The organism is Streptomyces sp. NPDC055103 (assembly GCF_053607625.1).
On record NZ_JBSGTX010000048.1, the window covers coordinates 1 to 55,437 of the forward strand.

Consider the following 55,437-nt stretch of genomic DNA (forward strand, 5'->3'; position numbering starts at 1 on the left):
GATGCGGCGGCCGGTGACTGGGTCGACGTGCTCGGGCATGTCCGTATCCTGGCACTTTAGAAGCGCACATGGCGGGTGTTTGCCAGATCGAAGCCGCTGCCGCTCTTGGGGACGGAGGCGGGGCTGAGTCCGACGGTGAGTTTCTTCTGGGGCCACTCGGCGCCGGAGTTGACGACGGCGGCGCGGACACGGTCGCGGCTCTCGCTGAGGCTCTTGTCGGGGAGGCCGACGAGGGTGAAGGCGGCTACGCCCGGTTCGAGGTCGGCCTGGACTTCGACGACGACGCCTTCGACGCCGACGAGGGCGACGGAGCAGGTGCGGGCGAATCCCATCAGGCCACCCCCTGGGCGTGGGTGAGGACGGGGGCGCCCTTGCGGGGCAGGACGATGCCGACGAGGTCGATACGGACGCCGCCCGCGGGGGCGGGGGTGCCGTTGCGGTCGAGCCAGCAGGCGGCGAGGCGGCGGAGCCGCTCGGCCTTGGTCGGGGTGACGGCGGCCATGGGGTGTTCGTAGGCGCCGTGGCGTCGGGTCTTGACCTCGCAGATGACGAGGGTGTCGCCGTCACGGGCGACGATGTCGATCTCTCCGGCGCGGCCGCAGCGCCAGTTGCGGGCGAGGATGCGCATGCCGGTCGCGGTGAGCCGACGGGTCGCCAGCTCTTCCCCGTACCGTCCGAGGGCTTGGGTCCTGTTCATGGGGTACCACCTCCGTCACCGACTGTGACGGAGCGGACCGGGCCGCGTGCGGCGCTGTGGAGGGACGGCGCCCTGTGGAGAACTCACTCACCCCTGGGAGTGAGTTCAGCGGGGTGCGTCAGCTGCCGGGGAGTTCGAGGTCGCTCTTGTTGAGCTCCTCGATGTTTACGTCCTTGAACGTGAGGACGCGGACCTGCTTGACGAACCTGGCGGGCCTGTACATGTCCCAGACCCAGGCATCAGCCATGCTGACCTCGAAGAAGACCTCACCCTGCACCGAGTGCACCTGCATCTCGTAGTCGTTGGTGAGGTAGAAACGTCGCTCGGTCTCGATCACGTATTTGAACAGCCCGACGACGTCGCGGTACTCCCGGTAGAGCTTCAGCTCCATCTCGGTCTCGTACTTCTCGAGGTCCTCGGCGCTCATGGCATGTTCCCCTTCAGCCGTGCGTCCACCCATTGTGCGCCAGTGTCCGCACCCCTAAACGATTTCCGGGGCGAGAACCACCGGTGCACTCGGAGGTCCCTCGTCGAGCAGCGTGCGCAGCAGCTCGGCGAGTCTGGTCGGGTACACCGTCTCACGGGCCGCCGACAGTTCGGCGGAGGTCCACCATCTGAGGCCCGCGAGGCTGCGGGTCTCCAGCTCCGTGAGGGCCTGGGGACGGGGCTCGGTGCCGGTCCGGCGGACGCGGGCCAGGTAGTACCACTCGTCCTGGTCCCAGCGCCGGCCGTCGAAGGGGAACGAGCAGTACCGCTGCCACAGGACCGGTCCGAGTTCGGCGTCGGTGATGCCGGTCTCCTCGGCGAGTTCGCGCAGCGCGGCCTCCGCCCGGGTCTCGTCGCCCTCGACGCCTCCGCCGGGGGTGAACCACCAGGTGTCGGCGGGGTCGTCGGGTTCGTACCCGTGCAGGAGCAGGATGCGGTCGTCCGGGTCGAGGAGGACGACCCTCGCCACCTGCCGCGCGACGGGTTTCTGCGCCTCGGCGGAAGCGGGATCCGTCATGTCGTCACCTTCGCCCTCGTCCCCGGGCCCTTCACTCCAGGACGCCGTGTCAGAAAGCGTGCCACCGGCCCGTACGCGGCTCCCGCCACGATCAGTACGCAGCCTGCCACGATCGCCGCGAGGAGGGCCGTGAAGGGGCCCGGCTCGGAGATCCCGCCCGGTAGGGCGGCGAAGCCCTTCGCGGGCTCCAGGAGGCCCTCGGCGGGCCAGACGACGGCGTCGACCCTGCCGATGACCGCGGAGCGGGCCACGGTCCCCTGCCCGGCCTCCTCCAGGTGCGAGCGGGAGTCGAGCGAGGTGTAGCGGTCGTCGCCGAGGAGGAAGAGCTTCCCCTCGGGGACGGTCACGGAGAACTCCCGGTCGGAGGCGACGATCCTGCCGTCCGGCCCGGGGCTCAGGTAGGGCTCGTCGACGGCCTTGCCGTTGACGGTGAGCCGGCCGTCCCGGTCGCAGCAGGCGACGGTGTCGCCGCCGACCGCGACGACCCGCTTGATCATCGGCGAGGAGCCCCATACGGCGTCGGTGAAGACGACGGCGTCACCGCGCCGCACCTCGTCACCGTCGACGCGCTCGGCGAGCACCCGGGAGTTCACGGCGATGGTGGGGGTCATGGAGTCGCTGGGGACGGTGAACGGCTGGTAGACCAGCGCCCCCCAGACGAAGCCTCCGAGGAAGAGCACACAGCCGACGGCCACGGCCAGCCCCGACAGCACGCTGCCGAGGCGGCCGTGGCCGCCCTCTGCCTTTTTGTTCCCGCTCATGCGCACCCCAGAGGTCTGTCGACGGTCCGGGACGGCAATCTACCCGCGGGTCACTACTCGGCGGTATGCCCAGCCGTGTGCTTCTTCCGACGCCACAGCACCAGCGGGAGCGCTCCGGCCAGACCGGCCGCGCCCAGCGGGGCGGCGGCCACGGCCTGGTTCAGGCCGGGCTGGTCGAAGATGTCCGGCACGGGGAGGGTCGCCCAGCGGGTGACGGGCCAGGCGATCACGACGGCGCGGCCCACGACCTGGTCGTTGGCGACGGTGCCGCCGCCGGGGAGCTGCTGGTGGAAGCGGGAGTCCAGCGAGTTCTGCCGGTTGTCGCCCATGACCCAGATGCGGTCCTGGGGGACCTTGATCGGGCCGAAGGAGTCCTGGCACGGCACGGAACCGGGGTAGAGGTACGCGCCCTCGTCCAGGGTCTTGCCGTTGAGGACGACCTTGCCGCCCTCCTTGCAGGAGACCGTGTCGCCGCCGACCGCGATGACCCGCTTGATGAGGTCCTTCTCCTCGGCGGACGGCATGAGGCCGATGAAGCTGAGGAACTTCTGGACGACGTTCGGGTCGGGCGTCTTCTGGCCTTCCAGCCAGCCGCCCGGGTCGTGGAAGACGACGACCTCGCCGCGCTCCGGCTCGGAGCCGAACCACGGGGTGAGCTTGTCGACGAGGACCCGGTCACCGCGCTGGAGCGTGTTCATCATCGATTCCGAGGGAATCGAGAAGGCCTGCACCAGGAAGGTCTTGATCAGGAGCGCGAGCACCAGGGCGATGCCGATGAGGAGGGGCAGTTCCTTCCAGAAGGAACGCGGCTTCTTCGGGCTTCTGCCCGACCTGCCCGCAGCCTCGTCGTCGTCGTGCGCCCGGTCGTCGTGCGCCCGGTCGTCATCCGTCACATCGTCACCCGTCACCTCGTCGCCGATGGCCTCGTCGGCCCTCTTCTCGGGCTCATCGTGTCCGGATCGTGCGCCGACGGCCAAATCCCCCACATCAACTCCTCACTCCGTGCGATCGCCTGCCCCGGAACAGGGACAGGCCCACCACTCCCATAACGAGCAGAAGTTCCGCAGGGGTCGGGAGCCCGGGCAATCCGTTCAGATTGCGCGGGGACACACTATGCGACAGACCGAGCGCGGGCCCGGAACTCGCACGGGCGTCCGGTACGGCGGCGAACGTCTCCCGTTCCTCCAGGCCGCGCCAGTTCCCGACGGGCCAGGCGATCACGACGGCGCGCCCCACGAGCTGCTCCTCGGAGACGGTTCCGTGGTCCTTCTCGTCGAGGTGGAAGCGGGAGTCTGCCGAGTCGGAGCGGTGGTCGCCGAGGACGAAGATCCGGCCCTCGGGGACCTTCACCTCGAAGGGGATCGTGGACGGCTCGTTCCCGGGGTGCAGGTACGGCTCGTTCAGGGGTACGCCGTTGACGGTGAGCCGTCCGCCCTTGTCGCAGCAGCGGACGGTGTCCCCTCCGACGGCGACGACCCGCTTGATGAGGTCGCGGTCGTCGGCCGAGGGCAGCAGTCCGATGAAGGTGAGGGCCTGCTTGACCTGCTTGACGCCGATCGGGTCCTCGGAGGCCGGCGGGGCGTCCTGCGGGAGCCAGTTGCCGGGATCCTTGAAGACGACGACGTCACCGCGCTGCGGCCGGGAGCCGAACCACGGGGTGAGCTTGTCGACGAGGACCCGGTCGTCGATGCGGATCGTCTGCTCCATGGAACCGGAGGGGATGACGAAGGCCTGCACCAGGAAGGTCTTGAGGACGAGCGCGATGAGCACGGCGACGGTGAGGAGGATCGGGATCTCACGGATCGCGGAGCGCCGGCGCCGTCGCTTGACCCTGCGGGCGAGCCGGCGCCGCTCGGCCCGTCCCGGCAGCGGCGCGGCACCGGAGCTCTGGGCGGGCCCGCCCGCCGGCCGGCCGCGGCTACCCATGAGGACTCGTACCGTGCCCGCCGACGGCCGGGGCCGGTACGGCGTCGAAGGCTTCGGTGGCGGGGACGGTGGACCAGCGGTCGAAGGGCCAGGCGATCCAGTCGGCCCGTCCGACGACCTTGTCGACGGGGACCATGCCGCCGCCGGGGCTGCCGAGGTGGTCGCGGGAGTCGCTGGACTGGCTCCGGTGGTCGCCCATCACCCAGAGCCTGCCCGCGGGGACGACGATGTCGAAGGGGACGCCGGACGGCTGGTCGCCGAGCATCACGTACCGCTCCTCGACGGGGACGCCGTTGACGGTGAGCCGCCCGTCCTTGTCGCAGCAGACGATCCGGTCGCCGCCGACGCCGACGACCCGCTTCACGAAGTCGGTCTCGTCAGGCTCGGCGAAGCCGAGGGCGGCCGCGGCGTCGTGCAGGAGCCCGGTGACCGGATTGCCGTCGAGGTCTTCCCGTACGAAGGAGCCGGTGCCGTCGAAGACGATGACGTCGCCCCGGCGCGGCTCATCGCCGAAGCGGTACGCCAGCTTGTTCACGAGGATCCGGTCGCCGACCTGGAGCGTGGGCTCCATGGAGCTGCTGGGGATCAGGAACGGCTGGATCACGAAGTGGCTGAGGAGCAGCAGGAAAACCACGCAGGCGGCGCCGAGGAAGCCCGTACGCCGCCAGGAAACGCGCGCGGAGCGCGACCCGTCCTCCGTGTCGGTGGAGGGGTCGCGCTCCGTGTGCTGTGCTTCGGTGTCCATCGGGGACAGAGCCTATCCGGCCCGTCTGTGCGAGGACCTCAAGCGTCGCGTGAGCGGTGAGCCGGGGCTCAGCGGTCGCGCTTCTCCTTGATCTTGGCAGCCTTGCCGCGCAGCTCACGCAGGTAGTAGAGCTTCGCGCGACGGACGTCACCGCGGGTGACGAGCTCGATCTTCTCGAAGATCGGGCTGTTCACCGGGAAGGTGCGCTCGACGCCGACGGAGAACGAGACCTTGCGGACGGTGAAGGACTCGCTGACGCCCGCGCCCTGGCGGCGGATGACGACGCCCTTGAACTGCTGGATACGGGAGCGGTTGCCTTCGATGACGCGCACGTGGACGTTCACGGTGTCACCGGCGCGGAAGGCGGGGAGGTCGGTGCGGATGGAAGCCGCGTTGACCTGGTCGAGCAGGGAGGCCATGGAGGTCTCTTTCCTCGCTGATGCCACAGGTCATCAGCGGTACGTTCGGATGTCTGGGGTGCCGTTCGTCCCTGGCGGGCGTCGTTCCCCCTGTGGCAGGGGCGCGCGCCGGACGGACGACAGCGGCCTATTGTTCCACGTCGGGGAGCTTGCGCCAAAATCGGCCGCCGGGCTCGGGCGCCCAGCCCATCATGGAGAGGATCTCGCGGTCCTTCTTGTCGAAGGCGGCCGGATCACAGCGCTCGATGAGGTCGGGCCGGTTGGTGACGGTGCGCCGGAAGGCCTCGTCCCGCCGCCAGCGGGCGATCTTCCCGTGGTGCCCGCTGAGCAGGACGTCGGGGATGCCCCGGCCGCGCCACTCGGGGGGCTTCGTGTAGACGGGCCCCTCCAGGAGGTTGGCCATGGCGCCGGGCGCGAAGGAGTCGTCGCGGTGGGACTCGGCGTTGCCGAGGACGCCCGGCAGGAGGCGGGCGACGGCCTCGGTGACGACGAGGACGGCGGCCTCTCCGCCGGCGAGGACGTAGTCGCCGATGGAGACCTCGTAGACGGGCATCCGGGTCGCGTACTCGTCCATGACGCGGCGGTCGATGCCCTCGTAGCGGGCCGGCGTGAAGATCAGCCAGGGCCGTTCGGAGAGTTCGACGGCCAGGTCCTGGGTGAAGGGCCTGCCGCTGGGGGTCGGGACGACGAGGACCGGGCCGTGGGCGCCGGCCTCGTAGCCGTCGGCGAGCGTCTGGTCGAGCGCGTCGCCCCAGGGCTCGGTCTTCATGACCATGCCGGGGCCGCCACCGTACGGGGTGTCGTCGACCGTGTTGTGCCGGTCGTACGTCCAGTCGCGCAGGTGGTGGACGTGGACGTCGAGCTGTCCTCGCGCGCGCGCCTTGCCCACGAGGGAGACGTTCAGCGGTTCGAGGTACTCGGGGAAGATCGTGACGACGTCGAGTCTCATTCCCCTGCCTCCTCGGGCTCCTCGCGGGAGGAGGCGATCACGGCGCGGTCGTCGATCAGGCCGGGCGGCGGGTCGATGACGGCCCGCTGCTCCTCCAGGTCGATCTCGGTGACGATCGACTCGACGAACGGGATCATCAGCTCGGTGCCGTCGGGCCGCTCGACGATGAAGAGGTCCTGGGACGGCAGGTGGGAGATCTCCGTGATCCGGCCGATCTCCGTGCCGTCGGCGAGGACGACGTCGAGGTCCATGAGCTGGTGGTCGTAGTACTCGTCCTCCTCCTCGGGCAGTTCCTCGGGGTCGATCTCGGCGATGAGAAGGGTGTTGCGCAGGGCCTCGGCGGCATTGCGGTCGCGGACGCCCTCGAAGCGCAGCAGCAGCTTGCCGCTGTGCACCTTGCCGGACTCGATGGTCAGCGGCCCGGCGGAGGCCGGGTCGGTGAGCAGGACGGCTCCGGGGCCGAGCCTGAGCTCGGGCTCGTCGGTCCGCACCTCGACGGTGACCTCGCCCTTGATGCCGTGGGCGCGGCCGATCCGCGCGACTACCAGCTGCACTGCTCCACACTCTCCTGTCACGCAGTTCGTACGACGGAAAACGACAACGGGCCGGGGTGGGCGTAAGCCCTCCCCGGCCCGTGCCGGCACATCAATCAACCGATGCGGCCGACTTGTTCAGCGGACCTGGTCCACGTCGACGAGGTCGACCCGGATCCCACGGCCGCCGATGGCGCCCACGACGGTACGCAGCGCACGCGCGGTGCGGCCGTTGCGGCCGATCACCTTGCCGAGGTCTTCGGGGTGTACCCGGACCTCCAGCACGCGGCCACGGCGCAGGTTGCGCGAGGCGACCTGCACATCGTCGGGGTTGTCGACGATGCCCTTCACGAGGTGCTCGAGAGCCTCCTCGAGCATGCTCAGGCCTCGGTCGACTCGGTCGACGCGGCCTCGGCCTCGTCAGCCTTCTTGTCGGCCTTCTTGGCCTTCGGGGTGATGGCCTCACCCTTGTCGTCGCCGGACTCGAGGGTCTTCGCGAACTCGTCGAACGAGGCGCGCTTCGCCTCCTTCGTCGCGGGGACGAGCAGGGCCTTCTCGGGGGCCGGGAGGCCCTTGGCCTTCTGCCAGTCACCCGTGAGCTTCAGGATGGCGAGGACGGGCTCGGTCGGCTGGGCGCCGACGGACAGCCAGTACTGCGCACGCTCGGAGTCGACCTCGATACGCGACGGGTTGTACGTCGGGTGGTAGAGGCCGATCTCCTCGATCGCACGACCATCGCGGCGGGTGCGCGAGTCGGCGACGACGATGCGGTAGTGCGGCTGGCGGATCTTACCGAGGCGCTTGAGCTTGATCTTGACTGCCACTGGAGTGGTGTCTCCTGGTCTTGACGTGGTTGGGCACTTTGAGATGCCACGTGGGGTTGCGGTACTCGGATGCCCGATGGACGCGTCAGCCGGAGGAGAGAGGGGTCCTATGCGACTGTCGAGTACAGCTGTCCATTGTGCCACACGCCGAGGGGCGCCTCGTCGGCGGTCAGCCGACGGCGCCCACCGTCTCGGGGATACGGAAGGGCTTGCCGCAGCCGCCGCAGACGATCGGGGCCTGGGCCAGTACGGACGGCACCACGCGGACGTTCCGCCCGCAGTCGCAGACGGCCTTGACGCGGACGCCGCCGCCCGAGGAGCCGTGCCGGGCGGCCGGACCCCGGAAGGAGCGCTTCGTGTCGGCCGCGGTCGCGACCGTGTGGGCCTTGAGGGCCCGCTGGAGGCGCTCGATGGTCGGGCGGTACCGCCGCCGGGCCTCGGGGTTGAGCGTGACCAGGGAGAAGCCGCTGCTGGCGTGCGGCTCCTCGGGGTGGTCCAGCCCCATCTCCTCGGCGATCGCGAGGAATCTGCGGTTGTGGTAGCGGCCGGCGCGGGAGGTGTCGCGAACCCCCCGGGCGGCGGCGATGCCGTGGACTGCCTCGTGGAGCAGTCGCTCGAAGGAGAGCTCGGCGCCGCAGGCGGACGAGGACTCTCCGATCAGGGACTCGGGCGCGGCAAGATCGGGCAGCTCGGGGTGGTGCCGCTGAATGTCGGCCCACGCCTGTGCCAGCTCTGCGGCGAGAACAGGTGGTGTCGTGCTCACGTCGTGTACAACGAGCCGATGTGCCCCCGGGTTCCATTCCGGGGCATCCCAAATATTTTGCACTTACCCGTCAGTTGCCGTTGATGCGTCCTGACGATAGCCAGTGCGCCGATCTGCGGAGAAGCCGCGCAGGCGGCGTCAAGCCGGTGCGTAGTGGCGCATACGCCCCGGCGCGCAGCCCTGGTGCGCACGCCCCCGCGAGGGGCTCCTGAGGCGTCCCGGGACGAGCGCGGGAAGCGTTGCAGGGACATTACCGGGTCGGCGCGCACGGGCGCGCACCGACCCTCCCCCGGGCGAATCGGTGCGGCGCGAGCACTGGACGCGGCCAGGGTTGCGCAGTTCCCTGGCTACGGGGGCTGTCGTCCAGGCACGGATTGGGGCTCTTTCCATGACACCTACGCTCGTCCCGCACCACCCCGCGCGTGACTGGGCCGAGATCCAGGAGCGCATGCTCGTCCCGCTGTACGAGGCGGTGTACGACCGCGTCGGCGTGGGTGCGCGGTCCCGGCTGCTCGGCCTCGGCTCGGGCACCGGTCTGGCGCTGCTGATGGCGGCGTCGCGGGGCGCGCGGGTGGCCGGCGTGGACCGGGACCACGCGCGCGTGGAGCTCGCCAGGGAGCGCCTTCCGGAGGACGTGGTGGTCGCCGAGGACGTGGAGCGAGTACCGCTGGGCGACGGCCCGTACGACGTGATCACGGCCTTCCACGCGACGGACGGGCTGCTCCCCGAGCTCGCGGCGCTCACCCGCTCGGCCCAGTCGGGTGCGGTGGTCGTCCTGGCGGGGTGGGGGCCGCCGGAGCGGTGTGCCACGGAGCCGGTGCTGCGGGTCGCGGACCGGCTCGCGGACCGGGCGCCGTCGGCGCGGGCGGATCTGGACGGACTGGTGGCCGGGGCGGGGCTCGTGCCGGCCGGTTCGGGGCGGGTCGCGTGTCCCTTCGGGTACGCGACCGGGGTCAGCGCCGTGCGCGGCCTGCTGTCGACGGGCGCGTTCGACGAGGCCGTCCGGGCGACCGACCTTTCGCAGGTGGAGAAGGAAATCGAGGAGGCGCTCGCGCCGTACGTCCGGGCGGACGGGACGGTGTGGATGCCGAACGTCTTCCGTTACGTGCTCGCCCGGGTGCGGTGACGACCCCGCCGGCGGGGTCCCTCGCCGGGGTCAGTCCTCCTTGCCGGTGCGGGTGACGCCCGCCGCGCGGTAGGCCGCGTCCTCCTCCAGGGTCTCGTTGGCGAGGAGGGCGGCGGCCAGGGCGTCCAGTTGGGCCCGGTGGTCGCGGAGCTGACGTACCGCCCTCTCGTAGCACTCGTCGACGATGCGGCGCATCTCGGCGTCGACGGTGTCGAGGGTCGCGGGGGCGGCGGAGAGGCCGTACGCCTGCTGGGCGTCGCTCGGGATGGCGGTGAGACGGCCGACGCGCTCGCTCATGCCCCAGCGGCCGGCCATGCCCCGGGCGATGTTGGTGACCTGTTCCAGGTCGCTCTCGGCGCCGGTCGTGACGACGCCGAAGACGACCTGCTCGGCCGCCATGCCGCCGAGGGCGCCGATGATCCGTCCGCGGAGGTACTCCTCCGTGTAGGCGTACTTGTCGGCGTCGGGCGTCGACAGGGTGACGCCGAGGGCGCGGCCGCGCGGCACGATGGTGATCTTGCGGACCGGGTCGGCGCCGGGCTGGAGCATGCCGAGCAGGGCGTGGCCGCTCTCGTGGTACGCGGTGCGGCGGCGCTCCTCCTCCGGCATCACCAGGGGCCGCTCGGCGCCGAGCTGGACCTTCTCCAGGGCGTCGGAGAGGTCGGACTGCGTGACGGCCTTCTGTTCACGCTTGACCGCGAGGAGGGCGGCCTCGTTGGCGAGGTTGGCGAGTTCGGCACCGGTCATACCGGGGGTCGTCCTGGCCACGTGTTCCAGGTCGACGTCCTTGGAGAGCGGGATCTCCCGGGTGTGGATCCGCAGGATGGCCTCGCGTCCGCCCCGGTCGGGCGGGTTGACGTGGACGATCCGGTCGAAGCGGCCGGGCCGGGTGAGGGCGGGGTCGAGGACGTCGGCGCGGTTGGTGGCGGCGAGGACGATGACGCCCTCGGAGCCGGTGAAGCCGTCCATCTCGGTGAGGATCTGGTTGAGGGTCTGCTCGCGCTCGTCGTGACCGCCCATGCCGGAGCCGCCGCCCCGGGCGCGGCCGATGGTGTCGATCTCGTCGATGAAGATGATCGCCGGGGCGACCTTGCGGGCCTCGGCGAAGAGTTCCCGTACGCGGGAGGCGCCCACGCCGACGATCATCTCGATGAACTCGGAGGCGGAGGCGGAGAAGAAGGGCACTCCGGCCTCGCCGGCGACGGCGCGGGCGAGGAGGGTCTTGCCGGTGCCGGGAGGGCCGGCGAGGAGCACGCCGCGGGGCATCTTGGCGCCCATCTCGCGGTAGGCGTGCGGGTTCTTGAGGAAGTCGACGACGTCGTTGAGCTCCCCCTCGACCTCGTCGATGCCGGCGACGTCGGCGAAGGTGGTGCGCTTGGCGCCCTCCAGCTCGACGGGCTTGGGCGGGGTCTTGCGACCGAGCATGCCACCGCCGGCGCCGCCCATACCCGAGCTCATACGACGCGCGATGAACACCCACAGGACGACGAGCAGCAGCATCGGGGCGAGCGAGATGAGGAGGTTGGCGAGGAAGCTGCGTTCCTGGACGACCGGCTCGGCGGTGACGGTGACGTTCTGCTTGGTCAGCTGCGCCCACAGGTCGTCGTCGGCGAAGGCGGGGCGCTGGGTGGTGAACTTGGTGTAGTCGCCCTTGCCGTCGGGGGCGGGCTGCTTGTCCTTCAGCTGCCCCTGGATCGCGTCGCCCTTGGAGTAGATCTTGGTGACGTTCCCGGCGGCGACCTGCTTGTCGAACTCGGTGTACGAGATCGTCGGCCCGTCGCCCTCGTTGAAGAACGACAGGACGATGTTGGCGAGCAGGTACACGACGAGTGCGGTGAGGATGAGCCCGCCCCAGCCGCCCGGCATCTTCTTCTTCTGCGGAGCGGGCGGCGGGGCCCCTTCCGAGCGCCAGGGCTGATCGGTCCGGTCGCGCGGGGGTACGGGGTCGGCCACGTGACTCTCCTCGGGGCGGCAGTGGCCCCAGTATCGGAGAGCGGGACGAACCCGGCATCGCGGGCGGGACGAAGGGGTGAAACGGGGAGTGAAAAGGGGCCCGGAGCGGTTTCACACCGCTCCGGACCCCTCCTACCACCGTGCTCAGCCCATGAACTTCTTGAACTCGTCCGGGAGCTCGAAGTCCTTCGGGCTCTGGGCCGCCGCCGGGAGGCCGAAGGCGCCGCCCTGCTGCGCCTGCTCGCGGCGTTCGGCCTCGGCCTGCTCCTCGGCCTTCCGCTTCATCGGGTTGCCGCTCTTGCGCTTGCCCTTGGCCTGCTTGACCTGCTTCTTCTGCCGGCCGGGGCCGCCACCCATGCCGGGCATGCCGGGCATCCCCGGCATGCCGCCGCCCTGGGCCATGCGGGACATCATCTTGCGGGCCTCGAAGAACCGCTCGACCAGGCCCTTCACGGCGCTGACCTCGACGCCCGAGCCCTTGGCGATACGGGCGCGGCGGGAGCCGTTGATGATGGTCGGGTCGTGGCGCTCGCCCGGGGTCATCGACTTGATGATGGCGGCCGTGCGGTCGACGTCCCGCTCGTCGATGTTGGCGATCTGCTCCTTCATCTGGCCCATGCCGGGCAGCATGCCGAGCAGCTTGGAGATGGAGCCCATCTTGCGGACCTGCTCCATCTGCGCCAGGAAGTCGTCGAGCGTGAAGTCCTGGCCCTTCTTCGACGCGAGCTTCGAGGCCATCTTGGCGGCCTCGTCCTCGTCGAAGGTCTGCTGGGCCTTCTCGATGAGGGAGAGCATGTCGCCCATGCCGAGGATGCGCGACGCCATGCGGTCCGGGTGGAACGCGTCGAAGTCGTCGAGCTTCTCGCCGTTGGAGGCGAACATGATCTGCTTGCCGGTGACGTGCGCGATGGAGAGCGCGGCACCACCGCGGGCGTCGCCGTCGAGCTTGGAGAGCACGACGCCGTCGAAGCCGACGCCGTCGCGGAAGGCCTCGGCGGTGTTGACCGCGTCCTGACCGATCATGGCGTCGACGACGAAGAGGACCTCGTCGGGCGAGACCGCGTCGCGGATGTCCGCGGCCTGCTGCATCAGCTCCTGGTCGATGCCGAGGCGGCCGGCGGTGTCGACGACGACGACGTCGTACATCTTGGTCCGCGCGTACTCGATCGAGTCCTTCGCGACCTGGACCGGGTCGCCGACGCCGTTGCCCGGCTGCGGGCCGTAGAAGGCCACGCCCGCGCGGTCGGCGACGACGGAGAGCTGGGTGACGGCGTTGGGGCGCTGAAGGTCGCAGGCGACGAGCAGCGGGGAGTGGCCCTGGCTCTTGAGCCAGACGCCGAGCTTTCCGGCGAGGGTGGTCTTACCGGCACCCTGGAGACCGGCGAGCATGATCACGGTCGGCGCGGTCTTCGCGAACCGCAGGCGCCGGGTCTCGCCACCGAGGATGGCGATGAGCTCCTCGTTGACGATCTTGATGACCTGCTGGGCCGGGTTCAGGGCCTGCGAGACCTCGAGCCCGAGGGCGCGCTCCTTGACCTGCTTGATGAAGGACCGGACGACCGGCAGGGCGACGTCCGCTTCGAGCAGCGCGATACGGATCTCGCGGGCGGTGGCGTCGATGTCCGCCTCGGACAGACGGCCCTTGCCGCGGAGGTTCTTGAAGGTCGCTGCAAGGCGGTCGGAGAGGGTATCGAACACGGCGGTCGCGGATCCTCAGGTGTCGGGGGCGGTCGGATTGCCCTCCAGGGTATCGGGCCGCTCGGAGGATGTGCCCCCGCCCACCGGATCCGGTGGGCGGGGACGGGTCGGTTCGCGGGGTCAGCGCAGCGCCGACTCCAGTGCGCGGGCCAGGTCCACGGCCTCCTCGTCGGGGAGGAGGGAGCCGTCGGGGCGGGTCACGTACAAGGTGTCGACGGCGTTCGCGCCCAGGGTGGAGACGTGGGCGCTGCGGACGCGGACCTCGGCGCCCTCCAGGGCGCGGCCGACGCGGTGGAGGAGGCCGGGGGCGTCCTGTGCGCGGACCTCGATGACGGTGGCGAGGCGGGAATGGGCGGCGGCGACGGTGACGCGGGGCGGTGGGGCGGTGAGGCCGCGGCGGCGCGGGTAGGCGGCCTCGCGTTCGGCGAGGCGGGCGGGGATGTCGAGGGAGCCGTCGAGGGCGCGGACGAGGTCGGCGCGGAGACGGGCGGCCTCGGGCAGCGAGCCGTACTCGGCGGCGACTCGCCAGTCGAGTACGAGAACGGCGCCGGCGCCTTCGCCGGAGCCGGTGCCGGTGCCGGTGCCGGTGCCGGTGCCGGTGCCGAGACCGGTGGGGAGGTCGACGGCGCGGAGGTCGGCGGCGCGGACGGTGAGCCGGTGGAGGGCGAGGACGCCGGCGACGGCAGGCAGGACGCCGGGCTGGTCGGGCAGGGCGATGAGGAGTTCGACGCCGACGGGTTCGGGGGTGTCGGCGCCGGAGGCGTCGTGGGCGGCGGGGTCGACCGGCTGCTCGGTCCGGGTGTGGAGGGTGAGGACGGGTTCGCCGGTGCGCAGGGCCTCGATCGCGAGGCGTTCCTGTTCGGCGCTGGGGGCGGCGGCCTCGGGGTCGGGGAGGGGTTCGCCCGCGAGGACGCCGGCGACCCGCTTGACCAGGTCGGCGACGAGTGAGGCCCGCCAGGAGGACCAGGCGGCGGGGCCGGTGGCGAGGGCGTCGGCCTCGGTGAGGGCGTGCAGCAGTTCCAGGGTGCCGAGGGTGCCGACGGCGTCGGCGACGGACTGGACGGTGGCGGGGTCGTCGAGGTCGCGCCGGGTGGCGGTCTCGACGAGGAGCAGGTGGTGGCGGACGGCGGTGGCGATGATGCCGGTGTCGGTGCGGTCGAAGCCGATGCGGGTGGCGAGGTCGCGGGCGATGGTCTCGCCGGCGACGGAGTGGTCGCCGGGCCAGCCCTTGCCGATGTCGTGGAGGAGGGCGGCGACGAGGAGGAGATCGGGGCGGCCGACGCGGCGGGTGAGGGAGGCGGCGCGTACGGCGGTCTCGACGAGGTGGCGGTCGACGGTCCAGGTGTGGACGGGGTTGCGCTGGGGGCGGCACCGTACGCGCTCCCAGTCGGGGAGCAGCCGGGTGACGAGCCCTTCGGCCTCCAGGGCCTCCCAGACGGGCACGGTCGCCGCCCCCGCGCCGAGGAGGGTGACGAGTTCCTCGCGGGCCTCGGCGGGCCAGGGCACGGGCAGGGGTTTGGCGGCGGCCGCGAGGCGGCGTACGGCGTGCAGGGAGATCGGCAGGCCGGACTGGGCGGCGGCCGCGGCGGCCCGCAGGGGCAGGACGGGGTCGCGTTCCGGTTTGGCGCTGAGGGCGAGGACGACCTCGCCGTCCATCTCGACGACGCCTTCGGCGAGGGGGGTGCGCTCGACGGGCGGCTTCGCGCCGCCCACCCGTGCGCCGCCCACCCGTGCGCCGCCCACCCGCGCGCCACCGGCCTTGCCCCCGCCGCGCCCGCCGAGGAGGGAGCGCAGCCGGGGCCGTGCCGAGCGGGCCTTGAGGACGCGGTTGACCTCGCGCCAGGTGACGTCGGTGGCGTACGAGATGACGCGGGCGGCCTCGTACACCTCGCGGAGCAGGGTGTCGGCGTCGAGGAGGCCGAGCTCGGCGGCGACCGCGTCCTGCTCCTGGAGGGCGAGCCGGTCGGTGGCGCGGCCGGTCGTGAGGTGCAGGGCGTCGCGGGCGTCGAGGAGGCGGCGGCGGGCGGCGTCGAGGCCTTCGCGGGGGGCGTCGGCGAGCCAGGAGGCGGCGACCGCGCGGAGGACCTGCACGTCGCGGAGGCCGCCCCTGGCCTCCTTGAGGTCGGGTTCGAGGAGGAACTGGAGCTCGCCCATGCGGTCGGCGCGCTCGCGGCAGAGCTCGTCCAGTTCGGGGAGGCGCTCGGGTGCCTGGTTGCGCCAGTCGGCGAGGACGGTGGTGCGCAGGGCGGCGACGAGGCCGGCGTCTCCGGCGACGTGCCGGGCGTCGAGGAGGCCGAGCTGGACCTTGAGGTCCTCGCCGGCGGTGGTGCGGGCCTCGGCGGGGGTGCGGACGGAGTGGTCGAGCGCCATGCCCAGGTCCCAGACGGGGTACCAGATCCGGTCGGCGAGGGCGGCGACGGCGGCCTTGTCGGCGCTGCCGTCGTGGAGCAGGAGGAGGTCGAGGTCGCTGCGGGGGGAGAGTTCGGCGCGCCCGTAGCCTCCGACGGCGACGAGGGCGGTCCCGCGGGGCGGGGCGGCGGCCGCGAAGAGGGCGGCCAGCCAGTCGTCGGTGAGCCGGGCGAGGGCGGCACGGCGCGGCGGCCCGGACCGCTCCTTCTCGTGGAGAAGGAGCAGCCGGGCCGCCGCGTAACCGCCGGGTCCCGAATCTTCGTTCTGCGTACGCGCTTCGAGGCTCGTCACCCGGCGGCTCCTTCGTGTGCTTACAGTGCGTCCGGACCGCGTTCGCCGGTGCGGACCCGTACGGCGGTCTCGACCGGCACGCTCCACACCTTGCCGTCTCCGATCTTGCCGGTTCGGGCGGCCTTCACGACGACGTCGATGAGCTGTTCGGCGTCCTCGTCCTCGACGAGGACCTCGATGCGGATCTTGGGGACGAGGTCGACGGTGTACTCGGCGCCGCGGTAGACCTCGGTGTGGCCGCGCTGGCGTCCGTATCCGCTGGCCTCGGTCACGGTGAGGCCGTGGACGCCGAAGGCCTGCAGGGCCTCCTTGATCTCGTCGAGCCGGTGCGGCTTGACGACCGCGGTGATGAGCTTCATGCGTCCACCTTCTTGTTCTCCGTGACGGCCGGGGCGGGGGCGGCGGTGGAGCGCGAGGACGCTCCGCCACCGGCTCCGCTGAAGTCGTACGCGGTCTCGGCGTGCTCGACCTGGTCGATACCGGAGACCTCGTCGTCCTCGCTGACCCGCATCCCCATCGTCTTGTCGATGGCGAAGGCGAGGACGGCGGAGGCGATCAGAGAGTAGGCGAGGACGGCGAAGACTCCGACGGCCTGCTTGCCGAGCTGGTCGAGACCGCCGCCGTAGAAGAGGCCCTTGACGTCGGACTGGACGCCGCCGGTGGCGAAGAGGCCGACGAGGAGGGAGCCGATGACACCGCCGACGAGGTGGACGCCGATGACGTCGAGGGAGTCGTCGTAGCCGAACTTGTACTTGAGGCCGACGGCCATGGCGCAGAGGAGACCGGCGATGGCGCCGACGGCGATCGCGCCGAGCGGGCTGACGGCGCCGCCCGCCGGGGTGATGGCGACGAGGCCGGCGACGGCGCCGGAGGCGGCGCCGAGGGTGGTGAAGGAGCCGTGGCGGATCTTCTCGTACCCGAGCCAGGCGAGCATGGCGGCGGCGGTGGCGACCTGGGTGTTGACGAACATCACGGCGCCGACGCCGTCGTCGTTGCCGAGCCAGGAGCCGGCGTTGAAGCCGAACCAGCCGAACCAGAGGAGACCGGCGCCCAGCATGACCAGCGGGAGGCTGTGCGGGCGCATCGGGTCCTTCTTGAAGCCGACGCGCTTGCCGATGACGAGGATCACGCCGAGGGCCGCGGCACCGGCGTTGATGTGGACGGCGGTGCCGCCGGCGAAGTCGATGACGCCCAGCTCGAAGAGCCAGCCGCCGGCGCCCCAGACCCAGTGGGCGACGGGGAAGTAGACGACGGTGACCCAGAGGGTGATGAAGAGGGCCCAGGCCGTGAACTTGACGCGGTCGGCGAGGGCGCCGCTGATCAGCGCGGGGGTGATGATCGCGAACATCAGCTGGAAGACGGCGAAGACGTACACCGGGATGGTGTAGCCGTCCCAGAGCTCGGTGACACCGATGCCGCTGAGGCCGACGTAGTCGGAGGACCAGCCGATGATCGATCCGGAGTCGGTGCCGAAGGCGAGGCTGAAGCCGTAGACCACCCAGAGGATCGTGACGATCCCGAGGCTGATGAAGCTCATCATCAGCATGTTGAGGGTGGACTTGACGCGGACCATGCCTCCGTAGAAGAAGGCGAGAGCCGGGGTCATCAGCATGACCAGGGCGGAGCAGATGAGCATGAACCCGGTGTTGGCGGCAGACAGCTCGGGGGCGTCTGCTGCCAGGGTCGTGATGGCTGGTGCCATCGGCGTCTCCTCGTCGTCAATGCGGCCTGTGCGGGGCGGGGCCGGGGAGCGGTCGGCCGTGAGGGGCGTGGCCGGTTATGGGCCAGAGATTCGCGCAGCGCGGTTTCCGTCGATGCCGCTCGATGTTTCGCACCGGTGACGAAGGGGTGGGGCGTGTTACGCGGCCGTGAACGGCCGGATCACGACGGGGTCACGGGCGTACCCTCCCGGGATCGCGCGCAAGAACGCAGAACCGGCCGCGTCGGGCGTCCGTGTGACCTTGCGGCGGGGGAGCCGAGTCGGGCAGTACGGGACGTCCGGCGCGGCCGGGGTCCTGAGGGGTCCCGGGACGGGTCCTGGGACGGCTCCCGGAGGGATCCGGGAAGGGTCCGGGAGGGCTCCCGGAGGGGTCAGACCGCTTCGGCGGCCTCGGGCAGGAGCTGGGTGAGCCGGTCGGTGAGCTGGACGACCTCGGCGACGTCGCTGTAGGTGCGGGCGGCGTGGTCGACGGTCTTGCGGAGCCGGGTGTTGACGCGCTCGGAGCGGATGCTCCGGGCGACGCCGAGGGCCTTCTCGGCGAGGACGACGGACTGCTCGGGCTCGCGCTTGAGGAGGTGGACGGTGGCCATGCCGATGAGGTTGAGGGCGTACGACCGCTGGTGGTCGGGGTCCTTCTCGAAGAGCTCGACGGCCCGCTCCATCACCGGTTCGGCGAGGGAGGCGTAGGTCGGGGAGCGGCCGGCGACATAGGCGAGGTCGCGGTAGGAGTGGGAGTTCTCGCCGTTGAGTTCGGCCTCGGAGAAGAAGCCGATCCAGTCGGGCTCGGGCTCGCCGTCGAGACCGACGTCGGCGAAGGTGTCCTCGGCCATCCTGACGGCCCGCTTGCACTTGGAGGGCTGGCCCATGTTGGCGTAGGCGCGGGCCTCCATCGCATACAGCATGGCCTGGGTGCGGGAGGTGGCGCAGTCGCGGCTGCCGTACTGGGCGAGGTGGATGAGTTCGAGGGCGTCGTCGGGCCGGCCGAGGTGGATCATCTGGCGGCTCATGGAGGACAGGATGTACGAGCCGAGGGGCTTGTCCCCGGCCTCCTTGGCCGCGTGCAGCGCGAGGACGAAGTACTTCTGGGCGGTGGGCTGGAGACCCACGTCGTAGCTCATCCAGCCGGCGAGCTCGGCGAGTTCGGCGGCGCAGGTGAAGAGGCGTTTGGCGGTGGCGGCGGGCTGGTGCTCCTGGAGGAGGTCGGTGACCTCGTGGAGCTGTCCGACGACGGCCTTGCGGCGCAGTCCCCCGCCGCACTGGGCGTCCCACTTGCGGAACATGGCGGTGGTGGATTCGAGGAGGTCGAGCTCGATGTCGGAGAGCCGGTTGGGGCGGCGGCTCTCGGCGAGGGACTCGGGGCGCTCGATGTCGGTGACCGGGGTGGGAACGAGCCAGCGCTGCATCGGCTCGATGAGGGCGGGTCCCGCGGCGAGGGAGAGCGAGGAGCCGAGGAAGCCGCGCCGGGCGAGCATGAGGTCGCTGCGGGAGAACTCGCTGAGCAGGGCGATGGTCTGCGGTCCGGCCCAGGGCAGGTCCACGCCGGAGACGGACGGGGACTGGTGGGCGGTGCGCAGGCCGAGGTCCTCGACGGCGACGACGGAGCCGAAGCGCTCGGAGAACAGCTCGGAGAGGATCCGCGGGATCGGCTCGCGGGGCTGTTCGCCGTCGAGCCAGCGGCGGACCCGCGAGGTGTCGGTGGAGATGTGGTGCGCGCCCATCTGGCGCGCCCTGCGGTTCACCTGCCGTGCCAGTTCGCCCTTCGACCAGCCGCTGCGCACGAACCACGAGCCCAGCTGCTCGTTCGGGCGCTTGCCGGCAGTCGTACCGTCTGCGCCGTTGCCGCCCACTGGAACGCCCCCATCCACCTGATTGCCTGTCATGCGAACCCCTATCAGAATGCCGCCTCACAGGGCCGCCCGTCCGGGGTTCTCACTCCTTCGAACTGGAAACCGGGTTGCCTCCGGCATACCCGCGCGCGCAAGCGGCCCCGGGGTTCGAGTACCGAAAGTAATCCTACGATCACCCCTGCCGTGAGGGGGATTCAAGAAACGCCACCATTCGCCACCCCTTCGAATGAACTCGCCACGCGTCGGACGCGATTCACTTGACATGCGACGAACCGGAGTCGGCGGACGGATGCGTGGAGAGGCGCGCGCGATGGCCCGCACCACCCCGCCCACGACCGCACGCCACATGGGGCGACGGACCGTGACCAAAGGTGACGACGACGCTCCGGGTCGTAACCACCGGCGCGTTCGACCCGTTGGAGGGGGCATGGGCTTCACGATCGGCGGCATTCGTGAGATGCGGTCCGGCTCGCGCCGCCGCGTGCGCACCACTGAGTGCACAGCGGTGGCCGAGTACACAGGACTGTGGGGCTGGGACGTGGTCCCCGGAGCGCGGGCCGCGTCCGGCCGGTGCTCCTGCGGCGATCCGGCGTGCGAGGCCCCGGGCGCGCATCCGCTCTCCTTCGCGGAAGCGGTGCCGGCGGGAGCCGGTCTCGACGACGCGACGAAGGCCTGGGCTCAGTACCCGGGCGCGGCGCTGATGCTTCCGGTGGGCCGGGCCTTCGACGTCATCGAGGTCGCGGAGGCGGCGGGGCGGCGGGCGCTCGTCCGCCTGGAGCGCATGGGGCTGCCGCTGGGCCCGGTGTGCGCGACCCCGACCGGCCGGGCGCGGTTCTTCGTGGCGCCGGGCGCGGCGGCCGAGCTGCCCCGGCTGCTGTACCGGATGGGCTGGGACGACGCCGATCTGGACCTGCACTGCCTGGGTCCCGGCGCCCACATCACCGCTCCCCCGTCGGACCTGGGCGGGCTCGGACCGGTGCACTGGCTGCGGCCGCCGACCCTGGACACGGCGGGAGCGCCGCCGGAGGCGCGGCTGCTGCTCGGGACGCTGGCGTACATCTGCCATCGGACGCACTTCTAGCCGCTGTGCGTACGTGAGGGCCCCCACCGGAAACCGGCGGGGGCCCTCACGTACGCGTACGAGTCGGTCAGTCGCCGATCAGGGCGTCGACGAAGGCGCCCGGCTCGAACGGAGCCAGGTCGTCCGGTCCCTCGCCCAGGCCGATCAGCTTGACCGGGACGCCCAGCTCGCGCTGGACGGCGACGACGATGCCGCCCTTGGCGGTGCCGTCGAGCTTGGTCAGGACGATGCCGGTGATGTCGACGACCTCGGCGAAGACACGGGCCTGGATGAGGCCGTTCTGGCCGGTGGTGGCGTCGAGGACGAGGAGGATCTCGTCGAGCGGGCCGTGCTTCTCGACGACGCGCTTGACCTTGCCGAGCTCGTCCATGAGGCCGGTCTTGGTGTGGAGGCGGCCGGCGGTGTCGATGAGGACGACGTCGGCGCCCTCGGCGATGCCCTCCTTGACCGCGTCGAAGGCGATCGACGCCGGGTCGCCGCCCTCGGGTCCGCGCACGGTGCGGGCGCCGACGCGCTCGCCCCAGGTCTGGAGCTGGTCGGCGGCGGCGGCACGGAAGGTGTCCGCGGCGCCGAGGACGACGGACTTGCCGTCGGCGACCAGGACGCGGGCCAGCTTGCCGGTGGTGGTGGTCTTGCCGGTGCCGTTGACGCCGACGACCATGACCACGCCCGGTACGTCGGCGGGGCTCTCGGTGTGCACCGTGCGGTCGAGGTCGGGGCCGAGGAGGGCGATCAGCTCCTCTCGGAGCAGGCCGCGCAGCTCGTCGGGGGTGCGGGTGCCGAGCACCCTGACCCGCTCGCGCAGCCGCTCGACGAGCTCCTGCGTGGGGGCGACACCGACGTCGGCCGTGAGAAGCGTCTCCTCGATCTCCTCCCACGTGTCCTCGTCGAGGTGCTCGCGGGACAGGAGCGTCAGGAGCCCCTTGCCGAGCGAGTTCTGGGAGCGGGCGAGCCGGGCCCGGAGCCGTACGAGACGGCCCGCGGTCGGCTCGGGGACCTCGATCTCGGGCGCCGGGGGCGCGCTGACGAGGGGGTCCTCGACGGCGGCGGGCGTCGCGACGGCCTCCTCGGCCGTCGGGAGCTCGACCTCCTCGACCGTGCGGCGTGGTTCCTCCCGCGGCGTCTCCGCCTCCTCGCCGACGTGCGGTTCGGCGGGCGGAGCGGTGATGGTCGGCGTGGTGGACGGCGGCTCGGCCGGCGGCAGCTGCTTCTTCTTGCGGCCACTGATCACGAGCCCGCTCGTCACGGCGACCGCGACGACCAGAGCGATGACTACAGCAAGGATGAGTTCCATAACGGCACCAGTATCGGCCACGAGAGGCACAAAGGCTGAGCACGTACCCTGGATGGCTCCCCCACCTCTTTACGGAGTACCCCCATGCCCCACGACGCCTCCGAAGGCGCAGGCGCGACGCACGACGGCACGATGGAGACCCGTGGTCTCGAGCCCGTCCCCGACGCCGAGCGGACCGGTCGGGTCCGCGAGCTCTTCCCGACCTGGGTCGCGGCCAACATCAGTGTGCTGCTGCTCACGATGGGCGCCGGCCTGATCGTCTTCAACGGCCTGAACTTCTGGCAGGTCCTGACCGTGGCGATCGCCGCGCCCGTGCTCTCGTACGGGATCGTCGGCCTCATCTCCATCGCGGGGAAGCGCGGCGGGGCGCCGGGCATGGCGCTGTCGCGGGCGGTGTTCGGCCAGCGCGGAAACCTTTTTCCTGGCGCGCTGATCTGGGTCGCCCGCTGGGGCTGGGAGACCATCAACGCGGTGACCGGCGCCTACGCGGTGCTGACCGTGCTCGACCTGCTCTTCGGCGTGAAGTCGAACACGCTCCTCATCGTGGTGACGCTGCTGCTCTTCGTCACCTGCACCTTCCTGGTGTCGGGTCTCGGGATCAACGCGCTGCGGGTGTGCAGCAAGTGGTCCACGTACCTCTTCGGCGCGTTCTCCGTCCTCGTCCTGGTCTACCTGGTGGCGAGCACCGACTGGTCCGCGGTCTTCGACAAGCCGGCCGGCTCGACGGCGATGATGATCGCGGGCATCGGCACGATCGCGGCCGGCGGCATCAGCTGGGTCCCCTCGGGCCCGGACTTCACCCGCTACCTCCCCCGTACGGCCTCCTCGAAGGCGATGGTCGGCTCGACGGTCGGCGGCGCCGGGATCGTGGTCCTGCCGATGGTCCTGATGGGCGCGGTCATGGCCGTGTCGACTCCGGACCTGGCCTCGGCGCAGGACCCGGTCTCCTTCATCGGCGAGCTGCTCCCGATGTGGATCTCCGTGCCGTACCTGGTGATCGCACTGCTCGGGATGCTGCTGATCAACTCGATGTCGATGTACTCGGCCGGCTTCACCGCGCAGACCCTGGGCATCAAGGTGTCGCGCGCGGCGGCGGTCAGCGTGAACGCCGTGATCAGCCTGGTCTTCGGCTTCCTCCTGATGGTGGTGGCGACCAGCTTCATCGGTTCGTTCATCTCCTTCCTCACGCTGCTCGCCGTGGCGTTCTCGGCGTGGATCGGCGTCTTCGGCGTGGACATGCTGCGGCGGACGTCGTACGACGCGGTGGCCCTGATGGACACCACCAGGACCAGTGCCTACTGGTACCGGGGCGGCTTCGCCTGGCAGGCGATGACGGCCTGGGCCGTGGCGCTGCTCGTGGGCCTGCTCTTCACGAAGGTCGACTGGTTCTCGGGCCCGCTGGCCTCGTCGTGGATCGGCGAGAACGGCCTGGGCTGGGCGGCGACGATCGTGGTGGCGGGCGTGCTGTACGCCGTGCTTCCGCGCACCGCCCCGAAGGCTCCCGCGGAGCCCGTCGAGGTGCGCGGGACCGAGACCGCGACTGTTTCCATCTGACACCACGTCAGATAGCGTCCCCCTTCGCCGGATCCCACGAGCGGAGGGGGACTTCCCATGCCCTTCACAGTCGTACGGTTCAACCTCGTCGACCCGCGGGCGACCCCCGTCTCCCTCGCGGCCCGCTACCGGGCCGCCGTCGAGATGGCCGCCTACGCCGACGCGCACGGGGTCGACACGGTCCAGACCGAGGAGCACCACGGCGTCGCGAACAACTGGCTGCCCTCCCCCTTCGCCTTCGCGGGCGCGGTCTTCGGGGCGACGAAGCGCATCGCGGTGACGGTCTCGGCGATCATCGGGCCGCTGCACGACCCGCTGCGCCTCGCGGAGGACATCGCGGTCCTGGACCTGCTGAGCGGCGGCCGGCTGGTGACGGTGGCGGGGATCGGCTACCGGCCGGAGGAGTACGAGGAGCGCGGGGTCGACTGGGGCCGGCGCGGCAAGCTCCAGGACCTGCTCCTGGAGACCCTGCTGACGGCCTGGAAGGGCGAGCCGTTCACGTATCAGGGCCGTACGGTACGGATCACCCCGCGACCGCTCACCCAGCCGCACCCGATGCTGCTGGTCGGCGGCTCGTCGCGGGCCGCGGCACGGCGGGCGGCCCGGCTCGGGCTCCCCTTCTTCCCGAGCGCGCACCTGCCGGAGCTGGAGGCGTACTACCAGGAGCGGTGTGCCGAGTACGGCACGGAGGGCTGGACGATGATGCCGGCCGAGGAGACGCCGCTGCTGCACCTGTCGGAGGATCCGGACCGGACCTGGGCGGAGTACGGCGAGCACTTCCTGCACGAGGCGCGGACGTACGCCTCCTGGCAGTCGAAGGACATCCGCTCGGCGGTGCGGTCGACGGCGACGACGGTGGAGGAGTTGCGCGCGGAGGGGGTCTACCGGGTGGTGACCCCGGACCAGTGCGTGGCGCTCGACCTGGAGAGCCTGGTGCTGCACCCGCTGTGCGGCGGGATGCCGGTCGAGGAGGGCCGGCGGAGCCTGGCGTTGTTCTTCAACGTACTGGCCCGGCTCAAGGCGTGAGATCAAGGCGTGAGATCACGGCCTGAGCTCACGGCCTGACGGCGTACTGCCCCGACTCAAGGCGCGGAGCCTCGGGCCGGGGCAGTACGTGGGTGAGGAGAGGGGCAGCGGGGGTTAGCCCATCTCCTCCAACGCCTTGCCCTTGGTCTCCTTGACGTACCTGAGCACGAAGGGGATCGAGAGCACGGCGAAGATCGTGTAGATCATGTAGGTGCCGGAGAGGTTCCAGTCCGCCAGGGACGGGAAGCTCGCGGTGATGGCCCAGTTGGCGATCCACTGGGCGGAGGCGGCGACGCCGAGGGCGGCGGCGCGGATCCGGTTGGGGAACATCTCGCCGAGGAAGACCCAGACCACGACGCCCCAGGAGAGGGCGAAGAAGAGGACGAAGACGTGGGCGGCGACGAGCGCCACGACGCCCTGGGTCTCGGGGAGCTTGCCGTCGACGAGGTCGGCGGAGAAGGCCCAGGCCTCGACGGCGAGGGCGATCGCCATGCCGACGGAGCCGACGAGGGCGAGCGGCTTGCGGCCGACGCGGTCGACCAGGACCATCGCGATCACGGTGCCGATGATGTTGATGATCGACGTGGTGAACGAGTAGAAGAACGAGCTGGACGGGTCGATGCCGACGGACTGCCACAGCGTCGAGGAGTAGTAGAAGGCGACGTTGATGCCGACGAGCTGCTGGAAGACGGAGAGTCCGATGCCGACCCAGACGATGGGCAGCAGCTTGAAGCGGCCGCCGGCGACGAGCAGGTCCCTGAACGTGGACTTGTGCTCGCTGCGCATGGCCCGGTCGATCTCCTCGACGCGCGCGTCGAGGTCGACACCGTGCCCCTCGACCTCGGCGAGGACCTCCTTGGCCCGGTCGGTCTTGCCGACGGAGATGAGGAAGCGCGGGGACTCGGGGATGGCGAAGGACAGCATGCCGTAGAGGAGCGCGGGGACGACCATCACGCCGAGCATCCACTGCCAGGCCTCGAGGCCGCCGATCTCACCGCGCTGGTCGCCGTCGGCGAGCTGGAGGATGCCGTAGTTGACCAGCTGGGAGATGGCGATGCCGATGACGATCGCGGCCTGCTGGAAGGAGCCGAGACGGCCGCGGTACGCGGCGGGGGCGACTTCGGCGATGTACGCGGGGCCGATGACCGAGGCCATGCCGATGGCGAAGCCGCCGATGACGCGCCAGAGGGCCAGGTCCCAGAGGGCGAAGGGCAGTGCGGAGCCGACGGCGCTGACGGCGAAGAGGACCGCGGAGATCTGCATGCAGCGGATGCGGCCGATGCGGTCGGCGATCCGGCCGGCGGTCGCGGCGCCGATGGCGCAGCCGATCAGGGCGATGGCGATGACCTGGGCGAGCGTGCCGGAGCCGATGTCGTAGCGGTCGCGGATCGCCTCGACGGCGCCGTTGATGACGGAGCTGTCGTAGCCGAAGAGGAAGCCACCCATCGCGGCCGAGGCCGTGATGAAGATGACGTGGCCGAGGTGGTCAGGATGGGCCGCTCGGCCTTCGGACGGCGGCGGCGTGGGCGCCTGCGCGGTACTGGTCACATGGACTCCTGGGTGGGGGGAAAGCCCTTCCAGTGGCGCACAACTTCACGCCGCCCACCACGTGAAGGTAAAAGCAACGTTGCAGAGACTATGTCTTCATGTTTCGAAGTCAATAGTCGATGTCGTATGACTTTATAGGCATCCTTCAGCCTCGCATGTTCAAGACTTGAACACGAGCCCGCTCAGCGCAGTCGCTGGCTGATCACCTTCGAGACGCCGTCGCCCTGCATGGACACGCCGTACAGCGCGTCCGCGACCTCCATCGTCCGCTTCTGGTGCGTGATCACGATCAGCTGCGAGGACTCCTGGAGCTCCTCCATGATCCGGATCAGCCGCTGGAGGTTGGTGTCGTCGAGCGCGGCCTCGACCTCGTCCATCACGTAGAACGGGCTGGGCCTGGCCTTGAAGATCGAGACGAGCAGCGCCACGGCCGTGAGCGAGCGCTCGCCGCCGGAGAGCAGCGAGAGCCGCTTGACCTTCTTGCCCGGCGGGCGGGCCTCGACGTCGACGCCGGTCGTGAGCATGTTGTCCGGGTCGGTGAGGATCAGCCGGCCGTCGCCACCGGGGAAGAGCCGCGAGAAGACGCCCTCGAACTCCCGGGCCGTGTCCCGGTACGCCTCCGTGAAGACCTGCTCGACCCGTACGTCGACCTCCTTCACCACCTGAAGGAGGTCGGTCCGGGTCTTCTTGAGGTCCTCCAGCTGCTCGGAGAGGAACCGGTGTCGCTCCTCCAGGGCCGCGAACTCCTCCAGGGCCAGCGGATTGACCTTGCCGAGCTGGTGATAAGCCCGTTCGGCGGCCTTGAGCCGCTTCTCCTGCTCCGAACGGACGAAGGGCCGCGGCCGGGCCTGTGGGTTCTCAGGGTTCCCCTCCCCGTCCACGGCCTCGCTGTCCACGGCCTCGCCGTCCGCGGAAGGCGACGGGGGTACGGGCTGGTCGGGGCCGTACTCGGCGACCAGCGCGGCCGACTCCACCCCGAACTCCTCCAGGGCCTTCGTCTCCAGCTGTTCGATCCGCAGCCGCTTCTCCGCGCCGAGCACCTCGCCCCGGTGGACCGAGTCGGTCAGCTTGTCGAGCTCCGACGTGAGGTCCCGGCCTCGGGTCCTGGCCGCCGTGAGCCCCTGCTCACGGTCCGCCCTCGCCGCCTGGGCCGCCACTCGTTCCCGTTCGGCGCGGACGAGCGAGACCTCGACGTGGGCCAGGAGCCCGCGCGCGCCGGCGGCGACCGCGCCGGCGACCCACCGCTCGTTCCGGAGTCGGGCCCGGCGCTGCTCGGCACGCGCGCGTGCCTCGCGTTCGGCGCGGGCGGCCCGGTCGAGGGAGTCGGCCCGCCCTGCGAGCCCCTTGACCCGTTCCTCATGGGTACGGACCTGGAGCCGCGCCTCCATCTCGGTCTGGCGCGCGTTGGAGCCGTCGATGGAGAGCCGGTCGCGGACGGAGGTGTCGGGCTCGTCCTCCGCGTCCCCGAAGGCGGTGGCCTCCTGGGCGACGAGGAGCCGTTCGGCCAGCTCCTCCGCCTCGGCGACGGCCTGTTCCAGGGCGTCCTGGGCGCGGGCGACGGCCGCCGCGGTCCGCTCGGCCTCCCCTGCCGCTCCCCTGGCCTGCCCGGCGAGCCGGCCCAGCTCCTTGGCGACGGCCGACTTCTCCCGCTCGGCGGCCCGGCGGGTCGCGTCGAGCTCCTCGACGAGCGCTCCCGCGGTACGGCGGCGCTCGTCGGCCTCGCGCTGAGCGGTGGTCAACTCCTCGCAGCGTACGGTCAGTTCGTCGAGCTCGGCGGCGGCTTCGGCCACCGAGGCCTGGACTTCGAGCAGGCTGGGCGCGCCGGCGGAGCCGCCGTGCGCGAAGTGCCCGCCGAGCAGGTCCCCTTCGGCGGTCACGGCGGTCAGGCCAGGACGGGACCGGACCAGCTCCTCGGCCTCGTCGAGGCCGTCGACGACGACCACCCCGGCGAGCAGGCGGCGGACGGCGGGCAGGAGTTCGACGGGGCCGCGCACCAGGTCGGCGGCGCTCGGGGAGCCTTCGACGGCGGGGCCGGGGGTCGGTTCCGGGGCGCCGGTCAGGAGGAGGGAGGCGCGGCCCGCGTCCTGCTTGCGGAGGAGGCGGAGAGCCTCGACGGCGGCGGCCGGTCCGGTGGCGGCGACCGCGTCGGCGGCGGCACCGAGGGCGGCGGCGACGGGGATCTCGTATCCCGGGGTGACGGTGAGGAGTTCGGCGGCCGGTCCGAGCAGTCCGGTGACGCCGGCGGAGAGCAGGGCGCCCGTTCCGTCCTTGCGGCGCAGGCCGAGGGCGAGGGTGTCGTGGCGGGCCCGGGTCGCGGCCCTGGCCCGTTCGGCGGCGCCGAGCGCGTCGCGGGCGGCGCTCAGCGCGGCCTCCGCCTCGGCCCGTTCGCGGCGGGCCGCCTCGTACCGCTCACCGTGTTCGCCGTCCGCGGCGTCGAGGCCCTCGACCTCGGCGGTGAGCTGCTCGTACTCCTCCTGGGCGGCGACCGCCCGCTCCGCCGCCTCGTCTCGGGCGGCGGCCAGCCGGTCGATCTCGGCCTGGGCGGCGGCGGCGCGCGAGCGGGCCGCGTTGACCTGGCCGTGGAGGCGGGCCAGGCCCTCGCGGCGGTCGGCGATGGCCCGGGCCGCGTCCTTGAGGCGGCGCTCCTCGGCCGTCAGCGCGCGTTCGAGTTCCGCGCGGTGGGCGACGGTGTCCTCCAGGGCACGCTCGGCGGCCTCCAGGGCGGCTTCGAGCTCGGCCTCCTGCTCGCGGACGCGGGCGGCCTCCCGCTCCAGGTCCTCGGGGTCGCGGCCGCGCCGCTCCTCGGCGGGGGCGTCGTCGGCGCTCTTCACGCGCGCGTCGGCGAGGGAGATCGTGCCGCGGATCCGTTCGGCGAGCTGCGACAGTGCGTACCAGCTCTGCTGGGCGCGTTCGAGCCGGGGCGCGAGGGCGCGGACGTCCGCTTCGAGTTCCGCCTCGCGGGCGAGCGCGGCACGCAGCTCGGTCTCGGTGGCCTCCTTGCGGGCGAGGAGGGCCGCCTCGTCGGCCACCTCCGCGGTGAGTGCCCGCTGGAGGTGGACGAGGTCGTCGGCGAGGAGCCGGAGGCGGGCGTCACGGAGGTCGGCCTGGATGACGACGGCACGGCGGGCGACGGCGGCCTGCCGGCCGAGGGGCTTGAGCTGGCGGCGCAGTTCGTCGGTGAGGTCCTGCACGCGCGCGAGGTTGGCCTGCATCGCGTCCAGCTTCCGCAGCGCCTTCTCTTTCCGCTTGCGGTGTTTGAGGACGCCGGAGGCCTCCTCGATGAAGGCGCGGCGGCCCATCGGGTCGGCGTGCAGGACGGAGTCGAGCTGTCCCTGTCCGACGATGACGTGCATCTCGCGCCCGATGCCGGAGTCGGAGAGCAGGTCCTGGATGTCGAGCAGCCGGCAGGTGTCGCCGTTGATCTGGTACTCGCTGCTGCCGCCCCGGAACATGATCCGGGTGATGGTGACCTCGGCGTAGTCGATGGGCAGCGCGCCGTCGGAGTTGTCGATGGTCAGCGAGACCTCGGCACGGCCGAGCGGAGGGCGCCCGGTCGTGCCGGCGAAGATGACGTCCTCCATCTTGCCGCCGCGCAACGACTTGGCGCCCTGCTCGCCCATGACCCAGGACAGGGCGTCCACGACATTGGACTTGCCCGATCCGTTGGGACCCACGACACAGGTGATTCCGGGTTCGAACCGCAGGGTCGTGGCCGAGGCGAACGACTTGAATCCGCGGAGGGTCAGGGCCTTGAGGTGCACCCCGGGGACTCTACCGGGGCCCGCGCGTTTCACTCGCGAAGGTGCAGGGCAGATCATCGGGTGAGGAGGGGTGGGCCTGTGGCGGGCCGAGGGGGAAACGGCGGGTGAAAGAAAGAAGGGACGCCGAAGCGCCCCTTGCATATCCTGTGTACTAGTCCGGCTATGCCGGTGAGTGTCACAGTCGGCTACGCCGGTGAGTGTCACAGTCGGCTACGCCGGTGAGTGTCACAGTCGGCTACGCCGGTGTCGTCACGATCGGATACACCGATGCGACTCCCGGCCGGCGGTGCCGGACGGAGTGTTTCCCACCTGGCCCCTGGGGGCTGGGTTGTCAGGTGAGCGCAGGCTCCGCCTGGGGTACGTCGAGGTCGATGCTGTCGAGCAGCGACTCTCCCTGGTGCTGAGCGGCGGCAGCCGCGAGCGTGTCGTTCTCGGACTGGATCCGTACCAGCTCGGATTCCAGGTCCTGGACACGCTGCTGAAGCCGTCGCATCTCGGCGAGGAGTCGCGGGTCGGAGCCGCCGACGTAACCGAGAAGCGCCTTTGCCATGATGGATGGTCCTCCACACTGAGTGACCGACCGATTGCGGTGTGGGTCGTGAGGGATTCGCACCCGCGGTGCTCGGCAGTGCGTCGTGCCGGTTCTTTACTGCCAAACAGCTAAGGTGCGCGGGGATTCCAGCGTCTCACCAAAAAGTTTGACGGTCAACACGATCACGCCCCGTTTGAAGGGGCGACCGGGGAGTGGGCGGTCGCTCAGCACGCGACGGCACCTCTCGACCCGGCACCTCGGGGCGTGGCGATCATCCTTCATGGGTAGCCTTCCACGGCGCGCACTTCTTGGCAACCACCAGGCAGTTCTCCCGCCGCGCCCCCGTTACCGTGCGTCCTTCCGGCGCCCCTCCCGGTCACCGAAGAGGGGTCGCCGCCGCGAATGTCAGCGGATCGCGAAGCCCTCGTAGCCTCCGCGCGGTGTGCCCCATATCTCCGTCACTCCGTCCACACGACCGGGCGTGTCGCCCGTGCGGAGCCAGTCGAGAAGACGGTGGCAATTCTCACTCGGCCCCTCGGCCACCACCTGGACCCGGCCGTCGTCGAGGTTCAGGGCGAAGCCCGCGAGGCCGCCGATCTCCAGTGCGTTTGCCCTGGTGAACCAGCGGAAGCCCACTCCCTGTACCCGGCCGCGCACCCAGGCGGTCATCCGTACGTCGTCACTCATGGCTGCACGCTAACCGGCGGATTGCCCGATGAGCACGTCGCCCCGACGCCTCATCGCGTACAGTCCCGACGGAACGCGACTCACCCGTTCGGGCGCGCGCCATTCGACAGTCGGCCCGATCCGTGCCGACAGCAAAGATCAGCAAACGCCAGCAAAGATCCGCAGCGAACGGCGGAGCTCCGTAGAGGAAGGCAGGCAGCAGATGGGACGCCACCGTCGCTCCGGCGCCGCACCCGCCGCTGAAGACTACGCGGCCGGTACGGACAGCCGGCACCGGGGTGGCCGCCGCAAGCGGCGGATCACCCCCGTGCGCACCGGACTCCTCGGCGCATCCGCGGCGGTGGCGGTGGGAGCCATGGCCGTCGCCTCGGGCCTGCTGCCCGGCGGTGACACCTTCACCGCCGGGAACGCCGGTACGGGTGAGCGCCAGGTCCAGTCCCGGCAGGCCCCGGAACTGACGACGCAGGGCGGGACGACCCAGACGCCCGCCGGCGGCGAGTCGTCGGGCGGCACCGGCAGCGGCACGGCGGGTACGAGCCCGAGTGCGCGCCCGAGCGCGAGCGCGAGCAAGTCCGCCTCGCCCTCGGCGGCCCCGTCCACCTCCGCGAAGCCGAGCCCGAAGCCGACCCCGTCGAAGGCCGCGAGCAGCACCAGGCCCGTGGCCACGAAGGTCCCGGTCGCGCCCACGACGCGGCCGGTCGCGCCGAAGCCGGATCCGACGACCGAGGCGCCGGTCGAGACCTCGGCCGCCCCCTCCACGGCCGACCGCGACGAGGCCGCCGAGGCGGAGGTCCTCCGGCTGGTCAACGTCGAGCGCGCCAAGGTGGGCTGCACCCCGGTCCGCGCGGATGCGCAGCTCGCGGCGCTGGCCGGCGCCTTCAGTACGGACATGGCGCAGCGCGACTTCTTCGACCACACGGACCCGGACGGGGACACGCCGTGGGCGCGCGCGGAGCAGGCGGGCGTCACGGGCCTGGGCGGCGAGAACATCGCGCGCGGCCAGGCGGACGCGGCGGCCGTGATGGACTCCTGGATGAACAGCGACGGCCACCGCGCCAACATATTGAACTGCGACTTCACGACGCTGGGCGTCGGCGTGCACTTCGGTGACGGCGGCCCCTGGTGGACCCAGGACTTCGGCCGCTGAGCCGTTCGACCGAGCGAAAGGGCCCCGTCACCACTCCGGTGACGGGGCCCTTTCTCCTGCGCGGGATCAGGCGGCGGCCTTGCCGGCCACGAAGGTGCGGGCGGTGACGGCGACGCGACGGTCCAGGTGCTCGGCGGTGGCGACGTCCGCCTTGTGGACACCGTCGGGGCCCAGGTCGGTGTGGGTCTGGGCGCCGGCGCCGGAGAAGAAGCCGAGGCGGTTGAGGTCGTTCTCGGAGGCCTCGCTGCTGTTCCAGCCGGGCTTCAGGCCGAGGTTGACCCAGGTCATGCCGTGCTGGCCGGCGAGGGTCTGGAAGAATTGCAGGGTGTGCAGCTTGTCACCGCTCTTGGAGCCGGAGTTGGTGAATCCGGCGGCGAGCTTGTCCAGCCACGCGTCGGAGAACCAGCGCTTCGAGGTGGCCTCGGCGAACTGGTGGAAGGCGCCGGAGGCGGTGCTCATGCAGGTCGGGGAGCCGAAGACGATCGCGTCGGAGGAGTCGAGCAGCTCCCACTCGGCGTCGGTGATGCCGTCGACCTTGATCAGGTGGACGGTGGCGCCGACGTCGGCGGCACCGTCGCGGACCGCCTCGGCGAGGACGGCGGTGTGGCCGTAGCCGGAGTGGTACGCGATGGAGACGACGGGGGTGGCCACAAGGAGCTCCTCGAACAGGTCTGCGGGGTGATGACCAGAATTAGAGCGCTAACTTTTAGAAAGCGCAAGCGAGTGGTTAGCGCCACCGTGGCGGTGAGCGCTGTGCGCGAGTACGGTGGAGGGCATGACTGACGACCTCGCCTACGACGTCTTCGCGCGTGCCTGTCCCTCGCGCGGCACGCTGGAGCACGTGACGGGCCGCTGGGGCAGCCTGACCCTCGGCGCCCTGTACGACGGGACGTTCCGCTTCAACGAGCTGCGGCGCCGGGTCGACGGCGTGAGCGAGAAGATGCTGTCGCAGACGCTCCACGCCCTGGAGCGCGACGGCCTGGTCCACCGCGACGCACAGCCCACGAACCCGCCCCGGGTCGACTACCGGCTCACCCCGCTCGGCCGCGAGATCGCGGAGCGGCTCATCGGCCTGATCGAGCTGGTGGAAGGCCGGATGCCGCAGGTGGAGGCGGCCCGCGAGAGCTACGACGCGGAGCGCACGGCCCCGGCCGCGGCCGCCGTCACGAACTGACCCCCGGCCAGGGCGCAGTCCGCCTCTGAGCGCAGGCCGCCTCAGGGCCCGGCCCGGACAGGCCCTAAGGGCGCGGCGGCCGCTGGCAGCGCGGGCAGAAGTAGCTGGAGCGGTTCATCCAGGGGCGTCTGCGCATCGGCGTACCGCAGCGGTGACACGGCTCGTCCTCGCGCCCGTAGGCGTCCAGCGAGCGGTCGAAGTAGCCGGACTCGCCGTTGACGTTCACGTACAGGCTGTCGAAGCTCGTCCCGCCGACCGCGAGGGCTTCGTTCATCACGTCCCGGGCGTGCCCGAGGAGCTCTGCCGAGCGCGGCCGGGTGAGCGTGGCGGTGGGCCGCTCGTAGTGCAGCCGGGACCGCCAGAGCGCCTCGTCGGCGTAGATGTTGCCGACGCCGCTGATCAGGGACTGGTCGAGCAGGGCCCGCTTGACCGTCGTACGGCGCTGCCGCAGCGCCCGGTGGAACGCGTCCTCGTCGAACTCCGGGTCCAGCGGATCGCGGGCGATGTGCCCGATGACGTCCGGCAGCCCGTCGGGGGTCTGGTCATGGAGCGAGAGCCCGCCGAAAGTGCGCTGGTCGACGAAGCGGAGCTCGGTGCCGGCGACGTCGTCGAAGCGGATCCGGATGCGGAGGTGCTTCTCGTCGGCGGCGTCCTCCGGCTGGACGAGCAGCTGGCCGCTCATGCCGAGATGGCCGAGCACGGAGGTGCCGGTGTCGGCCAGCGGCAGCCAGAGGTACTTGCCCCGCCGCCGCGCCACCTCGAACCGCTGCCCCTTCAGCCGCGCCGCGAAGTCCGGGCCACCCGCCGGATGGCGCCGCACGGCCCTCGGGTGCAGCACCTCGACCTCGGTCACGGTCCGCCCGGCGACCCAGCGCTCCAGACCGCGCCGTACGACCTCGACCTCGGGCAGCTCGGGCACGGGACTCCTCAGGACGACGTCGATCGACAGCGCTTCCACCCTACGGCGTACGCACGGGGGAAAAAACGAGAACCCCGCCCTGAGGCGGGGTTCTCGTGGAAGCGGTGGGTGACAGCCCTCAGGCCGTCGCCCCGTTGGTGGACGGAGAGGGGTCGGCGACCTCTCCCGTACCGGCTTCGGCAGCGGCCTTGGCCGCCGCCACGCGCTCGTCCGCGGCGGCGCGAATCTCGCGCCACGCGGATTCCGCCGCCTGCTGCTCCGCTTCCTTCTTGCTGCGGCCAGTGCCGGTGCCGTACGAGACACCACCGACGCGGGCGGCAGCAGTGAAGACCTTCTCGTGGTCCGGGCCCTCTTCGGAGACGAGGTACTCCGGCACACCCAGGCCCTCTGCCGCGGTGAGCTCCTGGAGACTGGTCTTCCAGTCCAGGCCCGCACCGAGGTTCGAGGACTTCTCGATCAGCGGATCGAAGAGCCGGTGAACCAGCTTCGATGCCGCGTCGAGGCCCTGGTCGAGATAGACCGCGCCGATCACCGCTTCAAGGGTGTCGGCGAGGATGGACGCCTTGTCCCGGCCACCCGTGCCCTCTTCGCCCCGGCCGAGCCGGATGAAGGAGCCGAGTTCGAGGCCACGACCGACCTCCGCAAGTGCACGTGAGTTGACCACCGCGGCCCGCAGTTTGGCCAGCTGGCCTTCGGGCAGGTCGGGGTGGGTGCGGTACAGCGTGTCCGTGACCACCAGGCCGAGCACGGAATCCCCGAGGAACTCGAGACGCTCGTTGGTGGGCAGGCCGCCGTTCTCGTACGCGAACGAACGGTGGGTCAGTGCACGCACCAGAAGGGCGGACTCGAGCTGATAGCCGAGCCGCCCTTCCAGAAGCGTGTGGGACGAGGCATGGTCCGTCTTGTCGTCCGTCTTGCGGGACTCAGACATTGCGCCTCTCACCAGCCCAATCAGACCGAGAGGACCTGGCGCTTGTTGTAGGTGCCGCAGCTCGGGCACGCGATGTGCTGCAGCTTCGGCTCCTGGCAACGCTCACACGAAACCAGGGTGGGGACCGCAGCCTTCCACTGCGACCGGCGGTGGCGCGTGTTGCTGCGCGACATCTTCCGCTTCGGAACAGCCACGGCTACTTCTCCTGCTTCTCGGCGGCGCTTCGGACGTCCCCGTCAGAGGCTTTGCCGCTCATGTTGTCCTTCTCATCGGTTCCCAGCGAACCGGCGAGTCCCTGCAATGCCGCCCAACGAGCGTCGACGGCATCATGATGGTGGTCCGGGTTCTCGTTCAGGTTGGCTCCACACTCGGAGCACAGACCCGCACAGTCCACCCGGCACACCGGCTGCATCGGCAGTGCGAGCACCACCGCATCAAGCAGCAGAGGTTCGAGGTCGAACATGCCGTCCTCGAGGGGGGTCATGCTCTCGTCTTCCTCGGCTTCGTCGTCCGCGGCCGCCTTGGAGCGGCCCCGGTCGTCGGAGTCGGGGTACGAGAACATCTCCTGGAAGTCCACGTCGAGCTCCAGCTCGACGGGCTCCAGACACCTTACGCACTCCCCCTCGGCCGATGCACGGGCGGTGCCTGTGACAAGCACCCCTTCCATGACCGACTCAAGACGGAGATCGATTTCCACGGGAGCGCCCTCGGGCACTCCGATGACCCCTTCGACGCCGAGGGCCGTGGGGGCCTCGACGGAACGCGAGAGCCGCTGGAGGGCGCCAGGACGCCGCCCCAGCTCGTGCGTGTCGAACACGAGGGGGTTGCGGTGGTCAAGGCGCGTGCTCAGGGCTCTTCCTGCTTTCGAATCGTGAGGGGGCTGCCAGAAGTGGGCAGCGGGGATCGCGGAATACGCGCGACCGAAGAGCCAGGATACTGGACGCTTCGCTCAGGGCCCAATCCGGGCCCTGAGCCCCTTACTGCCCCTGTTCGTACCGGCGCAACTGCTCCAGGTCGATCATGCTCGTGTCGAAGAAACTGGTTTCGTCGAGCGCGGCGGCCGGCTGCTGTTGCTGCTGCGGGGCCTGGGGCTGGTACTGGTGCTGCTGCTCGTAGCCGTACTGACCCTGGTACGCGTACGGGTCGGGCTGCTGCTGGTAGCCGTACGGGTCCGGCTGCTGCTGGTAGCCGTACCCGGGGTCCTGCTGCGGCTGCTGCTGGTAGTACGGGTCTGGCTGCTGCTGGGCCGGGATCTGCGCGGGGGCCTGGGCGGCGATCGGGGCCGGCTGGGGGTCGGCGAGCTCCGCGAGTCCGGCGAGGTAGTCGGCGTCGCTGGTGTGCACCGTGCCGGCGAGCCCGTCCTGCGCGGCCATGTGCTCGCCGAGGTCGTCGGTGGCGATCCGGCCGTGCAGCTTCTGCCGCCCGCGCCCGACGGCCTCCAGGGTCTTGCTGAGGACCGCCTCGAAGGCGCCGAGCTTGGCGTCGACGTACTCGTCGGCCCTGCTGATCAGGGTCTGCGGGTCCGCGCTGTACTCGGGGGCGTCCTCGTCCGCGTACCCGTCACGGTCGAGGCCCGGGCCGCGGCCGAGGAGCTTCTCGCGGCCCCGGTCGACGGAGCCGATGGTCTTGTTGAGGACGACCTCGAAGTTGGCGAGCTTGGAGTCGACGTAGTCGTCGGCCTCGGCGCGGACCTCCTCGGCCTCGCGGCGGGCCTCGGCGAGGATCCGGTCGGCCTCGCCCTGCGACTCCCGGGCGACCTGGGTGTCGGAGACGATCGAGCCGCGCTCGGCGTGAGCGGCCTCGATGATCCGGTCGGCCTCCTGGCGGGCCTGCTCGACCAGCTGCTCGCGGCCGCCGATCAGCTCCTGGGCCTGGGCGAGGGAGCCGGGCAGGGCGTCCCGTACCTCTTCGAGCAGGGAGAGCAGCTCGGCGCGGTTGACCACGCAGGATGCCGACATGGGCATGGAACGGGCGCCCTGAACGGTCGCGACGATCTCGTCGAGCTTCTTCTGCACGTCCACCGGGTGCTCGCCACTCTCTACAGCTGGATGGAGACGGACGGGACGACTGTAAGGGCAGTCGGCTCCCGTCCGACACCAGGTGACGGAGCGTCAGGGGTGATGGCCGCGCGTCACTTCCGCGCGAGGCGCTCGGTAAGCCGGCCGAGGACCTGCGGCGGGACCAGGTGCGAGACGTCGCCGCCCCAGGCCGCCACCTCCTTGACCAGCGAGGAGGAGAGGAAGCTGTACGTCGGGTTGGTGGGGACGAAGAGGGTCTCCACGCCCGAGAGCCCGATGTTCATCTGCGCCATCTGCAACTCGTAGTCGAAGTCGCTGACCGCGCGCAGGCCCTTGACGATGGCGGGGATGTCCCGCTGCTTGCAGAAGTCGACGAGGAGTCCGTGGAAGGACTCCACCTCGACGTTGCCGAAGTCGGCGGTGACCTCGCGGATCAGCTCGATCCGCTCGTCGACCGTGAACAGTCCCTGCTTGGACTGGTTGATCATCACCGCGACGTGTACGACGTCGTACAGCTTGGAGGCGCGGGCGATGATGTCGAGATGTCCGTTGGTGATGGGGTCGAACGACCCCGGACAGACGGCGCGGCGCAACGTGAGTCCCTCGCTCTCCGGTCCGGTCATGGTGCGTCTTCGCACGTAGAGGCGGCGCGACCGTACCAAAACGTTCCCTCGCCGTAGCGACGGGCCCGCAGTGGCTCGAATCCGTCCGGCCAGCCGAACTCCCCGCCTCGGGTGCTGCGCTCCACGGTGACGAGGGCATCGCCAGTGAGCCAGCCCTCCGAGCGGAGTGTGAGGAGGATCTCGCGAAGATCGTCGTCCGCGACGGCGTACGGCGGGTCGAGGAAGACCAGGTCGTACGGGTCGGCCGGGGCCGGACCTGTCACGATCTGCTCCGTCTTGCCGGTCCGCAGTTCGGCGCCGGGCAGGCCGAGCGTCCTGATGTTGTCGCGGATCGTCTTCGCGGCGCGGGGGTCGGCCTCGACGAGGAGCGCGTGGACCGCGCCCCGGGAGAGCGCTTCGAGCCCGACGGCGCCGGAGCCGGCGTACAGGTCGGCGACCCGGGTCCCTTCGAGGGTGCCGAGGAACGCCTCCCAGGTGGAGAAGAGGCCCTCACGCGCCCGGTCGGAGGTGGGGCGGGTGCCAGTGCCCGGGGGTACGGCCATGCGGCGTCCGCCGGCGATACCGGCGATCACGCGGGTCATCGGTGTCCTCGTTCTCCATGAGCCATTGCGTACGCATCAGCTTATGGCGGTTGCCGCCGGGCTGCGGTCAGCCCTTCTCCAGGTACTCCTCCCGGTCCTTGTCGAGCAGGGCCTCGAGGGCGGTGCGCAGTCCGGGGTGGGCGGTGAGGTCCGGGTCGGCGAGGACGACCGCGGTGGCCTCCTCGCGGGCGGCGGCGATGACCTCCTCGTCGTCGATGACGGTGAGCACCTTGAGGGAGGAGCGGACGCCGGACTGGGCCTGGCCGAGGACGTCGCCCTCCCGGCGCTGTTCGAGGTCGATGCGGGAGAGCTCGAAGCCGTCGAGGGTGGCGGCGACGGCGGCGAGGCGCTCCCGGGCGGGGCTGGCCTCCGGCATCTCGGTGACGAGGAGGCAGAGGCCGGGGGCGGATCCCCGGCCCACGCGGCCGCGGAGCTGGTGGAGCTGGGAGACGCCGAAGCGGTCGCCGTCCATGATCACCATGGCGGTGGCGTTGGGGACGTTGACGCCGACCTCGATGACGGTGGTGGCGACGAGGACGTCGAGGTCGCCTGCGGCGAAGCGGCGCATGACGTCGTCCTTGTCGTCGGGGTGCATGCGGCCGTGCAGGACGGCGATCCGCAGGCCCGCGAGGGGGCCCGTGCGGAGCTTCTCGGCGACCTCGAGGACGGCGAGCGGCGGGCGCTTCTCGGCCTCGTCCTCGGCGGACGCCTTGGACTTCTTCTTCTGGTCCTCCTCGTCGCCGATGCGGGGGCAGACGACGTACGCCTGGTGGCCGTTCTCCACCTCCTCGCGCACCCGCTCCCAGGCGCGCGCGAGGAAGTGCGGTTTGTCGGCGGCGGGGACGACGTGGGTGGCGATCGGGGAGCGTCCCGCGGGGAGCTGGTCGAGGACGGAGGTCTCCAGGTCGCCGAAGACGGTCATGGCGACGGTGCGCGGGATGGGGGTGGCGGTCATCACCAGGAGGTGGGGCGGCTGCTTGCCCTTGCCGCGCAGGGCGTCGCGCTGCTCGACGCCGAAGCGGTGCTGTTCGTCGACGACGACCAGGCCGAGGTCGTGGAACTGCACCTTGTCCTCGATCAGCGCGTGCGTGCCGATGACGATCCCGGCCTCGCCGGTGACGAGGTCGAGCAGGGCCTGCCGGCGGGCGGCGGTGCCCATGGAGCCGGTGAGCAGGACGACCTTGGTGGCGCGGTCGGCGCCGCCGAGCATCCCGCCCTCGGCGAGCTCGCCCATCATCTCGGTGACCGAGCGGTGGTGCTGCTGGGCGAGGACCTCGGTGGGCGCGAGCATCGCGGCCTGTCCCCCGGCGTCGACGACGGCGAGCATGGCGCGCAGGGCGACCATCGTCTTCCCCGATCCGACCTCCCCCTGGAGGAGGCGGTGCATGGGGTGTTCGGTGGCGAGGTCGTCGAAGATCTCGCGGGTGACCTTCCGCTGGCCGTCGGTGAGGGTGAAGGGCAGCTTGGCGTCGAAGGCGTCGAGGATGGCACCGGGGACGGGGCGCCGGGCGACGGCGGGGAGTTGGGTGTCGGCGTGCCGTCGGCGGGCGAGGGCGACCTGGAGGACGAAGGCCTCGTCCCACTTGAGCCGGTCGCGGGCGTCGGCGACGTCCGCCTTCGTACGGGGGCGGTGGATCTTCCGCAGGGCGTCGGGCAGCTCGGAGAGGCCGCGGCCCTCGCGGAGGGCGGGCGGCAGGGGGTCGACGGCGTCCGCGGCGTGCGGCAGGACGGCGTCGACGGCCTTGGCGATCTTCCAGGACTCCAGTTTGGTGGTGGCCGGGTAGATCGGGATGAGGGCCCCGGCCCAGCCGGCCACGCTGTCCGCGCTCTCGGCTGCGGCGTCGTCGGCGCGGAGGAGTTCGTACGCGGGGTGGGCGAGCTGGAGGCGCCGGTTGAAGAGCGAGACCTTGCCGGAGAACATCGCGCGGGTGCCGGGCAGCAGGTCCTTGTGCGGCTTGTGCACGCCCTTGCCGAAGAAGACCAGTTGGAGGCGGCCGCTGCCGTCCGTGATGGTCACTTCGAGGCGCTGGCCGCGTCCCTTGGAGCCGTTGAAGGTGAGCACGCGGGCGTCGGCGACCTGCGCGACGACCGTGACGTGCTCGTCGAGCGGCAGGTCGGCGAGGGTGGTCAGCTCCCCCCGCTCGGCGTACCGGCGGGGGTAGTGGTGGAGCAGGTCCCCGACCGTGTGCAGGTCGAGCGCCTCGGCCATGACCTTGGCGGTGGCGGGGCCGAGGGACTTCTTGAGTGGTTCGTCGAGCGCGGGCACGGAATCTATTGCACACCACCACGCTGACATTTCGGCCCTCCCCGCGATTCTGGAACTCGCGGACACCCGTGCCGGTGGGGCGCTAGGTTCTCGGTATGCCGTTGGGCATCGGGCAGGGCTTGTCCGTCATGAGTTCGCGTAAGCGGGCAAGTGAGGAGCCACCGCATCACGCACCGGCGGAGTCACTGCACACCACGCCTCCGAGCGACACGGTGTGCCTGAGCGCCCGGGCTTTGGGGCCGCGATCTCGCGAGGTCAAAGTCCGGGCGCTCTCACTCCACTCCGATGAGCAGCGGCGGGGCGCCCTCTCCCGCGTGGTACGTGGTCGTGTCGACGGCCAGGTAGCCGCGGCGGACGTGGCGTTCGAGGGCGGTGGCCAGGTCGGGCGGGGTGTCGTCGGCGACGATCAGGGTGACGAGTTCGCCGCCGGCCGAGAGCATGCGGTCGAGGACCGTGCGGGCCGTCTCGGTGAGGTCCTGGCCGATGACGGCGACGTCGCCCTCGATGAGGCCGAGGACGTCGCCGGCCTGGCAGACGCCGGCCGAGGTGAAGGACTGGCGCTCGGCGACGGCGAGTTCGGCGTAGCGGGTGGCGCCCGCGGCGGCCGTCATGGCGACGACGTCCTCGTCGAAGCGGCGGTCCGGTTCGTGGACGGCGAGGGCGGCGATGCCCTGGACGGCGGCCCGGGTCGGGATGAGGGCGACGCGGATGCCCTCCGCCCGGGCCCGTTCGGCGGCGGCGACGGCCGTCTGGCGCAGCTCGGTGTCGTTGGGCAGGAGGACGACCTCGCGGGCGTGCGCCCGTCGGATCGCGTCGACGAGTTCGTCTCCCGCGGGCTGTTCGCCCGGGCGGGTCTGGACGGTGGTGGCGCCGGCCTCGGCGCACAGTCCGGCGAGGCCCGCGCCGGGGACGACGGCGACCACCGCGCGCTGGGCCCGTGCCCCGCGCGCGTCCGGCTCGGCCGGGGTGCTCGCGAAGTGGGTGACGCGGATCCGGTGGGGGCGTCCCGCCTCGATGCCGGCCTCGACGGCGGCTCCGGCGTCGTCGACGTGCACATGGACGTTCCAGAGCCCGTCGCCGCCGACGACGACCAGGGACTCCCCCAGCGCGTCGAGGCGGGACCTGAGCAGGTCCACGGCCGCGTCCTCGGCCTCCAGGAGGTAGATCACCTCGTACGCGGGTCCGTCCTCGGTGCCGCATTCCCCGGGCGCGGCGGGGGCGGCCGGCACGACCACGCCGTGCGGCGGTGTCTCGGGGCGGGCCGGGGTCCGGCCGGTGACGGTCTCCACGAGCGCTCCGAGGACCGTCACGAGGCCCTGTCCGCCGGCGTCCACGACGCCGGCCCGGGTGAGGACGTCCAGCTGGCCCCGGGTGGTGGCCAGGGCGGTCCTGGCGCCCTCGTAGGCGCTTCCCGCCACCTCCACGAGCCCGCCGCCGCCGGTGCAGGCCTTCGCCGCGGCGGAGGCCACGGTGAGGATCGTGCCCTCGACGGGGCGGGCGACGGCCCGGCGGGCGGCGTCGGCGGCCTCCGCGAGGGCGCGGGCGAGGTGATCACCGTCATGTCCTTCGACGAGGACGGCCGCCATGCCGCGCAGCAGCTGGGCGAGGATGGTCCCGGAGTTGCCGCGGGCGCCGAGCAGGGCCCCGTGCGCCATGGCCCGTACGGTCTCGGCGGCGTCGGGTTCGGCGGCGGCGAAGACGGCTTCGACGGCCTGGTGGGCGGCTTCCGCCGTCAGGTACAGGTTGGTGCCGGTGTCCCCGTCCGCGACCGGGTAGACGTTGATCGCGTCGATCTCCTCGCGCTCCCGCCCGAGGGCTTCGAGCGCCCGCGCGGACCAGGTCCGGAGCGCTTCGGCGTCGAGCTCGACGAGCTCCTCGAAAGGCTGAAGGGCTCGCGACAACAGGGGGCCTCCTTCGGCGGTGAGCTCACCGCAGGGTAGACCCGGGGGGTCCTTCCCCCAAGCTCTCGGCTTCGCTCGAGCAGGGGCCCCAGTGACCTGGGTCGGGGGCGAGGTCGGCGCAGACCATGGTAGTTTCGTTCCACCGATGCAGGCGTTGTATGCTGCTTCGGTTGCCCGGTTCCCACCGGGCCATCCCCCGGCAAGCCACTTCAGACTCCTGATTCCGGTGCGCCGGATTTCACTGTAATTCTGAAGCTTTTGGAGTGACCCGTGGCTGCCAACTGCGACGTCTGCGGCAAGGGGCCGGGCTTCGGCAACAACATCTCGCACTCGCACCGCCGTACGTCCCGTCGCTGGAACCCGAACATCCAGCGCGTGCGTGCCGTGGTCGGTGTGACGCCGAAGCGGCTCAACGTCTGCACCTCGTGCATCAAGGCCGGCAAGGTCTCGCGCTAATCGCGACGTTCCGTCGTAGCGCAGCCCCTGCGGTCGCCTTGAGAGGCCGGTTCACCTAGGTGAACCGGCCTCTTGCCGTACCCGGAATCCTTTCCGGAAGCCGTTCTACCGTTACGCCCTGAAGCGCCAGGCGTGGTCGACCGGGCCGATGCCCGAGCCCAGGGCGAATCCGGCGGCGATGGCCCCGGTCACGTACTCCTTGGCCTGCCGTACCGCCTCCGGTACCGCCAGGCCCTTGGCGAGGCCCGAGGCCACCGCCGAGGCGAGCGTGCAGCCCGTGCCGTGCGTGTGCCGGTTGTCGTGCCGGGGTGCGCGCAGCCAGTGCTCCTCGGTGCCGTCCGTGAGCAGGTCGACGGCCTCGTGCCCGGTGGGCAGGTGCCCGCCCTTGATCAGGGCCCAGTCCGCCCCGTAGGCCAGGATCGCCTCGGCGGCGACCCGCATGTCGCTCTCGCGCAGGACGTGGACGCCTGTGAGCTGCGCCACCTCGTCCAGGTTGGGGGTGGCGACGGTCGCGACGGGCAGCAGCTTCGTCCGTACGGATGCGAGCGCCGAGGCCGCAAGCAGCGAGTCCCCGTGCTTGGAGACGCCGACGGGGTCCACGACCACCGGCGCCGCCGTCCCGGCGAGGAGCTCCGCCACCGTCTCGACGAGTCCGGCGGAGGCCAGCATGCCCGTCTTCACCGCCTGGACGCCGATGTCGTCGACGACGGCCCGGTACTGGGCCCGTACGGCCTCCTCGGGCAGCTCCCACGCGCCCTGGACGCCCCGCGAGTTCTGGGCGGTGACGGCGGTGAGCACGCTCATGCCGTGGACGCCGAGCGCGAGCATCGTCTTCAGGTCGGCCTGGATGCCGGCCCCGCCGCCGGAGTCGGATCCGGCGACGGTGAGCACGAGCGGGGGCACGCGCGCGGGGCCCGGCGGGGGCCCAGCGGTCACTCCGTCTCCCCGAAGTGGTCCCAGCCGCCCGCGCTGTGCCAGGGGGCGCCGTCCACGGTGACCTGCGGCAGGGCCGAGGGGTTCAGGACCTCGCCGATGACCTTCCAGCGGGCCGGGAGCTTCACGTCCGGCGGGAAGGTGGCCACGATGGCGTGGTCCTCTCCCCCGGTGAGCACCCACTGCATGGGGTCGACGCCGACGGCCTGGCCGATGTCGTTCATCTGGGTGGGGATGTCGATGAGCCCGGAGCGCAGGTCGATGCGGACCTTGCTGGCCTCGGCGATGTGGCCGAGGTCGGCGATCAGTCCGTCGCTGACGTCGCACATGGCGGTGGCGCCGAGTCCCGCCGCCGCGGGACCCGCGTGGTACGGCGGCTCGGGCCTGCGGTGGGCCTCGACGAAGGCGCGGGGCGAGCGGAAGCCGCGGGAGAGGACCGCGTATCCGGCGGCGGACCAGCCGAGCCAGCCCGTGTAGGCGACGACGTCGCCGGGCTGGGCCCCGCCCCGGGTCACCGGGTCGTGGTTGCGGAGATCGCCGAGTGCGGTGATGGCGATGGTGATGGTGTCGCCGCGGACGACGTCGCCGCCGACCACGGCCGCACCCGCGACCTGACATTCGTCCCGCAGTCCGTCCATGAGTTCGACGGGCCAGGTGGCGGGAAGTTCGGCGGGGACGACGAGGCCGAGGAGGAGCGCGGTGGGGACCGCGCCCATGGCGGCGATGTCGGCGAGGTTCTGCGCGGCGGCCTTGCGGCCGACGTCGTACGCCGTCGACCAGTCGCGGCGGAAGTGACGTCCTTCGAGGAGGATGTCCGTGCTGGCCACCACGCGCCGGTCGGGTGCGGAGACGACCGCGGCGTCGTCGCCGGGCCCGATCCGTACCGCCGGGGTGGAGGTGAGCCGGGACGTGAGCTCCCTGATGAGCCCGAACTCGCCCAGCTCTCCGACTGTGCCCTTCACCGCGCCTCACCTCGTGTCTTCGTGCCGGCCGGCGGGCGGGGGCGCGTCTGGGCGCGCCGCGGGTCGCGGGCCGTCACCGTGCTGGGTACCGTCAAGTAGACCGTCAACTTCTGTCGTGCGTACGCCACAACGCGAGTGCCCCGGGACGCGCGGGTCTCCCCGTGGCCCGCGGCGACGCGGTACCGTGGCGTCCCTTTCTCCCACAAGATCCTCGTGGTCGCCCTGGAGGTTCCGTGGTACAGGCGTACATCCTTATTCAGACCGAGGTGGGCAAGGCGTCGACCGTCGCCGAGACCATCTCCAAGATCCCGGGGGTGCTCCAGGCCGAAGACGTGACCGGTCCCTATGACGTGATCGTGCGCGCGGAGGCGGACACGGTCGACGCGTTGGGCCGCATGGTGGTCGCCAAGGTCCAGCAAGTGGACGGCATCACGCGTACCCTCACCTGCCCGGTCGTTCATCTGTAGCCCCCGTCTACGCTTGGCCGGTGAAGTCTTCCCACCGGCCCTTCGGCCTGCCCGCCTTCGTCACGGCAGCCGTCCTGCTGTCGGCCGCCACCGGCTGCTCCTGGACGGACGCCGGGGCGTCCGTGGCGGTTCCCCGCCCGTCGACGGCGGAGGCGGCCCTCTGCCAGGCGCTGGAGAAGGAGCTGCCGGACACCGTGGCAGGGCTTGGGCGGAGCGATCCGGAGCCGGGCTCCGAGCTGACCGCCGGGTGGGGCGACGGTGCGATCGTACTGCGCTGCGGGGTCCCCCGGCCCGAAAAGATGAGCGATCCGAACTCCCAGGCCGTCGAGGCGAACGGCGTGAACTGGATGCTGGAGCGTCCGGAGGGCGGCGGGCCCCGTTTCACCTCGGTGTACCGCAAGACGTACGTCGAGGTGACGATGGACGAGCGGTACGCCCACGACGCGACGCCGCTCGCGGATCTCGCGGCCCCCGTGGCGCGGACGATCCCCTGCGGCATTGATCCGGAGTGCGTCTAGACGCACTCCGGATCTCATGGTCCGTGCCGGCTCAGGGCTTCCGGGGCAGGGCTACCGGCTTCCCGTCAGCGCAGGCCCGTGGAGCGGGTCAGCGCGGCCTGGATCAGCCGGTCGACGAGCTCGGGGTAGTCGACTCCGCTCGCCTGCCACATGCGCGGGTACATGGAGATCGGCGTGAAGCCGGGCATCGTGTTGATCTCGTTGATGACGAACTCGCCTTCCTCCGTGAGGAAGAAGTCGGCGCGCACCAGGCCCTCGCAGGAGACCGCCTCGTACGCGGCGACGGCCAGTCGCTGGATCTCGGCGGTGGCCTCGTCGCCGATCGGCGCCGGCACGATGCCGGAGGCCGAGTCGATGTACTTGGCCTCGAAGTCGTAGAAGTCGTGGTCCGTGACCGGCGGGATCTCGGCCGGGACGCTGGCGCGCGGGCCGTCCTCGAACTCCAGGACGCCGCACTCGATCTCGCGGCCGCGCAGGAGCGACTCGACGAGGATCTTCGGGTCGTGGCGGCGGGCCTCCTCGATGGCCTCGTCCAGGCCGGAGAGGTCGTCGACCTTGGTGATGCCCATGGACGAGCCGCCGCGGGCCGGCTTCACGAAGAGCGGCCAGCCGTGCTCGGCGGCGAACTCGACGATCTTCTTGCGGGCGGCGGCCGGGTTCTGGTCCCACTCGCGCGGGCGGATGACCTCGTACGGGCCGACGGGGAGGCCGAAGGAGACGAAGACGCGCTTCATGTACTCCTTGTCCTGGCCCACGGCGGAGGCGAGGACGCCGGCGCCGACGTAGGGGACTCCGGAGAGCTCCAGGAGGCCCTGGAGGGTGCCGTCCTCGCCGTACGGGCCGTGCAACATCGGGAAGACCACGTCGACCTCGCCGAGGGCCTTCGGCACGGTGCCGGGCTCGCTGAGGACGACCTCGCGGTTGGCGGGGTCGACGGAGAGGACGACGCCGCCCTCCGCGGACTCGGCCAGGTCGGTGACGTTCGGCAGGGCGCGGTCGGCGATGGCCATGCGCTCGGGCGCGTCAGCGGTGAGCGCCCAGCGCCCGTCCGTCGTGATGCCGATGGGCAGCACGTCGTACTTGTCCCGGTCGATGGCGCTCAGGACGGCGCCCGCCGTGACGACGGAGATGGCGTGCTCGGAGCTGCGACCGCCGAAGACGACGGCCACGCGGGGCTTGCGGGGGCTCTGGGTGTTCTCGCTCATATCGCGATGAGCGTACCTTGCGACTCCCGAACGACTGAGCGCCCCGCCCGCCCGCGCGCGTACGTCCTGCGGAGGTTCGGCGTGCGTCCCGCGGACGTTTCGCGTAGGTCAGCGGCGCTCGGACTTCGCGCTGCGGGACATCAGCTCCTTGAGGGCGACGACCGGCGGCTTGCCCTCGTGGACGATCGAGACGACGGTCTCGGTAATCGGCATGTCGACACCGTGGCGGCGGGCCAGATCCAGCACGGACTCGCAGGACTTGACGCCCTCGGCGGTCTGCTTGGTGGCCGCGATGGTCTCCTGGAGGGTCATCCCGCGGCCCAGGTTGGTGCCGAAGGTGTTGTTCCGGGAGAGCGGCGAGGAGCAGGTGGCCACCAGGTCGCCGAGGCCCGCGAGGCCGGAGAAGGTCAGCGGGTCGGCGCCCATGGCGAGGCCGAGGCGGGTGGTCTCGGCGAGGCCGCGGGTGATGAGCGTGGCCTTCGAGTTGTCGCCGAGGCCCATGCCGTTGGCGATGCCGACGGCGAGCCCGATGACGTTCTTGACCGCGCCGCCGAGCTCGCAGCCGACGACGTCGGTGTGCGTGTACGGGCGGAAGTACGGAGTCATGCAGGCGGCCTGGAACCGCTGCGCGACCGACTCGTCGACACAGGCGACGACGGCGGCGGCGGGCTGCCGGGAGGCGATCTCCAGGGCGAGGTTGGGTCCGGTGAGGACGGCCACGCGCTCGGCGGGCACGTCCGCGACCTCCATGACGACCTCGCTCATCCGCTCGGCCGTGCCGAGTTCGACGCCCTTCATGAGGGAGACGAGGACGGTGTCCGGGGCGAGCAGCGGCTTCCAGGCGGCGAGGTTGCCGCGCAGGGTCTGCGAGGGGACGACGAGGACGGTGAAGTCGGCGCCGTGGGCGGCCTCGGCCGGGTCCGCGGTGGCCGTGATCGCCCGGGGGAGTTCGATGCCCGGGAGGTAGTCGGGGTTGACCCGGGTGGCGTTGATCTCCTTCGCGAGCTCCGCGCGGCGGCCCCAGAGGCTCACCTCGCAGCCCGCGTCGGCGAGCACCATCGCGAAGGCGGTGCCCCAGGATCCGTTGCCGAAGACGGCTGCCTTGGTCACTTGGTGCCCTTCTCGGCGGCCTCGGCGGCCTTGCGCCGCTGTTCGAGGCGGGCCTTGCGGTGGTCGTACGGTTCGGCGGGCGCCTTCTCACCGCGGACCTCCTCCAGGAGGGCGGTGATGGCGGCCATGATGACCTCGGTGGCCTCGCGGAGCACCTCGGGGGTCGGCTCGAGACCGTCGAAGCGGGAGAGGTCGACCGGCGGACCGGCCTGGACGATCAGCGTCTTGCGGGGGAAGAGGCTGAGCTTCTTGTCCTTGGCGTACGGCGGCATCGCGAGGTTGGCGCCCCACTGGGCCACCGGGACGACCGGGACCTTGGTGAGGAGCGCGACGCGGGCGGCGCCCGTCTTGCCGGCCATCGGCCACATGTCGGGGTCCCGGGTCAGGGTGCCCTCGGGGTAGAAGGCGACGCACTCGCCGCTCTCGATGGCGGCGACGGCGGCGCGGAAGGCGTCCAGCGCGTTGGTCGTCTCGCGGTAGACGGGGATCTGGCCGGTGTTGCGCAGCATCATGCCGACGAAGGGGCTCTTGAAGAGGCCCGCCTTGGCGAGAAGGCGCGGGACGCGACCGGTGTTGTACTGGTAATGCGCGTAGGACAGCGGGTCCAGGTAGGAGTTGTGGTTGACCACGGTGATGAATCCGCCGTCGGCCGGAATGTGCTCCATACCGCGCCAGTCCCGCTTGAACAGAACCACCAGGGGGGGTTTGGCGATGACCGCCGCGAGGCGGTACCAGAAGCCGATTCTGCGGCGGGGCACTCGGACACCTTTCTCCGGGACTGGCTGGCAGGGGGTCAAGTGTCGCCCCATGCTCCTGGTCTGTCGAGGACACGGTACGCCCCGGGGCCCCCGGCGGACCGCGCGGGCGGGACAGAATGGGCCCCGATGAACAGCGACGCGGACGACGGCTGGTACCTGGTCGTACCCCTGAAACCCCTTGCCCTGGCGAAGAGCAGACTGGCCGCGGCGACAGGACCCCTGCTGCGCCCCCGGCTGGCCCTCGCGTTCGCCGAGGACACGGTGGGGGCCGTGCTGAACTGCGCGCGCGTACGGGATGTGGTGGTCGTCACGGACGACCCGACGGCCGGGACCGCCCTCGCTGCCCTGGGGGCGCGGATCGTGCCGGACACCCCGGCGGCGGGGCTCAACGCGGCGCTGGCGCACGGGGTCGACGCGATACGGGAGCGGTTGCCGCACGCGCGCGTGGCCGCGCTCAACGCCGATCTGCCGGCGCTGCGGACCCCGGAGCTGGCCCGGGTCCTGGACACCGCCCGGAAATTTCCGAGAGCATTTCTCGCGGATGCCGCCGAAATAGGTACGACATTCCTCTCGGCGGGTCCGGGCGTGAAATTGGAACCGGCATTCGGGGGCGCGTCGAGGCTGCGGCATTTGTCGTCGGGCGCGGTGGAAATCCGGCTGGCCGGGGTGGATTCCGTACGCCGGGACGTGGACACCGGCGAGGATCTGGCGGAGGCCCGGGCGCTGGGGCTCGGCCCGCGGACGGCCGCCCGGTGGCTGCCGGCGGCCGGATAGGCTGCGGTCCATGCAGGCGACCGCGTACACGTACGACTCCGAGACCCGCAGCGGCAGTGTGCTGCTCGACGACGGCACCCCCGTGGAGTTCGGGGCGGAGGCCTTCGACGCGGGCGGGCTGCGGCTGCTGCGGCCGGGCCAGCGGGTGCGGATCGAGGCGGAGCCCGGTACGTCGGGGGCAGGCCTGCGGATCACGCTGGTGACGCTCCAGACCTTCTGAGCGACTCCCCTCCTCCCCGCCGTTCTCCTCTCCCCTCCCCCTCCCCATCTCCCCCAGAGCGCGCCGCGGGCCGGGCTCCTGGATGGGGAGCCCGGCCCGGCGGGTGGTACCGCTCGTCCTACTTCTTGGCGGCGGCCTTCTTGGCGGTCGTCTTGCGCGCCGTGGTCTTCTTCGCGGGCGCCTTCGTCGCCGTGGCCTTCTTCGCGGCCGGCGCGGTCTTCTTGGCCGTGGCCTTCACGGCCTTCTTCGCGGCGGTCGTGGTGGTCTTCTTGGCGGCGGCGGTCGTGGTCTTCTTCGCCGCCGTCGAGGCCTTCTTCGCCGCGGGGGTGGTCCTCTTCGCCGCCGCGGTCGTGGCCGTGGTGGTCTTCTTGGCCGGGGTCGCCTTCTTCGCGGCGGCCGTCGTGGCCTTCTTCGCCGGGGTCGCCTTCTTCGCGGCGGCCTTCTTGGCGGTGGTGGCCTTCTTGGCCGCGGCCTTCTTCACGGTCGCGGCGGCGGCGCCACCGGTGAGGCTGCCCTTGGGGGCCTTCTTGACGGAGACCTCGCCACCCTTGGGGAGCTTCTTCGAGCCGCTGACCAGGTCCTTGAAGCCCTGACCCGCACGGAAGCGCGGAACCGAGGTCTTCTTGACCCGGACGCGCTCGCCCGTCTGCGGGTTGCGGGCGTAGCGGGCCGGACGGTCGACCTTCTCGAACGAGCCGAAGCCCGTGACCGAGACCCGGTCCCCCCCGACCACGGCACGCACGATGGCGTCGAGCACGTGGTCGACGGCTTCGGCGGCCTGCTGGCGACCGCCCATCTTGTCGGCAATCGCTTCTACGAGCTGCGCCTTGTTCACGTCTTCCCCTTCGGAGACATTGCCAGAACGAAAGTGTTCAAGCTTTTTCGCACGTTAGGCATGTATATACCGCAAATCAAACACGAAACGGGCTAATCACCCTAGTGCCGCAACGCGAAAGACCCGCTGCGGAGTTCCTGGTGTCAGTCGTCCTCTGGGAATCGGCCCTCGTCGAGGTCCTTCATCAACCGGTCCAGACGCGCTGCCGCGTCCTTGAGATCGTGCTTCGCCGCGGCCGTCACGACCAGCAGCTTCCGGGACAGCGCCATCCTTACGCCCTCCGGGACTTGCAGTGAGCGCACTCTTGTGTGCGCTTCCTTCAATCGGGCGGCGACTGACTCGTAGAGCTCGAGTTGGCTGTCGCGTTCCATGCACCGATTGTGCCATCTAGGGCGAGTTGTCGCCCGACAGGGTCCCAACAAGCGACTGCGCCCCCCACCTGGCGGTGGGGGGCGCAGTCTTGGAAAAGCGCTGCTCAGACCGTAATTGTACGGGGCTTGTGGGCCGGTCGCGCCGCCTCGTAGGCCGCGATGTCCCCTTCGTTCTGAAGGGTGAGGCTGATGTCGTCGAGTCCGTTCAGCAGACGCCAGCGGGCGTTCTCGTCGAGCTCGAAGTCCGCGTCGATCCCGGCGGCCAGGACCTTGCGCCGCTCCAGGTCGACGGTGATCTCGGCGGTCGGGTCGGCCTCGGTCAGCTCCCAGAGCGCGTCCACCGTCTCCTGCGGCAGGACGACGGTCAGCAGGCCGTTCTTCAGCGAGTTGCCGCGGAAGATGTCGGCGAAGCGGGCGGAGATGACCGTCTGGAAGCCGTAGTTCTGGAGCGCCCAGACGGCGTGCTCACGGGAGGAGCCGGTGCCGAAGTCAGGGCCGGCGACCAAGACCGAGGCACCCTGCCGCTCGGGGCGGTTGAGGATGAACTCGGAGTCCTTGCGCCAGGCCTCGAAGAGGCCGTCCTCGAAGCCGTCGCGGGTGACCTTCTTGAGCCAGTGCGCCGGGATGATCTGGTCGGTGTCGACGTTGCTGCGGCGCAGCGGGACGGCCCGGCCGGTGTGCGTGGTGAAAGCTTCCATGGTTCCTCAGACCCCCGCGGTGGTGGCGACGTCGGACAGATCGGCCGGGGAGGCCAGGTGGCCCAGTACGGCGGTGGCGGCGGCGACCTGGGGCGAGACCAGGTGGGTCCGGCCGCCCTTGCCCTGCCGGCCCTCGAAGTTGCGGTTGGAGGTGGACGCGGAGCGCTCACCGGGAGCCAGTTGGTCGGGGTTCATGCCCAGACACATCGAGCAGCCCGCGTGCCGCCATTCGGCGCCGGCCTCCTTGAAGACCTTGTCCAGGCCCTCCTCGACGGCCTGCAGGGCGACCCGGACGGAGCCGGGGACGACCAGCATGCGGACACCGTCGGCGACCTGGCGGCCCTTGAGCAGTCCGGCGGCGTTGCGCAGGTCCTCGATGCGGCCGTTGGTGCAGGAGCCTACGAAGACGGTGTCGACCTTGATGTCGCGCAGCGGCTGTCCGGCGGTCAACCCCATGTACTCCAGGGCCTTTTCGGCGGCGAGGCGCTCCGAAGCGTCTTCGTACGAAGCCGGGTCGGGGACGTTCGCCGAAAGCGGTGCGCCCTGGCCGGGGTTGGTGCCCCAGGTGACGAACGGCGCCAGCGAGGCGGCGTCGATGACGACCTCGGCGTCGAAGACCGCGTCCTCGTCGGACTTCAGGGTCTTCCAGTACGCGACGGCGGCGTCCCAGTCCTCGCCCTCGGGGGCGTGGGCGCGGCCCTCCAGGTAGGCGAAGGTGGTCTCGTCGGGGGCGATCATGCCCGCGCGGGCGCCGGCCTCGATCGACATGTTGCAGATGGTCATCCGGGACTCCATCGAGAGCTTCTCGATGGCGGAGCCGCGGTACTCCAGGATGTAGCCCTGGCCGCCGCCGGTGCCGATCTTGGTGATGATCGCGAGGATCAGGTCCTTGGCGGTGACGTCCTCGGGCAGTTCGCCGTCGATCGTGATGGCCATGGTCTTCGGGCGGGCCAGCGGCAGCGTCTGGGTGGCGAGCACGTGCTCGACCTGGCTGGTGCCGATGCCGAACGCCAGGGCGCCGAAGGCGCCGTGCGTGGAGGTGTGCGAGTCGCCGCAGACGACGGTCGTGCCCGGCTGGGTCAGGCCCAGCTGCGGACCGACGACGTGGACGACGCCCTGCTCGACGTCGCCCAGCGGGTGCAGCCGGACGCCGAACTCGGCGCAGTTCTTCCGCAGGGTCTCCAGCTGGGCGCGGGAGACGGGGTCCGCGATGGGCTTGTCGATGTCGAGGGTCGGGGTGTTGTGATCCTCGGTGGCGATGGTGAGGTCGAGGCGCCGCACCTGCCGGCCGTTCTGGCGCAGACCGTCGAAGGCCTGGGGGCTGGTCACCTCGTGCAGCAGGTGCAGATCGATGAAGAGGAGGTCGGGCTCGCCCTCTGCGCGCCGGACGACATGGTCGTCCCAGACCTTCTCCGCGAGTGTCCTACCCATCGCTTTCCCTCCGGCCGACGTCTGCGTCGGCACAACTAGAGACCCGTTTCGCGGGCCGTTGTGCGGCCGCATCACCAGAGTGCCAAGGTCCTCGGAAAATTGAACTTGCGTTTCACAGAGTGAGACGCGAGTATCGTTGCATGGACAACTCTAGCGGCGTAGGCGTTCTCGACAAGGCAGCCCTTGTCCTGAGCGCCCTGGAGTCCGGTCCGGCCACCCTCGCAGGACTGGTCGCGGCGACGGGACTCGCACGACCCACGGCACATCGACTCGCCGTGGCACTGGAACACCACCGGATGGTGGCCCGTGACATGCAGGGCCGGTTCATCCTCGGACCGCGCCTCTCGGAGCTCGCGGCCGCGGCCGGCGAGGACCGCCTGCTCGCGACCGCGGGCCCGGTGCTGACGCATCTGCGCGACGTCACCGGCGAGAGCGCGCAGCTCTACCGCCGGCAGGGCGACATGCGCATCTGCGTGGCGGCGGCCGAGCGGCTCTCGGGCCTGCGGGACACCGTGCCGGTCGGCTCGACGCTGACCATGAAGGCCGGCTCCTCCGCGCAGATCCTGATGGCCTGGGAGGAGCCCGAGCGGCTGCACCGCGGCCTCCAGGGCGCCCGCTTCACGGCGACGGCCCTGTCGGGCGTACGGCGCCGCGGCTGGGCCCAGTCGATCGGTGAGCGGGAGCCGGGCGTCGCGTCCGTCTCCGCGCCCGTACGCGGCCCGTCGAACCGCGTCGTGGCCGCCGTGTCGGTCTCGGGTCCGATCGAGCGTCTGACGCGCCACCCGGGCCGTATGCACGCCCAGGCGGTCATCGACGCCGCCGCCCGTCTCTCCGAGGCGCTCCGCCGTAACGGCTGACGTCTCCGTCCCTCCTGTCCGTCCCCCGGCCCACCGCTTCAACGCCGCAGCGGTGGGCCGGAGTTGTGCGCGGGTAACGAGGGAACAGCGAAGAAGCCCTCCCCCGAAGGGAAGGGCTTCTTCGTTTTGTACCCCCGACCGGATTCGAACCGGCGCTACCGCCTTGAGAGGGCGGCGTGCTAGGCCGCTACACAACGGGGGCCTTCGCGGATCAGATCCGCTGGTGCAGATGAAGCTCTGCGAGCTGGCCTACCTGGACTCGAACCAAGAATGACGGTACCAGAAACCGTAGTGTTGCCAATTACACCATAGGCCATGGTGGTTACACCGTACCCCCGACCGGATTCGAACCGGCGCTACCGCCTTGAGAGGGCGGCGTGCTAGGCCGCTACACAACGGGGGCCCTAGCGATCCCACCCGGCATGAGCCGGGTGATGTCACCGCGGATTCACCGGGAGCTACCCAAGTGGTCCGCAGGATGGATCTGTACCCCCGACCGGATTCGAACCGGCGCTACCGCCTTGAGAGGGCGGCGTGCTAGGCCGCTACACAACGGGGGCTTTGTGGATGCCATCCACTGGTTTGCAGATGAAGCTCTGCGAGCTGGCCTACCTGGACTCGAACCAAGACTAACGGAACCAGAAACCGTCGTGCTGCCAATTACACCATAGGCCACCGGGGCAACGTCTCCACCAGGGAGAACCTTGCTCGGCTTGCGCTTTCCGGGTTCTTGCCTTTCGGCTTGCTCCCCTCGGCGCAGAAAGAACATTACCCGAAGGTGGACGGTGCTCCAAAACGGGTATCCCCGCCGAGCAGGGCGGGGAGCTGGCCCAGGTCCGTGATCCGCCGCAGCTCGGGCCGGCCGCCGGTGTCCGCGCGGTCCAGCCAGATGCCCAGGAGCCCCGCCTCGACCGCGCCCCGCGCGTCGATGTCGGGCTGGTCCCCCACGTACGCGATCTCCTCCGGGGCCAGGCCGAGGGCCGCACAGGCGGCGTGGAAGGCCTCGGGGGCGGGCTTGGCGACACCGAGCTCGGCGGCGCAGAGAACGGCCTCGAAACGGTCGCGTACGCCCAGGGCACGGAGCTTGGGCTCCTGGGCGTGGATGCTGGAGTTCGAGAGGACCGCGTGGCGGTAG

The 55,437-nt window shown here is 71.1% G+C and carries 56 protein-coding genes, 5 tRNA genes and 1 pseudogene (1 of these 62 only partly in view); 12 read left to right on the plus strand and 50 right to left on the minus strand.

Annotated features, from left to right (window positions below):
• Positions 1-80: 80 nt before the first annotated feature.
• From ACWFR1_RS26905 to ACWFR1_RS26970, 14 genes and pseudogenes are all read right to left on the minus strand, one after another.
• Positions 81-332: pseudogene (locus tag ACWFR1_RS26905) on the minus strand (magnesium chelatase domain-containing protein); the annotation flags it as partial.
• Positions 332-697: a YraN family protein gene (locus ACWFR1_RS26910; protein ID WP_453555396.1), complete on the minus strand. Its 366-nt coding sequence runs from the start codon at positions 695-697 to the stop codon at positions 332-334. The gene ACWFR1_RS26910 and the pseudogene ACWFR1_RS26905, both read right to left, overlap by 1 nt.
• Positions 698-815: 118 nt before the next feature.
• A complete protein-coding gene (locus ACWFR1_RS26915; RefSeq protein WP_005311352.1) occupies positions 816-1,124 on the minus strand; it encodes a DUF2469 domain-containing protein in 309 nt (102 codons plus the stop codon).
• 54 nt (positions 1,125-1,178) lie between these two features.
• Positions 1,179-1,700: an NUDIX hydrolase gene (locus tag ACWFR1_RS26920; RefSeq protein ID WP_453555398.1), complete on the minus strand. Its 522-nt coding sequence runs from the start codon at positions 1,698-1,700 to the stop codon at positions 1,179-1,181.
• Entirely contained in the window at positions 1,697-2,461 is a 765-nt protein-coding gene (gene lepB / locus ACWFR1_RS26925) for a signal peptidase I (protein ID WP_453555400.1), read from the minus strand. Before lepB (ACWFR1_RS26925) ends, ACWFR1_RS26920 begins: the two co-directional genes overlap by 4 nt.
• Before the next feature lie 53 nt (positions 2,462-2,514).
• Positions 2,515-3,438, minus strand: coding sequence for a signal peptidase I (lepB, locus tag ACWFR1_RS26930; protein ID WP_453555487.1), 924 nt, complete (start codon positions 3,436-3,438; stop codon positions 2,515-2,517).
• 10 nt (positions 3,439-3,448) lie between these two features.
• Positions 3,449-4,387 (minus strand): signal peptidase I, encoded by a 939-nt coding sequence (gene lepB, locus ACWFR1_RS26935; RefSeq protein WP_453555402.1) that lies wholly within the window; start codon positions 4,385-4,387, stop codon positions 3,449-3,451.
• Positions 4,380-5,132 (minus strand): signal peptidase I, encoded by a 753-nt coding sequence (gene lepB / locus ACWFR1_RS26940; protein ID WP_453555404.1) that lies wholly within the window; start codon positions 5,130-5,132, stop codon positions 4,380-4,382. Before lepB (ACWFR1_RS26940) ends, lepB (ACWFR1_RS26935) begins: the two co-directional genes overlap by 8 nt.
• Positions 5,133-5,200: 68 nt before the next feature.
• A complete protein-coding gene (gene rplS / locus ACWFR1_RS26945; RefSeq protein ID WP_453555405.1) occupies positions 5,201-5,551 on the minus strand; it encodes a 50S ribosomal protein L19 in 351 nt (116 codons plus the stop codon).
• 127 nt (positions 5,552-5,678) lie between these two features.
• Entirely contained in the window at positions 5,679-6,500 is an 822-nt protein-coding gene (gene trmD / locus ACWFR1_RS26950) for a tRNA (guanosine(37)-N1)-methyltransferase TrmD (RefSeq protein ID WP_453555407.1), read from the minus strand.
• Positions 6,497-7,054: a ribosome maturation factor RimM gene (rimM, locus tag ACWFR1_RS26955; RefSeq protein ID WP_453555409.1), complete on the minus strand. Its 558-nt coding sequence runs from the start codon at positions 7,052-7,054 to the stop codon at positions 6,497-6,499. Before rimM ends, trmD begins: the two co-directional genes overlap by 4 nt.
• A 117-nt stretch (positions 7,055-7,171) precedes the next feature.
• Positions 7,172-7,411, minus strand: coding sequence for an RNA-binding protein (locus tag ACWFR1_RS26960; protein WP_030206382.1), 240 nt, complete (start codon positions 7,409-7,411; stop codon positions 7,172-7,174).
• A 2-nt stretch (positions 7,412-7,413) separates the two neighbouring features.
• On the minus strand, positions 7,414-7,857 hold the full coding sequence (gene rpsP, locus ACWFR1_RS26965; protein WP_030206380.1) for a 30S ribosomal protein S16: 444 nt from the start codon (positions 7,855-7,857) through the stop codon (positions 7,414-7,416).
• 169 nt (positions 7,858-8,026) lie between these two features.
• Positions 8,027-8,620, minus strand: coding sequence for a hypothetical protein (locus tag ACWFR1_RS26970; RefSeq protein ID WP_030206379.1), 594 nt, complete (start codon positions 8,618-8,620; stop codon positions 8,027-8,029).
• Positions 8,621-9,008: 388 nt separating this feature from the next.
• Here ACWFR1_RS26970 and ACWFR1_RS26975 point away from each other — a divergent pair, with 388 nt between their 5' ends.
• Positions 9,009-9,746 (plus strand): class I SAM-dependent methyltransferase, encoded by a 738-nt coding sequence (locus ACWFR1_RS26975; protein WP_453555412.1) that lies wholly within the window; start codon positions 9,009-9,011, stop codon positions 9,744-9,746.
• 30 nt (positions 9,747-9,776) lie between these two features.
• Here ACWFR1_RS26975 and ftsH read toward each other — a convergent pair whose 3' ends face one another.
• From ftsH to nsdA, 6 genes are all read right to left on the minus strand, one after another.
• Positions 9,777-11,699: an ATP-dependent zinc metalloprotease FtsH gene (ftsH, locus tag ACWFR1_RS26980; protein WP_453555414.1), complete on the minus strand. Its 1,923-nt coding sequence runs from the start codon at positions 11,697-11,699 to the stop codon at positions 9,777-9,779.
• A gap of 144 nt (positions 11,700-11,843) precedes the next feature.
• Positions 11,844-13,397 (minus strand): signal recognition particle protein, encoded by a 1,554-nt coding sequence (gene ffh / locus ACWFR1_RS26985; protein ID WP_453555416.1) that lies wholly within the window; start codon positions 13,395-13,397, stop codon positions 11,844-11,846.
• Between the two features lie 120 nt (positions 13,398-13,517).
• On the minus strand, positions 13,518-16,097 hold the full coding sequence (locus ACWFR1_RS26990) for a [protein-PII] uridylyltransferase (protein WP_453555417.1): 2,580 nt from the start codon (positions 16,095-16,097) through the stop codon (positions 13,518-13,520).
• A gap of 20 nt (positions 16,098-16,117) precedes the next feature.
• Positions 16,118-16,456, minus strand: a complete 339-nt coding sequence (locus tag ACWFR1_RS26995) for a P-II family nitrogen regulator (protein WP_015036464.1) — start codon at positions 16,454-16,456, stop codon at positions 16,118-16,120.
• Positions 16,453-17,799, minus strand: a complete 1,347-nt coding sequence (locus ACWFR1_RS27000) for an ammonium transporter (RefSeq protein ID WP_453555419.1) — start codon at positions 17,797-17,799, stop codon at positions 16,453-16,455. The genes ACWFR1_RS26995 and ACWFR1_RS27000 overlap by 4 nt, the downstream gene beginning before the upstream one ends.
• A gap of 389 nt (positions 17,800-18,188) precedes the next feature.
• The gene (gene nsdA, locus ACWFR1_RS27005) at positions 18,189-19,664 is read right to left on the minus strand and encodes a transcriptional repressor NsdA (RefSeq protein ID WP_453555489.1); all 1,476 of its coding nucleotides are present in this window, start codon (positions 19,662-19,664) and stop codon (positions 18,189-18,191) included.
• Positions 19,665-20,091: 427 nt separating this feature from the next.
• On the opposite strand from nsdA, the gene ACWFR1_RS27010 reads away from it, so the two are divergent.
• Entirely contained in the window at positions 20,092-20,745 is a 654-nt protein-coding gene (locus tag ACWFR1_RS27010) for a bifunctional DNA primase/polymerase (RefSeq protein ID WP_453555421.1), read from the plus strand.
• A 67-nt stretch (positions 20,746-20,812) separates the two neighbouring features.
• Here the strand turns inward: ACWFR1_RS27010 and ftsY are convergent, their stop codons facing one another.
• Positions 20,813-22,039, minus strand: a complete 1,227-nt coding sequence (gene ftsY, locus ACWFR1_RS27015; protein WP_453555423.1) for a signal recognition particle-docking protein FtsY — start codon at positions 22,037-22,039, stop codon at positions 20,813-20,815.
• A gap of 84 nt (positions 22,040-22,123) precedes the next feature.
• Here ftsY and ACWFR1_RS27020 point away from each other — a divergent pair, with 84 nt between their 5' ends.
• Positions 22,124-23,593 (plus strand): cytosine permease, encoded by a 1,470-nt coding sequence (locus ACWFR1_RS27020; protein ID WP_453555425.1) that lies wholly within the window; start codon positions 22,124-22,126, stop codon positions 23,591-23,593.
• A gap of 57 nt (positions 23,594-23,650) precedes the next feature.
• Positions 23,651-24,619 carry an LLM class flavin-dependent oxidoreductase gene (locus ACWFR1_RS27025; RefSeq protein WP_453555427.1) on the plus strand — a complete coding sequence of 323 codons (969 nt, stop codon included), beginning with the start codon at positions 23,651-23,653 and terminating at the stop codon, positions 24,617-24,619.
• 114 nt (positions 24,620-24,733) lie between these two features.
• Here the strand turns inward: ACWFR1_RS27025 and ACWFR1_RS27030 are convergent, their stop codons facing one another.
• The 4 genes from ACWFR1_RS27030 to ACWFR1_RS27045 form a co-directional block, all read right to left on the minus strand.
• Positions 24,734-26,167 (minus strand): sugar porter family MFS transporter, encoded by a 1,434-nt coding sequence (locus ACWFR1_RS27030; protein WP_453555429.1) that lies wholly within the window; start codon positions 26,165-26,167, stop codon positions 24,734-24,736.
• A gap of 182 nt (positions 26,168-26,349) precedes the next feature.
• A complete protein-coding gene (gene smc, locus ACWFR1_RS27035) occupies positions 26,350-29,928 on the minus strand; it encodes a chromosome segregation protein SMC (protein WP_453555431.1) in 3,579 nt (1,192 codons plus the stop codon).
• A gap of 331 nt (positions 29,929-30,259) precedes the next feature.
• Positions 30,260-30,478 (minus strand): hypothetical protein, encoded by a 219-nt coding sequence (locus tag ACWFR1_RS27040; RefSeq protein WP_055641131.1) that lies wholly within the window; start codon positions 30,476-30,478, stop codon positions 30,260-30,262.
• A 387-nt stretch (positions 30,479-30,865) separates the two neighbouring features.
• Positions 30,866-31,147, minus strand: a complete 282-nt coding sequence (locus tag ACWFR1_RS27045) for an acylphosphatase (protein WP_453555433.1) — start codon at positions 31,145-31,147, stop codon at positions 30,866-30,868.
• A gap of 202 nt (positions 31,148-31,349) precedes the next feature.
• On the opposite strand from ACWFR1_RS27045, the gene ACWFR1_RS27050 reads away from it, so the two are divergent.
• Positions 31,350-32,294 carry a CAP domain-containing protein gene (locus ACWFR1_RS27050; protein ID WP_453555435.1) on the plus strand — a complete coding sequence of 315 codons (945 nt, stop codon included), beginning with the start codon at positions 31,350-31,352 and terminating at the stop codon, positions 32,292-32,294.
• Between the two features lie 66 nt (positions 32,295-32,360).
• Here ACWFR1_RS27050 and ACWFR1_RS27055 read toward each other — a convergent pair whose 3' ends face one another.
• Positions 32,361-32,945 carry a flavodoxin family protein gene (locus ACWFR1_RS27055; protein ID WP_453555437.1) on the minus strand — a complete coding sequence of 195 codons (585 nt, stop codon included), beginning with the start codon at positions 32,943-32,945 and terminating at the stop codon, positions 32,361-32,363.
• Between the two features lie 124 nt (positions 32,946-33,069).
• On the opposite strand from ACWFR1_RS27055, the gene ACWFR1_RS27060 reads away from it, so the two are divergent.
• Entirely contained in the window at positions 33,070-33,468 is a 399-nt protein-coding gene (locus ACWFR1_RS27060) for a winged helix-turn-helix transcriptional regulator (RefSeq protein WP_453555439.1), read from the plus strand.
• Positions 33,469-33,532: 64 nt separating this feature from the next.
• On the opposite strand, the gene mutM is transcribed toward ACWFR1_RS27060, so the two are convergent.
• From mutM to ACWFR1_RS27105, 9 genes are all read right to left on the minus strand, one after another.
• On the minus strand, positions 33,533-34,387 hold the full coding sequence (gene mutM / locus ACWFR1_RS27065) for a bifunctional DNA-formamidopyrimidine glycosylase/DNA-(apurinic or apyrimidinic site) lyase (protein WP_453555441.1): 855 nt from the start codon (positions 34,385-34,387) through the stop codon (positions 33,533-33,535).
• 118 nt (positions 34,388-34,505) lie between these two features.
• The gene (gene rnc, locus ACWFR1_RS27070) at positions 34,506-35,318 is read right to left on the minus strand and encodes a ribonuclease III (protein WP_453555443.1); all 813 of its coding nucleotides are present in this window, start codon (positions 35,316-35,318) and stop codon (positions 34,506-34,508) included.
• A 20-nt stretch (positions 35,319-35,338) separates the two neighbouring features.
• On the minus strand, positions 35,339-35,512 hold the full coding sequence (gene rpmF, locus ACWFR1_RS27075; protein WP_015036448.1) for a 50S ribosomal protein L32: 174 nt from the start codon (positions 35,510-35,512) through the stop codon (positions 35,339-35,341).
• Positions 35,513-35,514: 2 nt separating this feature from the next.
• Positions 35,515-36,222, minus strand: a complete 708-nt coding sequence (locus tag ACWFR1_RS27080; RefSeq protein WP_453555491.1) for a YceD family protein — start codon at positions 36,220-36,222, stop codon at positions 35,515-35,517.
• A gap of 73 nt (positions 36,223-36,295) precedes the next feature.
• Positions 36,296-37,339 (minus strand): ATP synthase F0 subunit B, encoded by a 1,044-nt coding sequence (locus ACWFR1_RS27085; RefSeq protein WP_453555445.1) that lies wholly within the window; start codon positions 37,337-37,339, stop codon positions 36,296-36,298.
• A 110-nt stretch (positions 37,340-37,449) separates the two neighbouring features.
• Positions 37,450-37,929, minus strand: a complete 480-nt coding sequence (gene coaD / locus ACWFR1_RS27090) for a pantetheine-phosphate adenylyltransferase (protein WP_314620756.1) — start codon at positions 37,927-37,929, stop codon at positions 37,450-37,452.
• Positions 37,930-37,955: 26 nt separating this feature from the next.
• Entirely contained in the window at positions 37,956-38,540 is a 585-nt protein-coding gene (gene rsmD / locus ACWFR1_RS27095; RefSeq protein WP_453555447.1) for a 16S rRNA (guanine(966)-N(2))-methyltransferase RsmD, read from the minus strand.
• A 67-nt stretch (positions 38,541-38,607) separates the two neighbouring features.
• The gene (gene recG / locus ACWFR1_RS27100) at positions 38,608-40,836 is read right to left on the minus strand and encodes an ATP-dependent DNA helicase RecG (RefSeq protein WP_453555449.1); all 2,229 of its coding nucleotides are present in this window, start codon (positions 40,834-40,836) and stop codon (positions 38,608-38,610) included.
• A gap of 242 nt (positions 40,837-41,078) precedes the next feature.
• Positions 41,079-42,707 (minus strand): DAK2 domain-containing protein, encoded by a 1,629-nt coding sequence (locus ACWFR1_RS27105; RefSeq protein ID WP_453555450.1) that lies wholly within the window; start codon positions 42,705-42,707, stop codon positions 41,079-41,081.
• Positions 42,708-42,977: 270 nt separating this feature from the next.
• Between ACWFR1_RS27105 and rpmB the strand changes: the two genes are divergently transcribed.
• Entirely contained in the window at positions 42,978-43,163 is a 186-nt protein-coding gene (gene rpmB, locus ACWFR1_RS27110; protein WP_453555452.1) for a 50S ribosomal protein L28, read from the plus strand.
• Positions 43,164-43,274: 111 nt separating this feature from the next.
• Here the strand turns inward: rpmB and thiD are convergent, their stop codons facing one another.
• Positions 43,275-44,099 (minus strand): bifunctional hydroxymethylpyrimidine kinase/phosphomethylpyrimidine kinase, encoded by an 825-nt coding sequence (thiD, locus tag ACWFR1_RS27115; protein WP_453555454.1) that lies wholly within the window; start codon positions 44,097-44,099, stop codon positions 43,275-43,277.
• Positions 44,096-45,058 (minus strand): thiamine-phosphate kinase, encoded by a 963-nt coding sequence (locus tag ACWFR1_RS27120; protein WP_356677356.1) that lies wholly within the window; start codon positions 45,056-45,058, stop codon positions 44,096-44,098. Before ACWFR1_RS27120 ends, thiD begins: the two co-directional genes overlap by 4 nt.
• A gap of 233 nt (positions 45,059-45,291) precedes the next feature.
• Between ACWFR1_RS27120 and ACWFR1_RS27125 the strand changes: the two genes are divergently transcribed.
• Together ACWFR1_RS27125 and ACWFR1_RS27130 are read left to right on the plus strand one after the other, a co-directional pair.
• Positions 45,292-45,525 carry an Lrp/AsnC family transcriptional regulator gene (locus tag ACWFR1_RS27125; RefSeq protein ID WP_453555456.1) on the plus strand — a complete coding sequence of 78 codons (234 nt, stop codon included), beginning with the start codon at positions 45,292-45,294 and terminating at the stop codon, positions 45,523-45,525.
• Between the two features lie 20 nt (positions 45,526-45,545).
• Positions 45,546-46,043, plus strand: coding sequence for a DUF3515 domain-containing protein (locus ACWFR1_RS27130; protein WP_453555458.1), 498 nt, complete (start codon positions 45,546-45,548; stop codon positions 46,041-46,043).
• A gap of 65 nt (positions 46,044-46,108) precedes the next feature.
• Here ACWFR1_RS27130 and ACWFR1_RS27135 read toward each other — a convergent pair whose 3' ends face one another.
• From ACWFR1_RS27135 to ACWFR1_RS27145, 3 genes are all read right to left on the minus strand, one after another.
• Entirely contained in the window at positions 46,109-47,248 is a 1,140-nt protein-coding gene (locus ACWFR1_RS27135) for a D-alanine--D-alanine ligase family protein (protein WP_453555460.1), read from the minus strand.
• Positions 47,249-47,356: 108 nt separating this feature from the next.
• Complete coding sequence (locus tag ACWFR1_RS27140) at positions 47,357-48,358, minus strand: NAD(P)H-dependent glycerol-3-phosphate dehydrogenase (RefSeq protein WP_400148346.1); 1,002 nt, start codon at positions 48,356-48,358, stop codon at positions 47,357-47,359.
• Positions 48,355-49,116: a lysophospholipid acyltransferase family protein gene (locus ACWFR1_RS27145; protein ID WP_453555462.1), complete on the minus strand. Its 762-nt coding sequence runs from the start codon at positions 49,114-49,116 to the stop codon at positions 48,355-48,357. Before ACWFR1_RS27145 ends, ACWFR1_RS27140 begins: the two co-directional genes overlap by 4 nt.
• Positions 49,117-49,242: 126 nt before the next feature.
• On the opposite strand from ACWFR1_RS27145, the gene cofC reads away from it, so the two are divergent.
• Together cofC and ACWFR1_RS27155 are read left to right on the plus strand one after the other, a co-directional pair.
• A complete protein-coding gene (gene cofC, locus ACWFR1_RS27150; RefSeq protein ID WP_453555464.1) occupies positions 49,243-49,890 on the plus strand; it encodes a 2-phospho-L-lactate guanylyltransferase in 648 nt (215 codons plus the stop codon).
• A 10-nt stretch (positions 49,891-49,900) separates the two neighbouring features.
• Positions 49,901-50,110, plus strand: coding sequence for a hypothetical protein (locus ACWFR1_RS27155; RefSeq protein WP_282693978.1), 210 nt, complete (start codon positions 49,901-49,903; stop codon positions 50,108-50,110).
• Between the two features lie 118 nt (positions 50,111-50,228).
• On the opposite strand, the gene ACWFR1_RS27160 is transcribed toward ACWFR1_RS27155, so the two are convergent.
• The 4 genes from ACWFR1_RS27160 to leuC all read right to left on the minus strand — a co-directional run bounded on the left by ACWFR1_RS27160 (position 50,229) and on the right by leuC (position 53,445).
• Positions 50,229-50,945 carry an HU family DNA-binding protein gene (locus tag ACWFR1_RS27160; RefSeq protein WP_453555467.1) on the minus strand — a complete coding sequence of 239 codons (717 nt, stop codon included), beginning with the start codon at positions 50,943-50,945 and terminating at the stop codon, positions 50,229-50,231.
• 143 nt (positions 50,946-51,088) lie between these two features.
• Positions 51,089-51,316: an SCO5555 family protein gene (locus tag ACWFR1_RS27165; RefSeq protein WP_024755921.1), complete on the minus strand. Its 228-nt coding sequence runs from the start codon at positions 51,314-51,316 to the stop codon at positions 51,089-51,091.
• 104 nt (positions 51,317-51,420) lie between these two features.
• Entirely contained in the window at positions 51,421-52,014 is a 594-nt protein-coding gene (gene leuD, locus ACWFR1_RS27170) for a 3-isopropylmalate dehydratase small subunit (protein ID WP_453555469.1), read from the minus strand.
• A 6-nt stretch (positions 52,015-52,020) separates the two neighbouring features.
• Positions 52,021-53,445, minus strand: a complete 1,425-nt coding sequence (gene leuC / locus ACWFR1_RS27175) for a 3-isopropylmalate dehydratase large subunit (RefSeq protein WP_453555471.1) — start codon at positions 53,443-53,445, stop codon at positions 52,021-52,023.
• A gap of 140 nt (positions 53,446-53,585) precedes the next feature.
• Here leuC and ndgR point away from each other — a divergent pair, with 140 nt between their 5' ends.
• Positions 53,586-54,302 (plus strand): IclR family transcriptional regulator NdgR, encoded by a 717-nt coding sequence (gene ndgR, locus ACWFR1_RS27180; RefSeq protein ID WP_017235973.1) that lies wholly within the window; start codon positions 53,586-53,588, stop codon positions 54,300-54,302.
• A 129-nt stretch (positions 54,303-54,431) separates the two neighbouring features.
• On the opposite strand, the gene ACWFR1_RS27185 is transcribed toward ndgR, so the two are convergent.
• The 6 genes from ACWFR1_RS27185 to ACWFR1_RS27210 all read right to left on the minus strand — a co-directional run.
• A tRNA-Glu gene (locus ACWFR1_RS27185) sits at positions 54,432-54,504 on the minus strand.
• Between the two features lie 42 nt (positions 54,505-54,546).
• Positions 54,547-54,618, minus strand: a tRNA-Gln gene (locus ACWFR1_RS27190).
• Between the two features lie 14 nt (positions 54,619-54,632).
• Positions 54,633-54,705 (minus strand) — tRNA-Glu (locus ACWFR1_RS27195).
• Between the two features lie 84 nt (positions 54,706-54,789).
• Positions 54,790-54,862, minus strand: a tRNA-Glu gene (locus ACWFR1_RS27200).
• Positions 54,863-54,905: 43 nt separating this feature from the next.
• Positions 54,906-54,977, minus strand: a tRNA-Gln gene (locus tag ACWFR1_RS27205).
• Between the two features lie 93 nt (positions 54,978-55,070).
• Positions 55,071-55,437, minus strand: partial view of an HAD family hydrolase gene (locus ACWFR1_RS27210; protein WP_453555473.1) — the 3' portion only. It continues 356 nt past the right edge of the window; the window shows 367 of its 723 coding nt (coding positions 357-723); its start codon lies off the right edge, out of view; it ends in the stop codon at positions 55,071-55,073.

Bases quoted from the DNA above. Each gene is read 5' to 3' on its own strand.
- ACWFR1_RS26910 (WP_453555396.1), bottom strand. From the start codon at position 697: ATGAACAGGACCCAAGCCCTCGGACGGTACGGGGAAGAGCTGGCGACC.
- ACWFR1_RS26915 (WP_005311352.1), bottom strand. From the start codon at position 1,124: ATGAGCGCCGAGGACCTCGAGAAGTACGAGACCGAGATGGAGCTGAAG.
- ACWFR1_RS26920 (WP_453555398.1), bottom strand. From the start codon at position 1,700: ATGACGGATCCCGCTTCCGCCGAGGCGCAGAAACCCGTCGCGCGGCAG.
- lepB (WP_453555400.1), bottom strand. From the start codon at position 2,461: ATGAGCGGGAACAAAAAGGCAGAGGGCGGCCACGGCCGCCTCGGCAGC.
- lepB (WP_453555402.1), bottom strand. From the start codon at position 4,387: ATGGGTAGCCGCGGCCGGCCGGCGGGCGGGCCCGCCCAGAGCTCCGGT.
- lepB (WP_453555404.1), bottom strand. From the start codon at position 5,132: ATGGACACCGAAGCACAGCACACGGAGCGCGACCCCTCCACCGACACG.
- rplS (WP_453555405.1), bottom strand. From the start codon at position 5,551: ATGGCCTCCCTGCTCGACCAGGTCAACGCGGCTTCCATCCGCACCGAC.
- trmD (WP_453555407.1), bottom strand. From the start codon at position 6,500: ATGAGACTCGACGTCGTCACGATCTTCCCCGAGTACCTCGAACCGCTG.
- ACWFR1_RS26960 (WP_030206382.1), bottom strand. From the start codon at position 7,411: ATGCTCGAGGAGGCTCTCGAGCACCTCGTGAAGGGCATCGTCGACAAC.
- ACWFR1_RS26975 (WP_453555412.1), top strand. From the start codon at position 9,009: ATGACACCTACGCTCGTCCCGCACCACCCCGCGCGTGACTGGGCCGAG.
- ACWFR1_RS26995 (WP_015036464.1), bottom strand. From the start codon at position 16,456: ATGAAGCTCATCACCGCGGTCGTCAAGCCGCACCGGCTCGACGAGATC.
- ACWFR1_RS27000 (WP_453555419.1), bottom strand. From the start codon at position 17,799: ATGGCACCAGCCATCACGACCCTGGCAGCAGACGCCCCCGAGCTGTCT.
- ACWFR1_RS27010 (WP_453555421.1), top strand. From the start codon at position 20,092: ATGGGCTTCACGATCGGCGGCATTCGTGAGATGCGGTCCGGCTCGCGC.
- ftsY (WP_453555423.1), bottom strand. From the start codon at position 22,039: ATGGAACTCATCCTTGCTGTAGTCATCGCTCTGGTCGTCGCGGTCGCC.
- ACWFR1_RS27020 (WP_453555425.1), top strand. From the start codon at position 22,124: ATGCCCCACGACGCCTCCGAAGGCGCAGGCGCGACGCACGACGGCACG.
- ACWFR1_RS27025 (WP_453555427.1), top strand. From the start codon at position 23,651: ATGCCCTTCACAGTCGTACGGTTCAACCTCGTCGACCCGCGGGCGACC.
- ACWFR1_RS27040 (WP_055641131.1), bottom strand. From the start codon at position 30,478: ATGGCAAAGGCGCTTCTCGGTTACGTCGGCGGCTCCGACCCGCGACTC.
- ACWFR1_RS27045 (WP_453555433.1), bottom strand. From the start codon at position 31,147: ATGAGTGACGACGTACGGATGACCGCCTGGGTGCGCGGCCGGGTACAG.
- ACWFR1_RS27050 (WP_453555435.1), top strand. From the start codon at position 31,350: ATGGGACGCCACCGTCGCTCCGGCGCCGCACCCGCCGCTGAAGACTAC.
- ACWFR1_RS27060 (WP_453555439.1), top strand. From the start codon at position 33,070: ATGACTGACGACCTCGCCTACGACGTCTTCGCGCGTGCCTGTCCCTCG.
- rnc (WP_453555443.1), bottom strand. From the start codon at position 35,318: ATGTCTGAGTCCCGCAAGACGGACGACAAGACGGACCATGCCTCGTCC.
- rsmD (WP_453555447.1), bottom strand. From the start codon at position 38,540: ATGACCCGCGTGATCGCCGGTATCGCCGGCGGACGCCGCATGGCCGTA.
- recG (WP_453555449.1), bottom strand. From the start codon at position 40,836: ATGTCAGCGTGGTGGTGTGCAATAGATTCCGTGCCCGCGCTCGACGAA.
- ACWFR1_RS27135 (WP_453555460.1), bottom strand. From the start codon at position 47,248: ATGAGCGAGAACACCCAGAGCCCCCGCAAGCCCCGCGTGGCCGTCGTC.
- cofC (WP_453555464.1), top strand. From the start codon at position 49,243: ATGAACAGCGACGCGGACGACGGCTGGTACCTGGTCGTACCCCTGAAA.
- ACWFR1_RS27155 (WP_282693978.1), top strand. From the start codon at position 49,901: ATGCAGGCGACCGCGTACACGTACGACTCCGAGACCCGCAGCGGCAGT.
- ACWFR1_RS27165 (WP_024755921.1), bottom strand. From the start codon at position 51,316: ATGGAACGCGACAGCCAACTCGAGCTCTACGAGTCAGTCGCCGCCCGA.
- leuD (WP_453555469.1), bottom strand. From the start codon at position 52,014: ATGGAAGCTTTCACCACGCACACCGGCCGGGCCGTCCCGCTGCGCCGC.
- leuC (WP_453555471.1), bottom strand. From the start codon at position 53,445: ATGGGTAGGACACTCGCGGAGAAGGTCTGGGACGACCATGTCGTCCGG.
- ndgR (WP_017235973.1), top strand. From the start codon at position 53,586: ATGGACAACTCTAGCGGCGTAGGCGTTCTCGACAAGGCAGCCCTTGTC.